This window comes from Pelagerythrobacter marensis (assembly GCF_036700095.1).
In the GTDB taxonomy this organism is placed as follows: Bacteria; Pseudomonadota; Alphaproteobacteria; order Sphingomonadales; family Sphingomonadaceae; genus Pelagerythrobacter; species Pelagerythrobacter marensis_A.
In genome coordinates, this window is sequence record NZ_CP144918.1 from 1,594,940 (window position 1) to 1,650,740 (window position 55,801).

The following is a 55,801-nucleotide window of genomic DNA, read 5'->3' on the forward strand; positions in this document are numbered from 1 at the left end:
AGCTCGCCGGCAAAGCGCAAGGTCAGGTGCAACTGCTCCTCCGACTGCCAGCGCGCGGCCTCGATCCCGTCCATGGTGTCGAGCAAAATATCGCGGATCGTTTCGGGCAGGGGCAGGGCAACGAACAGGCGGTGCATGGTGCGGCTTTAGCAGGTCGTGAGCGGGGCCGCATCCGTAGCGGTTGACCGTCCAGGCCAGCCCACCCCCGACCCCTCCCGCAAGCGGGAGGGGGGAGGTCTCTCACAGCGAAGGCGCGTCCCCTCCCGCAAGCGGGAGGGGAGCGAGACTTGGTGAGCGCAGCGAACCTAGTCGCAGCGGGGTGGGCCCCAGCGCTTGCGGGAGCGAGACTTGGTGAGCGCAGCGAACCTAGTCGCAGCGGGGTGGGCCCTCGCGCAACGCCAGCCGAATCGCCGTCACAACCCCCTCGACATTGTCGCGAACGTCTTCGTTCATGAAACGCAGCACCCGGTACCCCTGGCCGCGCAAATACCGATCGCGCACGACATCCCGCTCCGGCGCCACGTCGTGCGACCACCCGTCGAGTTCCACGACCAGCTTGTGCTCGCGGCACAGGAAGTCGGCAAAGTACGGCCCGACCGGCATCTGCCGGCTGAACTTCACACCAAGCTGCGACTTGGAGAGATACTGCCAAAGCGTCCGTTCCGCGAGAGTGGCCCGATTGCGCAGCTCCCGCGCGCGCTTCGTGTTCCGCGGTTTGAATGTCGTCACCGTAGCACTGTGCCCACCCCCGACCCCTCCCGCAAGCGGGAGGGGAGAGGCTCTCGCAGCGAGGTATATCCACGCGGCCACCCCTCCCGCTTGCGGGAGGGGCGCGAGACTTGGTGAGCGCAGCGAACCTAGTCGCAGCGGGGTGGGCCCCTGCGCTCGCGGGAGCGAGACTTGCTGAGCCGGAGGCGAAGCTAGTCGCAGCGGGGCGGGCCGGCGAAGATCGCCTCAGCCCTTCTTCTTCCCGCCGTCCTGCTCGATCTGTCTGGCGCCGCCGGACCCGAGCGGGATTTTCCGCCCGCGGCTCTTCTCGGCGGTCCGGGGCAGGGTGATCGTCAGCACCCCGTCGGAGAAGTCGGCGCTGCACGCCTCCTCGTCGATGCCCGACGGCAGGGCGATACGGCGTTCGAAGCTGCCGTAGCTCCGCTCGCGATAGCCGCCGTCGGCATCCTCGCGCGTGCTGCGCTTCTCGCCGCGCAAGGTCAGGACGCCGTCTTCCACGGTGAGGTCGATGTCCTCTTCCTTCACCCCCGGCAGTTCGGCGGCGATCTCCACTTTGTCGTCGTCCTGGTGGATGTCCATCGCGGGGGCCGCCATGCCGGACCGCCCGAAGAATCCGGTGTCGCCGTCCCGGTCGAACAAGTCGTCGAACAGGCGGTTCATCCGGTGATGCAGGTCGAACAGCGATCCGCCGCCGGGGCCGCCGCGCGCGAGGCCGGAACGGCGATCGAACGGTGTCAGATATCCAAGTGCCATATGTTTCCTCCTCTTTCTGCAAAACGGCGGAAGAGCAGGCGGCCGCGGGATCAAAAGGGGACGCGCCGGCCGCCTCTCGTTCCGCTGCGGAAAACGATTCGGGCGCCCTCCCGTTCCCCTGGCGAACGGCATCCGCGGCGCGAGGCCGGGCACCGGTGCGGGCCGACCGAATCGCCCGTCATTCCCGCGCAGTCTCCGCCCCGTGCTCGCGCCCATGCCGCCGCAGGCGGAACGCCAGCGCCAGCAGCGCGACGCCGGCGATCAACGCCCAGATGCCGATCATCCAGGCGACCGACAGCAGCGTCGGTTCCGGCGCGACGATCAGCAGCGCGATCAGGCCCGCGCCCAGCAGCACGGTCAGCGCGCCGCACGCGATCAGCAGCCATTCGCCGCGGATCGCGCGGCGCAGGCGCCAGGCGGCGACGATCTGGAGCACGCCGCTTGCCACCGCCCAGGCGGCGATCAGCGCGATGGCGGTGAGGGCATAGGCGAGCGTGCCGAGGGCGGGGAACAGCACGAAGATCACGCCCACGGCGATCCCGAGCATGCCCGCGAGGATCAGCGCCCACCACCGCTCCTCCTTCCGCCGCGCCCCGCGCACTCCGCTGGCGACCGCGAAAATCCCATCGACGAAGCAGAACGCGGCGAAGACCAGCGCGAAAGCGAACAGCGCCGGCCGCGGAAAAGCGAGCGCCAGCGCGCCCAGCACCAGCAACAACCCGCCGCGAAACGCAAACCAGCCCCAGTTCCGCGCGGGGAGATGGTCGACAAAGGCGCCGTCGGCGGCGCCGGTGGGTGGCGTTTCGGTCGTGGAATCCATGGGTCCTCTCCTTCGGAAAGCGCCGCTCCTGTCGCCAATGTGCGACTGTCGCGCGGGTTCCGGCCCGTTGCAAATCGACCTGCCGCGGCCATATGGCACGCTCACCGCTGACCTGCCCGCACGCCTCTTGACGGCAGCGAACAATTCGGGAACACGGCTTCGCATGGCACTTACCCACATTTCCGTCCGCGGCGCGCGCGAGCATAACCTCAAGGGCATCGATATCGATCTGCCGCGCGATTCGCTGATCGTGATCACCGGGCTTTCGGGCTCGGGCAAGTCGAGCCTCGCGTTCGACACGATCTATGCCGAAGGGCAGCGGCGCTATGTCGAGAGCCTTAGCGCCTATGCGCGTCAGTTCCTCGAAATGATGCAGAAGCCCGATGTCGAACATATCGACGGGCTTTCCCCCGCCATCAGCATCGAGCAGAAGACGACGAGCCGCAATCCGCGCTCGACCGTCGCGACGGTGACCGAGATCTACGACTACATGCGCCTGCTCTGGGCGCGCGTCGGCGTGCCCTATTCGCCCGCCACCGGCCTGCCGATCGAGGCGCAGACCGTCTCCAACATGGTCGACCGGGTCATGGCCCTGCCCGAAGGCACGCGGCTCTACCTGCTCGCGCCCGTGGTGCGCGGGCGCAAGGGCGAATATCGCAAGGAGCTGGCCGAATGGCAGAAGGCCGGCTTCACGCGCGTGCGCATCGACGGGGAGATGTACGCAATCGAGGAAGCGCCCGCGCTCGACAAGAAATACAAGCACGATATCGAGGTTGTGGTCGACCGGCTCGCCGTGCGCGAGGGGATCGAGACGCGGCTGGCCGACAGCTTCGAAACCGCGCTCAAGCTGGCCGACGGGCTGGCCTATGTCGATCTGGCGGATGGGACGGTGGCGGAGGTTTTGGCGCGGGCCCCCTCCACCACCGGGCTTGCGCCCGGCGGTCCCCCTCCCCCAGTGGGGGAGGATCGGGAAGGCGCAGCGCAAACTCCTCCCCCTCCGGGGGAGGGGGACCAGCCGAAGGCTGGTGGAGGGGGCGCCACGAGCACCGCGGGCACCACGGGCGGCAAGATGAAAGGCGCCGGCCTGCCGCCCAACCGGATCGTCTTTTCCGAACGCTTCGCCTGCCCGGTCAGCGGCTTCACGATCGAGGAGATCGAGCCGCGGCTGTTCAGCTTCAACGCCCCGCAGGGCGCCTGCGCCACGTGCGACGGGCTGGGCGAGAAGCAGCTGTTCGACCCGCAGCTCGTCGTCCCGAACGAGGCGCTGACGCTCAAGCAGGGCGCCGTCGTGCCCTGGGCCAAGTCCAACCCGCCATCGCCTTATTACATGCAGGTCCTCGCCAGCCTGGCGAAGGAGTTCGGGTTCGATCTCACCACCCCGTGGAACGAACTTTCCGACGAGCATCGCGACATCGTCCTCCACGGCACGAAGGGCCGCGCGGTGCCGCTCACGTTCAAGGACGGGCGCAAGGAATATACGGTCAACAAGGCGTTCGAGGGCGTGATCGGCAACCTCAACCGCCGGATGCGCCAGACCGAGAGCGCGTGGATGCGCGAGGAGCTGGCCAAGTTCCAGACCGCGCAGCCGTGCGAGACCTGCGGCGGCAAGCGGCTCAATGCGAAAGCGCTGGCGGTGAAGGTCCCGAGCAGGGAGGGCCCGACCGACATCGCCACCCCCACGCGGATGAGCGTCGCCGACGCCCGGGCCTGGTTCCTCGCGCTGGAAGATCACCTGAGCGAGACCCAGGCGCAGATCGCCCGCGCGATCCTGAAAGAGATCAACGAGCGGCTCGGTTTTCTCGACAATGTCGGCCTCGACTACCTCAACCTCGATCGAACGTCGGGCACTCTCTCGGGCGGGGAGAGCCAGCGCATCCGCCTCGCCAGCCAGATCGGCTCCGGCCTCTCGGGCGTGCTTTACGTGCTCGACGAGCCCAGCATCGGCCTCCACCAGCGCGACAACGACCGGCTGCTCGAAACCCTCAAGCGCCTGCGCGATCTCGGCAATACGGTGATCGTGGTCGAGCACGACGAGGATGCGATCCGCGCCGCCGACCACGTGGTCGACCTCGGCCCCGGCGCCGGCGTCCACGGGGGCGAGGTTGTCGCGCAGGGCACGCTCAAACAGGTGCTCAAGGCCAAGGGCTCGCTCACCGCCGACTACCTCACCGGCCGGCGCGAAATCGCGGTCCCGGCCCAGCGCCGCAAGGGCAACGGGCACAAGCTCACCGTCCACGGCGCCCGGGCGAACAACCTGCGCGACGTGACCGCCAGCATCCCGCTCGGCACCTTCACCTGCGTCACCGGCGTTTCCGGCTCGGGCAAGTCGAGCTTCACCATCGACACGCTCTACGCCGCCGCGGCCCGCGCGCTGAACGGCGCGCGCGTGATCGCCGGCCCGCACGACAAGGTCACCGGCCTCGAATTCTGCGACAAGGTGATCGAGATCGACCAGTCGCCGATCGGCCGCACCCCGCGCTCCAACCCGGCGACCTACACCGGCGCCTTCACCCAGATCCGCGACTGGTTCGCCGGCCTGCCCGAAGCCCAGGCGCGCGGGTACAAGCCGGGCCGCTTCAGCTTCAACGTCAAGGGCGGCCGGTGCGAGGCGTGCCAGGGCGATGGCCTCATCAAGATCGAGATGCACTTCCTGCCCGACGTCTATGTCACCTGCGAGGAATGCGGCGGCAAGCGCTACAACCGCGAAACGCTGGAGGTGAAGTTCAAGGGCCTCTCGATCGCCGACGTGCTCGACATGACGATCGAGGATGCGGAGGAGTTCTTCAAGGCCGTCCCCCCGATTCGCGACAAGATGCACATGCTGAACGAAGTGGGCCTCAGCTACGTCAAGGTCGGCCAGCAGGCGACCACGCTCTCGGGCGGGGAGGCGCAGCGGGTGAAGCTCGCCAAGGAACTCAGCCGCCGCAGCACCGGCCAGACCCTCTACATCCTCGACGAGCCGACCACCGGTCTCCATTTCGAGGATGTCCGCAAGCTCCTCGAAGTGCTCCACCGCCTGGTGGACCAGGGCAACAGCGTGGTGGTGATCGAACACAACCTCGACGTGATCAAGACCGCCGACCACATCCTCGACCTCGGCCCCGGCGGCGGCGTGCGGGGCGGGGAGATCGTGGCGGAGGGCACGCCGGAGGAAGTTGCCGCGGTGGAGGCGAGCTATACAGGGCGGTATTTGAAGCCGATGCTGGATCGGCAGAAAGCGGCGGCGGAGTGAAATCCTCCCCATCGTCTCGCGATGGGGAGGGGGACCATCTGCAGGATGGTGGAGGGGCACATTGGCCTTTGCCCGGCTCGCTGCTTGCCTCGCCTATGACACTGTCATATAATCGCGCCATGACCACCCGCTCCGCCAAACCCGTCACCGTCACTCTCGGCCCGCTCGCCGCGATGGCGCGGGGCCGCGTCGAATCGGGCCGCTACGGCTCGCTCAGCGAGGTGGTTCGCGCCGGCCTGCGCGCGCTCGAGCGCGAAGAACGGGCTCTCGACGCGATCCTGAAGGCGCGGGTAGAGGAAGCTCTGGCCGACCCTGCTCCCTCGATCCCCCAAAGCGAGGTATTCGCCGAACTGGCCGCTCGCCACGCCCGGCGCACCCAGGGGTGACAGGCCGCCCGGTCGTCTGGCGACCGCGGGCGCGGGCCGATCTCCTCGCGCTATACGACTGGATTGCCGAGCGCGCCGATCCCGATACTGCGTTTGCCTATACCTCGGGCATCGAGGCCTGTGCCGACCGGCTCGCGACGTTCCCCGAACGCGGCACCCCACGCGACGATCTCGTCGCGGGGATGCGAACGCGCCCCTATCGCGGGCGAACCGTGATTGCCTATCGTGTCGTCGATGGCGCTGTGGAAATTCTGCGACTGGTTCATGCCGGGCAGAACTGGGACGACGCAGGGGAAGAGGGCGAGGAAGGCGCGGAAGGTTGATGTGCTACCGGTGTCAGCGAGTATCGGAAATGTATTTAAAGTTGAAGTCGAAAAGAGAGTGGCGAGAATGGGGGAAAAGGTGTCAGATAGGTACTCAAATGACGTTAACCCGAAAATTACCTTTCAAACTGCCACTACGATAGCAGCGCGACCGAGGCTCTACGCGCTCGGTATGGCGGTGATTGCAACGCACTCCGAGGCGGAATCGTACCTTTCATTGCTGATGGTTTCACTTTTTGGTGCGAAACCTGCTGCTGGCGCAGCAATATTCAATTTACTCAAAGCGAATCATCTTCAAATGAAAGCGATCACTAGTGTTGCTGCCGTCGTCTTGGGTAAAGAGAGCACGGAGATGTTGAAACCTGTTCTGAAAGTGTTCGAAGAATCTGCGGAGAATCGAAACACTTTGGCTCATTGTATGTGGGGGCTAGATGAGAGTATTTTGGATGGGGTGGTTTTAGCTAGATCAAATGTAGCAGCACGTTTCTCTGTAGAAGTATTACATGCTGCAGGACAAAAAAATGCCAAAGATCGAATAAAAAAAGCTTCATCATCTATGAACGATGAACTCCAAATATGGAGAGAGTGTCATTTTCAAAATGCCTTAAGCAAAGCCAATAAGGCAAGTTCAATTATGCAAAACTCCTATTTTGAAGTATTGAAGGGCACATTGGCAAGAAGTAGGTGAGGCCTGCTAAAGACCCGGCTTGCTTCTCCGGGAGGCCGGTCTTTCGACTATTCCGACCGCTAGCCCCAACCCGTGATGGAAGGCGAGCGCAGGGGTTGGTGTCTATAGCATCACCCCTCTACCGCGACCTCGGTTTCGCCGCCCATGTGGGAATTGATTGAACCTCTACTCCCCAAAAAACCATTTTCCTACACCCCTCCATTCCGCATAAGGACACAGTTCTCTCTTTGTTCCAATAGGAGTAGAACCGATGTCCGATCGATCTTTCGACAAATTCACGCTCCCCGGCGACATTCCCGACGATCCCGGCTCCGCCCCCTCCCGCGTGCGGGAGGGGAGCGAGACTTGCCGCGACGCAGTCGCGGTTAGTCGCAGCGGGGTGGGTTCCGATGGGGCGCCCGAGGACGGGCCCACCCCCGGCCCCTCCCGCAGCTCCCCGCTTTCGCGGGGACAGGTGTCGGGGGAAAGTCGCGTCCCCACGCAGGACTGGCTCGCGCGCGGGCTCAGGCATCCGGCGGGGCGGGGGTGGGAGGTGGAGCCTGCCTCCGGTGCGAGCCCCCGCGAAGGCGGGGACCTCGTGCAATCTGGCGCTTCGCCTGACGGCCTGAGGCCCCCGCCTTCGCGGGGGCGCACCGAGGACGCGGGCGCTCCGCTCTCCCACAGCGCGCTCGACGCCCGGCTTGCCGAATACGGCGTCGCGCTGCGGCCGGAGCCGGGCAGCAAGCCGTGGCCGGGCGGGTGGCTGCCGGGCGATCCGCCGCTCCTGATCGACACCGGCCTCGGCGACACCGGGGATGCGGCCGATCCTTACGCGCACTCGCGCGTGTTCGACCGCGCGCGGCAGGTGCGGTTCCTCGATGCGCTGGCGACCTGCGGCGAAGTGCGCGCGGCGGCGGCGCGGGTCGGGGTGAGCCGCGAGACCGTCTATCGCACGCGGCGGCGCGATCCCGATTTCCGGCGGCTGTGGGAGGCGGCGCTGATCCACGCGCGCGCGCAGGCCGAATCGGAGCTGGCCACCCGCGCGCTCCACGGGGTCGAGGTGCCGGTCTTCGTGCGCGGCGAGCATGTCGCCACCTGGCGCCGGCACGACGCGCGGCTGCTCCTCGCGCACCTCGGCCGGCTCGACCGGCGGGTGGAGGAGGACCATGCCGCCGCCGCGCGCGCCGACCGGTTCGACGAGCTGCTCGCGGGGCTGGCCGGGCACGCGCCGCCCGCGGATCTGGCGGACGACCTGGCCGGGGCGGCGCGGGCGCGCGATCCCTATACCGTGGCCGCGCAGGAGAACCTGCCGCCGACGCGCGAGGAATGCCTCGCCCACACCCGCGACCGCACGCTCGCCCGCTTCGCCGAGCCGGACGACCGGTGGGAGCTGTGGGGCGATGCCGGCGCGGATGCGGACGACGAGGGCGAGGAGGGGGCCGAGGAAAGCGCGGCCGAGGCCGAGGCCCTGCGCGCCGAGGAGGAACGCCACGCCGCCCGCTGCGCCGCCGTCGCCAGCGCCGAGAGCGAAACCGCCGCGCTCTACGACACCTGGCAGGCGCAAGCCCACGCCCACCTCGACGCAATCCTCGCCGAAGCGGAAGGCGGCGAGGAGGCCGACAACGAGTCCCTGCGAAGGCAGGGACCTCGTGCCCCCGGCACTCCACCCGAGGACACGCCCGCGCCCGACGACCAGGCGGAGGGAGGCCCCAGCCTGCGCTGGGGCTCGGGGGAGGGGGAGGGGGCGCCCGCCTCCCGACCCGAGTCCCCACCCGAGTCCCTGCGAAGGCAGGGACCTCATGCCCCCGGCGCTCCGCCCGAGGACATGCCCGCACCGGCCGACCAGGCGGATGGAGGCCCCAGCCTGCGCTGGGGCTCGGAGGATGGGGAGGGGGCGCCCGCGTCCCGACCCGCGTCCCGCCCACCCGAGTCCCTGCGAAGGCAGGGACCTCAGGCCACTGGCGCTCCGCCCGAGGACACGCCCGCACCCGACGACCAGGCGGAGGAAGGCCCCAGCCTGCGCTGGGGCTCGGAGGAGGGGGAGGCGCCCGCGTCCCGATCCAAGACCCTCCCCGAGTCCCTGCGAAGGCAGGGACCTCGTGCCCCCGGCGCTCCACCCGAGGACATGCCGGCACCGGCCAACCAGGTGGAGGGAGGCCCCAGCCTGCGCTGGGGCTCGGAAGAGGGGGGAGGGGCGCCCGCGTCCCGCCCACCCGAGTCCCTGCGAAGGCAGGGACCTCATGCCCCCGGCGCTCCGTCTGAGGACACGCCCACACCGGCCGACCAGGCGGAGGGAGGCCCCAGCCTGCGCTGGGGCTCGGGGGAGGACGCGCCTGCTGCGAAAGCGCGGTCCGCTCCCGCCGCCCGGTGCGGCAAGCGGGCGCGGCGGCGCAGGGCGGCGAAGGTTCGCGCGGCGCGTCGGGCGCGTGCCGCCGCCGGCGTTGCGGGCGCGGCCGGGCCGCCGGTCGAATACAAGTCGCGCGAACGCGGGCTTGCGTCAGCCGGCCTGGGCGGGGCGCCTGAACCGTGTCGCGCGTGTCAACCCGGCGCGCCGTCGTCGCAGCGCAGCCACGGTTCGCCGATTGGCGCGGACCCTGCGCGGCGGGGCATCATTGGGGCGGATGAGGAGACGGCGCGCGGCCTTTGTTCTCCCTCTCCCTTTTCCCCTCCCGAGGTTTCGCGCGTCGTTTCCCGTCCCTTCGGGACAGGAGCGCGTCCGCAAAAACCACCGGGCGGACGTGCGGCAGGGGCTTCGCCTTGCGCGGGGTCCCTGCCATCCCCGCGCGCGGCGCGCAGGGCAGGGCGATGACGGCCGTTGACGGCGGCGGCGGTAGCGCGCGCTCAGTCGAGCAGGACCAGCTCGACCGATCCGTGGCCGCGCCGGATCAGCCCCAGTTCGTCCGCCGCGGCGCGCGAGAGGTCGATCGTGCGGCCCTTGTGGAACGGCCCGCGGTCGTTGATCCGCACCACGACCGACTTGCCGTTGCGCGGATTGGTCACTTTCACCCGGCTGCCGAAGGGCAGGGTGCGGTGCGCGGCGGTCAGCCGGCCGGGATCGAAGATCTCCCCGCTCGCGGTCGGGCGGCCGGCGAAGCGGCGGCCGTAGTAGGAGGCGACTCCGCGGCCGAGCGCCTGCCCGGCAGGCTCGACCTCCACCGGCGGTTCGATCGCGGCGATGTCCACCGCGCCGACGCTGGGGGCGGCGAGCGGGCGCGGGGCGGGGAGATGGGCGAAGCTGGCGTCGAACGCGCCCGCCTGCGCGCCGGTTTCGGCCAGCGCCGGCCCGCCCGCGGGGGCGGTCAGCATCAGCGTGGCGGCGAGCCCGGCAAGCTTGCGCAGCGGCGTGCGGCGGTATGGTCTGGTCCCGTCCATGACGGTGCCCGCTATACCCTCTGCGCGGCGCCGGCGGGACCACCTGCGGGTCCGCTTACCCCGTATCGCATTCGATTCGTCGCGATCGGGGGAACGGATCGGCCGGTTTCGCGGCGGCGAATCGGTTGGCGGCGGAGGGGCGCGGGGCGGATCGGGCGCGGGAACGGACAGAGAAAATGGGGCCGGCATCGCTGCCGACCCCACTCTCACCGATGCGTGGTCTTCCGTCCTGGCGAGGCCATTTGCGGAAGCGCTTGGCGCCCGGTGTTTTCGCAAGCCGTCCGGCGAACCGGACCGCCGCGTCTGTCACCGGCGCTCGCACCGGCATCCGGTTCCGCCGGGGGCGGCTCCGGCCCGAAAGCCTTCGCCATGCCGTCCGGCGGTTCCGAGACCGGTCGATCGCCGATGGCCGGCTGTCTCGAACAGCCCTGCTCCGGCTCGCGCCTTTGCAGGTCCTCGACTTCCGGCCGGATCGTCCGGCCCGTGACGGCAATGCTTTCGCGTCCTTCTCGAACGGTGCCCTTGCATCCGGCCGAAACCTTTTGCAGGTGTCCCTCGAAGACCGCGCGGACAGATGCCGCCACGTCGAACTGGTGCAAAAAGTTTCTGTGTTTTCAGGTCGTTGGACCGTCAAACGCGAAGCTTTCTGCGCCCTTTCGATGTCTCGAGACTGCGCCGCGAAAGCGAGTCGCGCAAGCTGGCAAGCCCCGGGTTATCCACTATGCCCGGATTTCTCTGTGGACAGGGGTGGATAAGTCCACCGTCCGTCGCAAGCCCTCAGCGGTCGCGCTTCGCCAGCAGCTTCAGCCGCAGCGCGTTGAGCTTGATGAAGCCCTGCGCGTCGGCCTGGTCGTAGGCGCCGGCATCGTCCTCGAACGTGACGTGTGCCTCGGAATAGAGCGAGTTGGCGGACTTGCGCCCGACGACGCTTGCCAGCCCCTTGTAGAGCTTGAGCCGGACGGTGCCGCTCACTTTCTCCTGGCTGAGGTCGATCGCGGCCTGGAGCATCTCGCGTTCCGGGCTGAACCAGAAGCCGTTGTAGATCAGCTCCGCATACTTGGGCATCAGCTCGTCCTTGAGATGCGCCGCGCCGCGGTCGAGCGTGATCTGTTCGATGCCGCGGTGGGCGCGGGCGTAGATCTCGCCGCCGGGGGTCTCGTACATCCCGCGGCTCTTCATCCCGACGAAGCGGTTCTCGACCAGGTCGAGCCGGCCGATGCCATGCCGGCGGCCGAGATCGTTGAGCGCGGCGAGCAGCGTCGCCGGGCTCATCGCCTCGCCGTTCAGCGCGATGCCGTCGCCGCGCTCGAAGTCGATCGTGATGTATTCGGGCCGGTCGGGCGCGTCTTCGGGGTGGTCGGTGCGCGAATAGACGTAGTGGGGCGTCTCCTCCCACGGATCCTCCAGCACTTTGCCTTCGGAGGACGTGTGCAGGAGATTGGCGTCGGTGGAGAACGGGCTTTCGCCGCGCTTGTCGGTCGGCACCTTGATCTGGTGCTTTTCCGCCCAGGCGATCAGCGCGCTGCGGCTGTTGAGGTCCCACTCGCGCCACGGGGCGATCACCGTGATGTCGGGAGCGAGCGCGTAGGCGGACAGCTCGAAGCGCACCTGATCGTTGCCCTTGCCGGTCGCACCGTGGGCGATCGCGTCGGCGCCGGTCTCGCGCGCGATCTCGACCAGCCGCTTGGAGATCAGCGGGCGGGCGATGCTGGTGCCGAGCAGGTAGTCGCCTTCGTAGCGGGCATTGGCGCGCATCATCGGGAAGACGAAATCGCGCACGAATTCCTCGCGCAGATCCTCGATGAAGATGTGCTTGTCGGGAATGCCCATCGCCCGCGCCTTCTCGCGCGCCGGCTCGATCTCCTCGCCCTGGCCGAGATCGGCGGTGAAGGTGACGACCTCCAGCCCGCGCTCCACCTCCAGCCACTTGGCGATCACGCTGGTATCGAGACCGCCCGAATAGGCGAGGACGACACGTTTCACTTCGGACATTTCGCTAGCACTCCGTCAATCGGCGGGGCCGGTATCAGGGGGCGGGCGCGGGGGCAACGGGGAAGCTGTTGTTCGCCTGCAACCGTGCCTTGGCAGGGCGGTGCCCTACCGCTCGGGCGGGAGCAGGCGCGCCTCGGCCTCGCGCATGTAGTCGCGGGCGAGGGGCAGCGCGTGGCGGTCGCGGATGAACTGGATCTGGTAATTGCACATCCCACCGCTTTCGAAAGCCGACGTGGCCCCGGCGAGATAGAACATCCACATGCGATAGAAGCGCGCATCGAACATCCGCTCGATCTCTTCGCGATGGGCGATGCAATTGGCATACCATGCGCGCAGCGTCCGCGCGTAGTGCAGCCGCAGCGTCTCGACATCGGAAGCGATCAGGCGGACTTTCTCGCTCGCCGCGACCGTCTCGCTCAGCGCCGGGATATAGCCGCCGGGAAAGATATACTTGCGGGTGAAGGCATCGGTGCTGCCCGGCCCGCCCATGCGCCCGATCGTGTGGAGCAGCATGACGCCGTCGTCGGCCAGCATCCGGGCGCAGGCGCGGAAGAAGGTTTCGAACTGCGGGCGGCCGACGTGTTCGAACATGCCGACGGAAACGATCCGGTCGAAGGACTCTCCCCGATCGGCCAGTTCGCGATAATCGACCAGCTCGAAATCGACCCGGTCGGAAACGCCCGCCGCGGCGGCGCGCGTGCGGGCGAGAGCGATCTGTTCCTCGCTCAGCGTGATGCCCTTGACCCGCACGTCGAAATGGCGCGCGAGATAGATCGCCATTCCGCCCCAGCCGCATCCGATATCGAGCACCGTCCGCGCGCCTTCGACCGCCAGCTTCGCGGCGATATGCGCGAGCTTGGCCTCCTGCGCCTGGGCCAGCGTCATGTCTTCGCGCGGCCAGTAGGCGCAGCTGTATTGCATGTGCTCGGCATCGAGCATCAGTTCGTAGAGCGCGTTCCCGATGTCGTAGTGATGCGCGACATTGCGACGGGAGGATCGCGCCTGGTTGACCGATTCGAGCGCGAACCCGACCGAATTGCCCAGGCGGCGCAGGGGGCTGGCCTTCCGCAGATCCGCGTTCGCCTCCCACCGGGCGTTCGATCTGACGAGCTGGACGAGGTCCATCACATCGCCCTGCTCGATCACCAGGCGCCCGTCCATGAAGGTTTCGCCCGCGCCGAGGCGCGGATCGAGCAGGATGTCGCGCGCGACCCGGGCATCGGCGAGGCGGATGGCGACCTCGGGGAAATCCGGTGCGGGTTCGCCGAACTCCACGCGGCGCCCGTCCGCATGAACCACAGTGAGCCGGCCGGACTTTATCGCCCGGCCGATTGCCTTGTCGAAGAGCGATGCGGCATTCATCGCGGAGAGAAATAGTGTCCTTCTCCGCGGTCGAAAAGGGGGGGCTACTCCGCCGCTTCGCGCAGCGCCGGATCGAAGCGCCAGGTGGGAATATCGCCGCGATCGCGCAGGCGGGCGCTTTCCTCGTACATGTAATCGCGGGTCATCGGGATCGCGCCGCGATCTTTCACGTACTGGACCTGCCAGTTGACCATATTGCCGTGCCGGAAACTCTGTTCCGCCCCGGCGAGGTAGAACAGCCACATGCGATAGAACGTCTCGTCGTACATCGCGACGATCTCGTCCTTGTGCATGACGGTGCGCGCGTACCATTCCTCCAGCGTATGCGCGTAGTGGAAGCGCATCGCCTCGACATCCGCGACTTCCCAGCCCGCCTTCTCGCTTTCGGTCACCAGCTCGCTCAGCGCCGGGATATAACCGCCGGGGAAGATGTACTTGCGCGTCCAGGCGTCGGTGTAGCCCGGCGGGCCCGCGCGGCCGCAGCAGTGGCTGAACATGACCCCGTCGGGCTTGAGCAGCTTGTGCGTGTGCCGGAAGAACTGGGGATAGTGGATCGTGCCGACATGTTCGAGCAGGCCGACGCTGGTGATCCGGTCGAACTGCCCCTCCACATCGCGATAGTCCATCAGGGCGAACTTGACCTTGTCGTCCACCCCTTCGGCCTTTGCGCGCTCCTGGCAGAAGGCGATCTGGTCGGGCGCCAGGGCGACGCCGAGCACTTCCACCCCGTACATCTTGTGCAGATAGAGCGCGAGACCGCCCCAGCCGCATCCGATATCGAGCACGCGCATCCCCTCGCACTTGCCCGCTTCCAGATGGAGCTTGGCCGCGATGTGCGCCTTCTTGTCCATCTGCGCCTGTTCCAGCGTGTTCGACGGATCGCGGTAATACGCCATCGTATATTGCCGGTCTTCGTCGAGGAACCGTTCGTAAAGCTGCCGGGTGAGGTTGTAGGTGTGTTCGGCGTTGGCGCGCGCTTTCCCGCGAAGATTGACGCCGTCCAGCTTCGCGATCGCTTTCTGCGCGGCCTTGCGCAGGAAGCCTTGCGACTGGATCGCCCGGTCGCCGACGGACTTGGTGTTCTCGGTCACGAACAGCACCAGGTCGCGGATGTCGTGCGGCGGCTCGACCACCAGCCAGCCCCACATATAGGCCTCGCCCGCGCCGAGTTGCGGATAGCGGGCGATATGGCCGGCCGCGCGCTTGTCGGTCAGAGTGATGCGGATCGGCCCGCGCGCGTCCATGTCCTCGGGCGAGGGGCCGTAGCTACGCTCCTTGCCGTCGTGGTCGGTAACGACCATGCGGCCGCGTTTGATCGCCTGGGTCAGGAACTTGTCGAGCAGCCACATCGCGGCGGTATCTCCCCTTGCTTCGCGACAGGCTTCGCCCGAGCCGCCGGGGCCTGTCAACGACCGACGGCGTTTTGCCGAACTGCGTCGGTGATAACGCGCGACGCTGCGGACGGCACCGTCATGCCCGGCTCAGACCCCGGCATACCATTGATAGCCGCGATCTTCCCAGTATCCCCCTTCGCCGCGGCCGATCCCCTCCAGACTGGCGACGGCCTCGATCGCGGTGAGATACTTGGCATGTTTGTAGCCGAGCTGGCGCTCTATCCGCACGCGCAGCGGCGCGCCGTTGCGTTCGGGCAGCGGCTCGCCGTTGAGGCGGTGCGCGATAATCGTCTGCGGGTGATAGGCATCGATAAGGTCGATGCTCTCGTAATAGGGGGCGTCGCGCAGCCGGTCGGCACAGCGGAAGACGATGTATTTCGCCTCCGGCAACAGCTCCGCGCCTTGCAGGATCGTGCCGAGCTGCGGCCCGGTCCATTCGCCGATGGCGCTCCACCCCTCGACGCAATCGTGCCGGGTGACCTGGGTCCGCTGCGGCAGGCGGCGGATGTTGTCCATGCTCAGCGAGAGCGGGTGGCGGACCAGCCCGCGCACTTCGAGGCGCCAGTCGGCGAACCCCTGCGCCAGCGCCGCGCGATAGGCATCGCTGTCCACCGTGAGCGAGCCGTTGCCGCGGAAACTGGGCGAGATCGCCGAACGGTCGTATTCGGGCGCCAGCGCGGTCCGGGCGGCGAAGAGCCGCTGGGCCTTGCGGTGCCAGTCCTCGGCGGCGGCGAGGGCCTTCGCCCCGGGGCCGCTGTCGGCGACTTTCGAGCAGCCGGCGGCAAAAGCGGCGCCCATGCCGATCAGGACGTTGCGACGCCTCATTCGCGGCCCCCGGTTATCATGTCGCGCAACTGCCGAACTGGGCCGGAGACCAGCACCAGCAGAACGTGGACCACGAAGAAGGCGAACAGCGCCCAGGCGGCGAGAAAGTGGATCGTGCGAACCGACTGCCGCCCGCCCATGGCCTCTATCAGCCAGGACAGGTGCGGTTCCCAGCCTGGGCTGATGCCCATGCCGGTCACGACCATCAGCGGCAGCAGAACGCCGAGCACGAGGCCGTAGGCGAGCTTCTGAAGGAAATTGTACTTGCCCCCGTCGTGGTGGAAATTGAGCCGAAGGTGGGCGGCGATATCCTCGCGGATCGCGCTCCAGCGCCATTCCCGCGGCGCGGTCGCGATATCGCGCCGGAAATGCCCGTTGGCGAGCATTGCCGCCCACATGAACAGCAGGCCCAGCGCGAAAGGCCAGGCCATCAGGATGTGCCAGTCGCGCGCGGCGGCGAGACTGTAATGGCCCGGTATCGTCATCCATCCGGGGAAGCGCGGCACGCTGAGCCAGGCGTCGCGCGGATCGAAGCCCCAATCGCCCCAGTAGAGGTGCGGATGCGCATTGGAGATGTTGAGGCCCGACATGAACAGCACGACCACGCAGGCGAGGTTGAGCCAGTGCCACAGCCGGGTCGAGAGGGCGTGCCGCTTCACCCGGCCGCGCCTTCGCGCGCGAGGTAGATGACGTCGCGCGGTTGCGAGAGCAGGTGCTGCCCGCTGTCGACGTAAAGCGTCTCCCCACTCGCCAGCCAGCCCTGCGCCAGCCACAGGCAGGCCCGGGCAATCTCGTCGGCCCCGGTCTTGCGCTGCAGCAGGTTGAGACGGTGCGACACTTCGGTTTCCGCCTCGCTCTGGTCGTGACTCGCCAGGATGGCGCCGGGGGCCAGCGCATAGACCCGGTCTTCCGCCCGGGCGGCGCCCATCGCCAGCATCGGCACGGTGGCCGCAGCGGCGTGCTTGCTCATGGTGTAGCTGAAGAAGTCGGGATTGGGATTGGCGAGTTTCTGATCGGTGATCTGGATGACCCGCCGTCCGCCCCGGGCGCGGGCGCCGGCGAGGAAGGCCTGCGCCATTCGCGCGGGGGCCAGGGCGTTGACCTGCATCGCGCGCGACCAGATGGACGGATCGAGCGCGCGCACGTCGTCCGGGCGGAATATCGAAGCGGAATTGATCAGCACCCGCCAATCGGGCAGCCGCGCGGCGAGATCGTCGATCATTCCCACCGCCGCTTCGCTGTCCGTAAGATCGCAGTGGACCGTTTCGGCGGAGGGGAGGGAGGCGGCAAGCGCATCGGCCGCGCGCGCGGACTGGTGGAAATGCACCACGACGTGCCAGCCCTTGGTGCCGAAATGGCGCGCGATCTCGGCCCCGATGCGCTTTGCGGCGCCGGTGACCAGGACAGCCGGCCGGTGTTGCTCGGGCTCGTTCATCGCCTCCACTCAAGCACAGCGAGGCCGGCGGGCAAAGCAAAAGACGCGCCGTTCGGGCGAACGGCGCGTCCTCACTGTAATCGCAGATGAGGCCGAAACCCCTCAGCCTAGCGGCATTTGAGCGTGCCGCGGTCGATCTCGCGACCGATCACCGCGCCGACGGCACCGCCCAGGATCGCACCCAGCGTTCGATCGCCGCGCCCTGCGATCTCGTGTCCGGCGAGCGCCCCGACACCCGCGCCGATGACCAGGCCGGTGGTGCCGTTGTCGCGGCGGCAGTAGTAGCGGCCGTCGTCGCCGCGCCACATGTACGAACTGCGCGTGATCCGGCGCGGCTCGTAATAGCGGCCGCGATCGTCGTAGCGCGAATCCTTGTAACGCTTGCCGTGCGCCGGTGCCCAAGGCGGCGGATCGGCCATCGCCGGGGTTGCGGTGACCGCCATGGAGGCGGCGGCGATTGCGAACAGTGTCTTTTTCATCTTTCGACTCCCTAACTGGGCCTGCGGTGCCATTACGACCCACCTTGTTCATCGATCCCCAACCTCAGATGAACGGGTTTGCGCCTGAGGGAGACCTCCGACAAACCGATGCGGGCGTGCGGCGAACCGTTGCGCAAGCGTCGGAAAGCGTCAGAGCTGCGCGATCCGCTCCCTGGCATCCGCAATGGCCTGATCGCGAACCTCCGGTCCGAAGCCGGTCTTTTCCGCGCGGACGAAGGTTACATCCGGCAGGCCGATGAACGCGAAGAAATCGCGCAGCAAGGTTTCCTGATGCTCGGCCGGGCCGCCCATTTCGTAGGCGCCGCCGCGCGCCGAGGCGACGATCACCCGCCGGCCGCCGGCGAGCCCTTGCGGAGCGCCGTCCTTGTAAGTGAACGTGACCCCGGGCACGCCGAGCCGGTCGATCCATGCCTTGAGCTGGCTGGGGATGGAGAAGTTGTACATCGGCGCGCCGACGATCACGACGTCCGACGCGAGGAACTCGTCCAGCACTGCGCGTTCCTCGGGGAAGACGTCGGCCATGGCCGCGTCGTGGGTTTCGGGCGGCTGGTGAATCGCGCCGGTGCGCGCCACGTCGATATGCGGCAGGGGGTCGGCGACGAGATCGCGCTCGATCACGTTCGCGCCGGGATTGGCGGCCCGGAAATGATCGACGATCGCCTGGGTCAGCACGCGGCTGACCGAACTGTCGCCGGTGCTTGCGCTATCGATACGGAGGATTTGCATGGCTCGTTGATTCCCTGGTTACGGATGATAACTAGGAGGCATATGGATACTGTCGCCACATCGCTGCAAGGAGGCACATCGTCGTCCGCAGGGCACATCGATGTGACCGGGGGCGACCATGTCGCGGTTCGCTGCCGGGCGGTGAACGACATTCTCGCCCGGGTGGGGGACAAGTGGTCGATGCAGGTCGTGATGACGCTTGCCGACGGGCCGGTGCGGTTCAACGAATTGCGCCGCGCGATCGACGGCATCTCGCAGCGCATGCTCACCCGCACCCTGCGCGCGCTGGAGCGCGACGGGCTGGTGTCGCGCGCGGTTACCCCCAGCGTGCCGCCGCGGGTGGATTATTCGCTGACCGATCTGGGGCGGTCGCTGCGCGAGCCGGTTCTGGCGCTTGGCAGCTGGGCCATGGCCAATCGCGAGACGATCGAGGCGGCGCGCGCGGAATTCGATCGGCGCCCGGTCTGACCGCGGTTCAACTTTCGTCCGCGGGCACGCGCCGTATCTTCACGATTTCGATGGGAGGGTCGAGCATCTGGCCCTTCATCCACCCTTCGCCTGCGTCGGGATCGGTCGGCGCGGCGTGGATCGCCTCGACCACGTCCATGCCCTCGACCACGCGCCCGAAGGCGGCATAGCCGGCGCGCAGTTCGGGATCGTCGGAAGCCGGGTCTGCATCCATCCCCGGCTGTTCCTGCAACACGATCGAAAAGTCGCCGGTCGCCGTTCCCGGCGCGTTGCGGGCCATCGACAGCGCGCCGCGCACGTGGGTAACGCCGGTCTCGCTGGTCGGTTCGTGCGCGATCGGCGGCAATACGCGTTCGGGATCATGCTGCGTTCCGGCTTGGATCAGCCCGTTCGGCTGTTCCCCCCATTCCAGCGGCATCGCGCGATAGAACACGGTCCCGTCGAACCGCCCTTCGTCGACGTAGCGGAGGAAGTTGGCCGCGGTCACCGGCGCGCGTTCGGTTTCGATCCGAGCGGTGATATCGCCCAGTTCGGTTTCGATCACGACCAGCGCGGTTTCGTGGGTGCCGGCGGGTGCAGGGGGCGGAGCGGGCGCAGGGTCGTCCTGCGCGCTGGCGGCGGCGGCGAGCGCGAATGGCGCGGCGAGAAGGGCGAATCGCGTGAACATCGCGCTTATCGTAGCGCCCGCGGCGGGATCGGCCCAGATGGCCGCACGGGTTCAGCCGCCATGGCGGCTGCGCAACATCGTGCGATCCAGCTGGTCGACCTGCGTCACGCCCATCAGGCGCATCCCGCGTTCGATCTCGTCGCGCAGCAGGGTCAGCGCGCGCTCGACCCCCGGCTGCCCCGCGGTGGCAAGGGCGTAGAGATGTAGAGATAGAGCCGCCCGCCCGATGCCGCGCTTGCGCCGGTCGCCAGCGCCTTCAGGACATGCGTGCCCCGGCGTATGCCGCCGTCGCAGATTATCTCGATTTCGCCGCCGACCGCGTCGACGATCTCCGCCAACTGGTCGAACGGCGCGCGGCTGCCGTCGAGCTGGCGGCCGCCGTGGTTCGAAACCATGATCGCGTCGGCCCCGATCTCGACCGCCCGCCGCGCATCGGCCGCGCTCATCACACCCTTGAGGCAGAAGGTCCCGCCCCAGTCCTGCCGGATACGCGCTGCGGTGTCCCAGTCCATTGCGGTGTCGAGCATGGTGTTGAAATATTCGGCAATGCTCACCGCCTTGCCCGTCCCTTCGCTGACATGCGTGTCGAGGTTGGGCAGGCGAAACTTTTCGCGCAGCACGTAATCGAGCGTCCAGCGCGGCCGCGTGGCATACGACCAGACGGCGGATGGGGTGAAGCGGGGCGGGGTGGTGAAGCCGCTGCGCTGGCAGCGTTCGCGCTTGCCCGAAACGATCGTGTCCACCGTCAGCGCCAGCGCGTCGAATTCGGCCGCCTTGCACCGCGCGATCATCGAAGCGTTGAGGCCGGCATCCTTGTGGACGTAGAGCTGGAACATCTTGGGTGCGGAAACGAGCGCTGCGATTTCCTCAATGCTCACCGTGGCGAGGCTGGAGATGCCGAACCACAGGCCGAAACGCTCGGCCGCGCGGGCCACCGCACGCTCGCCCTGCCAGTGGAAAACCCGCTGGAGCGCGGTCGGGCTGAGGATCAGCGGCAGGGCGCTGTGCCGTCCCATGATCGTGCAGCCGGTGTCGATCTGCGCCACGCCGGCGAGCACGTTGGGCACCAGGTCGACATCGTCGAACGCCGCCGTGTTGCGCGCCTTGGTCGCCTCGTCGTCGGCCGCCCCGTCGATATAGTCGAACACCGGCCAGGGCAGGCGGCGCCGCGCCAGCTGGCGCAGATCTTCGACATTGTGACAGTCCGACAGACGCATGATCCGGCTCTACCAGCGGCATGAGCCGCCGCCAATCGGTTCATCCACGCTTCATGTTTACAAACGTAATCGGTATGTCTACAAGTGTAGGCAAGGGAGGGTTCGATGGCTAGACCCGATGACGACAGGCCCGATCGCATCAGCGAGGCCGAACATGCGGTGATGGAAGTGCTGTGGGAGAAAAACCCGCTGACCGCCGCAGAGGTCTGCGCCGCAGTCTGCGAGGAGCGCGACTGGAGCCTGCCGACAGTCAAGACGCTGCTCTCGCGCCTGGTGACGAAGCAAGCGGTCGCGACCCGGCCCGATGGTCGTCGCTTCCTCTATTCGCCCTTGCTGGCGCGCGCCGATTATGTCGGGGGCGAATCGCGCCGGCTGGTCGATCGACTGTTCGGCGGCCGTGCAGCGCCGCTGTTCGCGCATCTCGCGCAGGAAGAGGCTCTGACCGAGGACGATCTTGCCGAGATCGAGGCTCTGCTGAAGGAGCTGCGGCAATGAGCTGGCTGATCGAAACGCTCGTATGGACCGCGGCACTCATCGCGCTGGTCCTGTTGTTGCGGCGGCCGGTGGCCCGCCATTTCGGCGCGAAAGCCGCCTATGGCCTGTGGCTGCTCCCCTTTGCGCGGCTCCTGCTGCCGCCGGTGGTCCTGCCGGCCTGGCTCGCGCCGCAGCCGGAGGTGGCCGACAGTGCCCCGCCGGTCGATGAATTCGCGTACTTCGCTTTCGACCCCTCACTCCTGCCGGACGGGAGCGGCCCGGTGCAGGCAGCGTCGCCGAACATCCCCTGGGTGGCGGCGCTGCTTGCACTGTGGCTGGCCGGGGTGGCGGGATTCCTGTGGCTGCGGTTTTCCGCCTATCATCGCGCCCGCCGCATCCTGCTCGCCGATGCCGTGCCGGTGGGGGAAGCAGGCCGGGTCCGCCTGGTCGAAACGGTCGAGACCGGGGCGCCCATCGCGTTCGGCGTGCTCGACAAGGTGGTCGCGCTCCCGCCCGGCTTCATGGCCTGGCGCGACCGTGCCGCGCGCGATCTGGCGCTGGCGCACGAACTGGCACATCACCGCGGCCACGATCTGCTCGCCAATTTCGCGGCTCAGTTCCTCTTCGCGCTGCATTGGTTCAACCCGCTCGCCTATCTCGGCTGGCAGGCCATGCGCCGGGATCAGGAGGCGGCGTGCGATGCGCGGGTGATCGAGACACGTGATCGGCAGGCGCGCGCCGAATATGGGCGGGTGATCGCCAGCTTCGCCGCCGGACCGCGTGTGGCGCTCGCCGCGCCGATGGCCTGCCCGGTGCTGGGGGACAAGTCGATAATTCACCGCCTGAGGAGCCTGACGATGAACGATATCACCCGGCGCCGCCGGATGGCCGGTCGCGCTATCCTGGCAGCCGGCCTGCTGGCCCTGCCGCTGACCGCGACCGTGTCCTATGCCGAGAGCATGGAAGTGCCAGCGCCGCCGCCCGCACCCCCGGAGGCTCCCCGGGCGCCGGAACCCCCTGTGCCCCCCGCCGTTCCGCTTGCGCCCGACGCACCGCCTGTGCCGCCTGCGCCGCCGGTGCCGCAGCCGAGCGAAGATGCGCGCCGGATCAAGGTCGAACGGATCGACATCGACGATGACGACCCTCGCTCGGCTCACGTCCGCCGGATCGAACGCGACACGGCGTGGACGACAGCGGAACAGGCGCGCCTGAAGGCGAAGCTGGGTCGCGACATGTCGGCCATGTCGGAAGCCGATCGGGCGGAGTTCGCGGCGGACATGGCGCGGCTCGAAGCCGACTTGCGTGAACTCGACGGTCTCGATCGGCGGATCGAGCGGGAAGTGCGGCTGGCGCTGGCGAACGCGCCGAAAGTGATCGAGGGATGCCGTGGCGACGAGATCGTCCACCAAAGTCGCGAGAGCGGCCGCGAGGTTATCCGCATCTGTACCGCACGGATCAATGCCGAGGCTCGCGCCGGGTTGCGTCAGGCGCGGGCCGAAGTCGCCCGCGACCAAGCGCTTTCGGCGGAAGTCCGCGCGCGCGCCCTGCAGTCGATCGACGAGGCCATTGCCCGAACGCCCCGGTAGCAGTGAGCCGTGGCACGATTGCCGCGGATGCCGGCGCGCACCTTAGCCGCCGATGTCCTGAACGACTTCCTCGGAGACGAAGATGATCTCGTCGGTCCCGCCGCCTTCGCGGTCTCTCGGCGCCGGCGGCGTGGCGAGGGAGGGAGGCCTGTCCCGGTCTTCCCATTCGACGCCCTTTTCCTCGTCGACGCGCACTTTGGCAAATGCGGGCCGCGCCGGATAGGAACAGCCCATCTGCTGGCCCAACCCCTTCAGGTAGCCGCGTCGGATGGCGCCGGCCACGATAGCGGCCTGGAACTGTCGCTGATGATCGGCGGCTCCGGTGATTTCCCGGACGATGCTGCGGAAAGGAATGAACGAGCCGATCGCGCTTTGGGCGATGCGGCCCACCGAAATCGCGCCGCCTTCCGCGTCGGCCACGTCGAGGTCGGGCCCCAGCACGGCATCGAGTTCCGCGATCGCGCCGCCGATCTCGCCGCAATCGTCGAGGCCGTCGCTTGCGTAAGGGGCTTTCGTCGCCGCCAGCAGCTGATCCGGTATCGGGTCCTTTGCCAGATTGAGATCGGTCAGCGGCGTCTTTGCGACGTCCTCGACATCCGGCTCCCCGCCCATGCCGCCTTGCGCTCGGGCTGACAGCGGAGCTGCCAGCAGCGCCGCGCTCGCGGCGATGGCGAGGAAGGTGCTTGCGCTGGCGCTAGCGCGTTTGGAAATAGGCATCGCAAACCGTGTCATCGCCACTCTCCATGCCCCGGCGCAGCGCATCCATGCGCTGCGTGCTCGATCCGTGTGTGAAACTTTCCGGATTGGCCTGTTGTCCCGCGCGCCGCTGCAGCGTGTCGTCGCCGATGGCGCTGGCTGCGCGAAGCCCTTCCTCCATGTCGCCGGGTTCGATCAGATTGCGGTTCTTGCCCGCCCACACACCGGCGTAGCAATCGGCCTGCAATTCCATCAGGACCTGCAACCGGTTCGCGCTGCCCGGATTCTGCGCCTGGGCGCTGCGGACCTGCGCGGCCAGGCCGGTGAGGTTCTGGATATGATGACCGTATTCGTGCGCCATGACGTAATAGCGCGCGAAGTCGCCTCCGGCTCCCAATTGCCCGGAGAGCGTGTCGTAGAAGCTCGTATCGATATAGATTCCCTGGTCCGCCGGGCAGTAGAACGGGCCGCTGGCGCTCGAGGCCGCGCCGCAGCCGGACGGCGTGCCGCCCTGGTAGAATTCCAGCACAGGGTCTTGAAACGCGATTCCGGCACGCGCGAATTCGGGTTGCCAGGTGCGATTGAGCGAATCGAGCGCGTTGCACGCTTCGAGCGCATAGGCGTTCTGTTGGCAGACTTCGGTTTCCGAAAGCCCGGCCTGCTGCTGGCCGTTCGGCGCGGTTTGCTGCACGCTGTCGAGCGTGCCCAGCATCTGCCCGGGGTCGACGCCGAACACGAGCGCCGCGATCACGACGACGACCAGCGATCCGCAACCCAGCTTGCCTCCGCCGCCACCCGGAAAACCCCCGCCGGTGCCGCCCTGCCGGACGCGGATATTGCCTGGATCGAACCGTTTGAGCCGCATCGTTTCCTCCCTGCCGGTGCCTGCGCGATGATATCCTCTGGACAGAGGCCTTTGCGGTCGCGAAAGCGGTTATGCAGTGCGACGCAATTGAAATCCACGGGAGTTTTGACATGTTCCTCACCGGCAAGCGGGCTCTGATTACCGGATCGACATCGGGCATCGGGCTCGCCATCGCGCGTGCGCTCTCGGGCGAAGGGGCGCAGGTCGTGCTCAACGGCTTTGGCGACGAGGACGAAATTGCGTCGTTGTGCGATGAGCTGGGGGCCGAACACGTCGGTGCCGACCTGACCACTGCCGAAGGATGCGAGGCGCTGATGGACGCAGCCGGTCCGGTGGACATACTGGTCAACAATGCCGGAATGCAGCACGTCGCCCCGGTGGAGGAATTTCCGGTCGAGCGGTGGGACGCGATCGTCGCGCTCAATCTCTCGGCCGCGTTCCACACCGTCCGCCGCGCGGTGCCTCATATGAAGGCGCAGGGGTGGGGACGGATCATCAACACCGCCAGCGCCCATTCCAAGACCGCTTCGCCTTTCAAGAGCGCCTACAACGCTACCAAGCACGGCCTGGACGGGTTCACCAAGACCGTCGCCCTCGAACTGGCGCAGAGCGGGGTCACGGCCAACTGCATCAGCCCCGGCTATGCCTGGACGCCGCTGGTCGAGAACCAGATTCCCGACACGATGAAGGCCCGGGGTCTGACGCGCGAGCAGGTGATCAACGACGTGTTGCTCGCCAAGCAGCCGACCAAGCGTTTCGTGCAGCCCGAGGAACTCGGGGCCCTGGCAGTGTTTCTTTGCCGTGAGGAGGCGAGCAACGTTACCGGCGCCAACTGGAGCGTCGATGGCGGCTGGACCGCCGAGTAGGAGGAGCGATGGCGACGGGGGCACATGCGGCACGCCGGGCGCTGGCAGTTGTTTGCGCGCTCGTCGCCGCGAGCTGCGCCCCTGCGCGTATTGCGCCGACACCCGCCGATGCGCTGAACGCGATCGAAAGCGAGCTTGCCGCCGACATCGCCGTGCTGGCCGGCGATGAGTTCGAAGGGCGCCGGCCGGGTACGCCGGGCGAGGCGAAGACGTTGCGCCATCTTTCGCAGACCTGGCAGGCCGCCGGCCTCGAATCGGGTACCAACGACCCCGCCAATCCCTGGTTCGCTCCGGTCGCGCTGCAGCTCAATACGCCCGACCGGTCGGTTGCGCATTTCTATCGCGGGGGGCGCGAAATCGCGGTGCCCGAAGGTGCGGTGCACCTCTACACCTCCGGCCGTCGTTCGCTTCTCGAACGCAGTCCCGTCGTGTTCGTGGGCCGGGCCGGGGAGGCGCTCGACCAGTCGGAGCTGGCCGGTCGCGTCGCGTTGATGCTGTGGGATCACCCGCGCAAGATCGAACAGCACGACGCGTTGCTGGAAAAAGGGGCGGCGGCGGTGCTGGCGGTCGTGCCCGACGATGCCGAGTTGCGCGAACTGACCGACCGCCGCAGCAAGGGTTCCTATCGCCTGCTGCATGACGAGGACGGTGCCAGGCTGGATGGGCTGATATCGGCGGCGGGTGCGCGCGCGCTGCTGGGGGCGGATCGTTTCGCGGCGCTTTCCGCCGCGGCCGCGCTTCCCGGCTTCCGCCCGCGGCCGCTCGATCTCGAAGCCCGGCTGGAGGCGACGTCGCTCCAGGCAGAGGTGCGCACGCACAACCTGATCGCCCGCCTGCCGGGCAGGCGCCCCGATGCGGGCGCGGTCCTGCTGCTCGCCCACTGGGACCATTTCGGGCACTGCGCCGAAGGCGATCAGCCGGTCGCGATCTGCAACGGTGCCGTGGACAATGCCAGCGGGCTCGCCCTTCTGAGCGCGGTCGCGCGGCGGCTTGCCGGGCAGCCGGCGCAGCTCGACCGCGATGTCTACTTCCTCGCCACCACGGCCGAAGAATGGGGCCTGCTGGGCGCGCGAGCGTTCGCGCGCGATCCGGCGCTGCCGCTCGATACCATCGTGGCCGCGTTCAATGTCGATACCGTGGCGATCGCTCCGCGCGGCGGGCCGGTCGCCATCGTCGGCCATGCGATGACGGCTCTCGACGACGATGTCGCGCGGATCATCGCCGCGACCGGGCGCAAGGCGGGCGATCACGCATACGCCAACCGCTATCTTCGGCGGCAGGACGGCTGGGCGCTGCTCCAGCACGATGTACCCGCCCTGGCCGTTTCCGCCGCCTTTGCCGATCGCGAGGCGCTGGAGACTTTCATGCGCGAGCGATATCACCGCGCGGGGGACGTGGCCGACGACCGCCTCGAACTGGGCGGCGCAGCGGAAGACGTTCTGCTGCACGTGGCATTGGTGCGCCATTTCGCCAGTATCGAGAGTTATCCCGCCCCTGCGCGTTGAGCCTGCGCGATTAATTGGCCTGCACCCCTAGCGGCTGGCGGGTCATGCGGTTACATGGGCCGCCACGATTCTCCCGGCGAAAGATTTTCACGTGGCTTCCATCGACATCCCCCTCGGCCTGACGTTCGACGACGTTCTGTTGCGGCCGGGCGAAAGCGACATTCTGCCTTCGATGGCGGATACGCGCACGCAGCTGACCCGCCAGATCGCGCTGAACATTCCGGTTCTTTCGGCCGCTATGGACACGGTGACCGAAGCCGACATGGCGATCGTCATGGCGCAACTGGGCGGGATCGGCGTGCTCCACCGCAATCTGACGATCGAGCAGCAGTGCACGGCGGTGCGTGCGGTCAAGCGGTTCGAAAGCGGCATGGTGGTCAATCCTATCACCATCTCGCCCGATGCGACGCTGGGCGATGCACAGGCGCTGATGCAGCAACATCGCATCAGCGGCATTCCCGTGACCGACCGCGGGGGCAAGCTGGTCGGCATTCTGACCAACCGCGACGTGCGCTTCGCCGAGAACCTGGCGCAGCCGGTGCGCGAACTGATGACGACCGACAATCTCGCCACCGTGCCGCTGGGCACCGGGCAGGACGAGGCGCGCCGCCTGCTGCACCAGCGGCGGATCGAGAAGCTGCTGGTGGTCGACGACGATTACCGCTGCATCGGGCTGATCACGGTCAAGGACATCGAGAAGGCGGTCAACTATCCGCACGCGACCAAGGATGCCGCCGGCAGGTTGCGCGTCGCGGCCGCCTCTACCGTGGGCGACAATGGACTGGAACGCACGAAGGCGCTGGTCGAGGCGGAAGTGGACGTCGTCATCATCGACACGGCGCACGGGCACAACAAGGATGTGGCGCGGGCGGTCGAACGGGCGAAGGCCCTGTCGAACTCGGTCCAGATCGTCGCCGGCAATGTCGCCACCGCGGAAGCGACGCGGGCGCTGATCGACGCAGGCGCCGATGCGATCAAGGTCGGGATCGGGCCGGGCTCTATCTGCACCACGCGCATCGTCGCCGGTGTCGGTGTGCCCCAGCTGACCGCGATCATGGACTGTGCGGAAGAAGCCGCGAAATCCGGCGTGCCGGTAATCGCCGACGGCGGCTTGCGGACCAGCGGCGACGCGGCCAAGGCGCTTGCCGCCGGTGCATCGACCGTAATGGTCGGCTCCATGCTCGCCGGAACGGCGGAAAGCCCGGGCGAGACGTTCCTTTACCAGGGGCGCAGCTACAAGGCCTACCGCGGCATGGGCAGCGTCGGTGCAATGTCGCGCGGCAGTGCGGACCGCTATTTCCAGCAGGACGTTTCGGCGATGAAGCTCGTGCCTGAAGGGATCGAGGGCCAGGTTCCGTTCAAGGGGCCGGCGGCCGACGTGATCCACCAGCTTGTCGGCGGGGTGAAAGCCGCAATGGGCTATACCGGCAGCGCGACGATCGACGACTTGCGCACGCGCGCGCGCTTCGTTCGCATCACCAATGCAGGGTTGAGCGAGAGCCACGTCCACGATGTGGCCATCACGCGCGAGGCGCCCAACTATCCCACGCGATGAGGGGGTCGTCCTCTCCCGGTAAGCGGGCCGTGCGGACGCCCGCGCCGGTTCGCAAGGCCGGTCTTGCCCGGGAAGCGGGAACGTGACCCCCGCCGCGCGTGTCCAGGCGGCCATCGAACTGCTCGACGCGATCGTCGCCGGCGCGCAGGGCCGCGGTGCGCCGGCCGACCGCCTTGTCGCGGACTATTTTCGCCAGCGGCGCTATGCGGGCAGCAAGGACCGGCGCGCGGTTCGCGACCTGGTCTATCGCGCGATCCGTGCTTGCGGCCCGGTTCCCGCGAGCGGGCGGGCCGCGATGGTACGGCTCGCGCGCGAAGATGCTTCGCTGTTGCCGCTGTTCGACGGTTCCCGGCACGGTCCCCGGCCGATTGCTGCAGAGGAGACCGTGGCCGAACCCGGCCTGGCCCCCGACTGGCTTGTCGATGCTCTCGCAGCCTCGGGCATCGCAGGGGCGGAGGCGGCGGCGCTGCTCGATCGCGCGCCTCTCGACCTGAGGGTCAATACCCTGAAGGCCGAGCGCGAAAACCTCGATTTGCCCGCGCCGGGCGAGCCGCTCGCCGCGCCTGACGCCTTGCGGTTCCCGGCCGGAACATCGGTCGACCAGTGGCCGGCCTATCGCGAGGGCCTGGTGGAAATCCAGGATCACGGCAGCCAGCTTGCCTGCCTTGCCGTCGGTGCCCGGCCGGGCGAGACGGTGATCGATCTGTGTGCCGGCGCAGGCGGCAAAACCCTCGCGCTTGCCGCGGCGATGGGCAATCGGGGCGTTCTGGTGGCCAGCGATACCGACCGCGGGCGGCTGTCCAAGCTCGACCCCCGCGCCGCGCGGGCGGGTGCCGGAATGATCGAGAGCGTCCTGCTCGATCCCGGGCGCGAGTTGGAAGCGCTCGAGCGATTTCGGGGCAAGGCCGATGCGGTGCTGGTCGATGCGCCCTGCTCGGGCACCGGCACATGGCGGCGCAACCCGGAAGCGCGCTGGCGCCTCGATCCGGTGCATCTGGCGCGGTTTGCGGAAACGCAGGATCGCCTGCTCGACCTTGCCGCGCAGCTCGTGCGTCCCGGTGGCCGGTTGATCTATGTGACCTGTTCGCTGCTCGATGCCGAAGGCGCCGACCGCATCGCTCGCTTTCTTGCCGATCGTCGCGACTGGCGCGGGGACGACGTATCCCTGCCGCTCGGCCGGGTTCGGGGGGACGGCACCCGCCTGACCCCCGCCCACGACGGCACCGACGGATTTTTCATCGCGCGCGCCACACTGGCGTGTTAACCTGAGAGTTATGGCAGACGATCTATCTGCAGTTTCCCTTTCCTTTCAGGAGTCGATCATGCGTTTTGCCCCTGCCGCCGCCGCTCTTATGCTGGTCGCCGCGATCACCGCGAGCGTCGGGCAAGGGGCCGAGCGCGAGGCCGATCCGCGTGCTGCGGCGCTGATGGCCGAAGGGCGAGCAGCGCTGGAGGTGCAGGAACCGCAGCGGGCGATCGACGCCTTCGAGGCGGCACTGGCGGTGGACCCCGGTTATACCGCCATTTACCTCGAACTGGCCCGCGCCGCTCGCGCCGAAGGGTTGCAGGGCAAGGCAATCCATTATTACCGGGAGGCGCTGGCGCGCGATCCGGGCAATCTTGCCGCGATCACCGGCGAGGGCGAAGCACTGGTCGAGAAGGGCGCGGTGGAAAAGGCGAAAGCCAATCTGGCCAAGCTCAAGAGCATGTGCGGCGAACGTTGTGCCGAGGCGCAAAAGCTCGCCTCCGCGATCGAACGCGGACCGAGTGCGCCGGTGCTGACCGCCGAAGCCGTCATGCCCGAAGCGCAGGTGACACAGACCAATTAGGTCGCTTGGCCCGGCCGGGGCCGGCCAGCCATCATACCAGCTCGCGGAAAGCCTCGAGCACGGTGCGATAGACGCGCTTCTTGAACGGCACGATCAGCTCGGGGAGCTGTTCGGGGTCGACCCATTTCCAGTCGCAGAATTCGGGCGGGTCGTGCGCGTCGAGGTCGATGTCGGCATCGGTGCCGGAAAAGCGCGCGAGGAACCAGACCTGTTCCTGCCCGCGATACCGGCCGCCCCACAGCTTGCCCATCAGCTCTTCGGGCAGGTCGTAACGAAGCGGCTCGTCCATCTGCTTGAGAATGGAAACATGTTCGGGCCGCACGCCGGTTTCCTCGGCCAGCTCGCGCATTGCGGCCTCGCGCAGGTCCTCCCCTTCGTCCACGCCGCCCTGGGGCATTTGCCACCAGTCGCCTTCCTTGTTGTCGATCCTCCGGCCGACGAAGGCGCGACCTTCGGCGTTGACCAGCATGACCCCCACGCAGGGGCGATAACCCAGTTCTTCCATGCGTCCGCCTTGCCTCAGGTCGTTCGCCGAGTCAGCATCAGTTTGATTGCGGCGATAAAAGATTCCAGATCTTTCTGCCCGCTCGGGATCGCCTTGCGCAATGTCGTGAAGCCGTGAATGTTCCCGGCGAACTCCAGATAAGTGACGTCGATCCCCAGCCCGATCAGGTGCGCGGCATAGTTGCGGCCCGAATCGCGCAGCGGGTCGAGCCCGGCGGTGCAAATCACAGTGGGCGGGGTGTTCGAACAGTCGCCGATCATCGGCATGTTGCGCTTGTCGTCGGGATCGGCGGCATATTGCGCGGTGAACCACGCCATCGCCGCCCCGGTCAGCAGGAAGCCGTCGGAAAAGTCGAAGAAGCTGCGATGCTGCGCAGGATCGTCCGCCACCGGGTAGATCGGCGCCTGCACGATCACCGGCACGTCGGCAGGTTCGGTGCCGAGCTGGTTGGTGGTGACGATGGTCAGGTTGCCGCCCGCACTGTCGCCGGTGATGACGAGGCCGGTGAATTCGCGTTCCAGCTCGGCCGGACTGGTCGCTATCCAGCGCGCCACCGCCTCGCAATCGTCGGGCGCGGCGGGGAAGGGGTGTTCGGGGGCCAGGCGATAGTCGACCGAAACGACCGGCAGGTCGAGCTGGTGGCAGATTTCCGTGCACAGCGCGTGGTACACTTCGATATCGCCGATCACGAACCCGCCGCCGTGGATGAACATGACGCAAGGGCCGGGTTCGCGCGATTCGCGCGTGTCGTAGAAGCGCAGCGGAATCTCGCCGCCGGGGCCGGGACAGGAGAGGTCGCGCACCACCGGCAGCTTGCGCGGTTCGGCTTCGGCCAGAAGGCCCATCGCGCGCATCCCCTCGCGCCCTTCCTCGACCGGCAATTCTTCGACGCCCGGGCGGCCCAGTTGTTCGAGCATGTCGAGAAATGCACGCACGTCGTCGCGTACGTAGTGATCGGCTTTGGCCATAATCCCCTCCGGCAAATCGGTTGCTTTTCGCAATCCTAGCGCGCGGGCAAGGCTTTTCCACTCGACATTTTGCTCCCCGGGGAGAAAAACTTCATTGCGGGAGAGGGGGAGGGTGCATACGTGCCGCCCCCCGAGAAGATTGCATCGCCAGGGCGCGGTGCGCGAAAGGAATTCCGATGGCTAGCCAGGCCGCCGTAAAGCCGCACGAAGCCGATTCCCCCGATGCCGTAGTGGTGCGTTTCGCCGGCGATTCCGGCGACGGCATGCAGTTGACGGGCGGGCAGTTCACTCTGTCGACCGCGCTTGCGGGCAACGATCTCGCCACGTTCCCCGACTTTCCGGCGGAAATCCGCGCCCCGCAGGGCACGCTGTTCGGGGTTTCCGCGTTCCAGATCAACTTCGGCAGCCGCCAGATCAACACCGCGGGCGATGCGCCCGACGTGCTGGTGGCGATGAACCCGGCGGCACTGAAAGTGAACCTGGCGGCGCTGAAGCCGGGCGGGTTGATCATCGCCGACACCGGAGAATTCACCAAGCGCAATCTCGACAAGGCGAAGTACGAGGCCAATCCGCTGGAAGACGGCAGCCTCGCGAAATACGATCTGCTGGCGTTCGACATCAGCGCGCTGACGATCGAAGCGGTCAAGCCGTTCGGGCTGGGCAACAAGGATGCGCTGCGCTGCAAGAACATGTGGACGCTGGGCCTGGCGCTGTGGATGTTCGATCGCCCGCGCGAGCCGCTGCATGACTGGCTGCGCCAGAAATTCCGCAGCAAACCCGATATCGCAAACGCCAATATCGCGGCGCTCGACGCCGGCCATGCCTATGGCGAAACCGCCGAGCTGTCGGGCCCCCTGAAGCAGGTCCACGTCGATCCGGTGCCGAGCGAGCCGGGCCTCTATCGCACGATAACGGGGGCAGAGGCGGTTTCGCTGGGCCTCGTTGCCGGTGCCCAGCTGGCCGAGCTGCCGATGTTCTTCGGCGGCTATCCGATCACCCCGGCAAGCGCGATCCTGCACCATCTCGCGCGGCTCAAGGAATTCGGCGTCACGACCTTCCAGGCCGAGGACGAGATTGCCGCGATCTGCGCCGCGATCGGTGCCAGCTATGCCGGCAGCCTGGGCGTAACCTCGTCCAGCGGCCCGGGCATCGCGCTGAAGGGCGAGGCGATGGGCCTCGCGATCATGACCGAGCTGCCGCTGGTGATCGTCAACTCGCAGCGTGGCGGCCCCTCGACCGGTCTGCCGACCAAGACCGAGCAGAGCGATCTCTACCAGGCGGTCTATGGCCGCAACGGCGATGCACCGATGCCGGTGATCGCCGCGCGCAGCCCGGGCGATGCGTTCGACTGCGCGATCGAGGCCTGCCGCATCGCGGTCGAATACATGACCCCGGTGATGCTGCTGACCGATGGCTATATCGCCAATGCGGCCGAGCCGTGGAAAGTGCCCGATCCGGCCCGCTACGCAAAGTTCCCGGTCAGCTTCCTGGCGGAAAAGAACGCGGGGGACGACCTGCTCCCCTACAAGCGCGACGAGAAGGGCGCGCGCCCCTGGATCAAGCCCGGCACGCCTGGCCTGATGCACCGCATCGGCGGGATCGAGAAGGCGGTGGACACCGGCCACATCGATTATTCGCCCGAAAACCACCAGACTATGACCGACGCGCGCAGGGACAAGGTCCTGGGCGTGGCGGTGCCCGATCAGGACGTCTGCCTCGGCAACGAGAGCGGACGTCTGGCGGTGGTCGGCTGGGGATCGACGTTCGGTCCGATCCACCAGGCGGTCGGCCGCGCGCGGCGCAAGGGGCAGGACGTCAGCCATATCCATGTGCGCCATATCTGGCCATTGCCGGGCAACCTGGGCGATCTGCTGCGCGGTTTCGACAAGGTGCTGGTGCCCGAAATGAACACCGGCCAGTTCAAGACCGTGCTGCGCGATCAGTTTCTGGTCGATGCCGAGCCGCTGACCAAGACCAGCGGGCAGCCGTTCCAGATCGCGGAGCTGGAAGAGGCGATCGGCAAGTACTTCGACGGTATTCCGGGCAACGAGGGCGGCGACGTGGAGCCCAACGACCAGCAGCTTCCCAATCCCGTGGGAGTCGAGAAATGAACGACATGACCCCCGTGCAGACCACGCTCAAGGACTGGGAAACCGACCAGGAGGTTCGCTGGTGCCCGGGTTGCGGCGATTATGCGATCCTCAAGGCGGTGCAGCGCACCCTGCCGCAACTTGGCGCCGATCCGGCGAACACCGTGTTCATCAGCGGCATCGGCTGCTCGAGCCGCTTCCCCTATTACATGGAAAGCTATGGCTTTCACACCATTCACGGCCGCGCGCCGGCGGTGGCGACCGGGGTGAAGCTGGCCAATCCCGATCTCGACATCTGGCTGGTCACCGGCGACGGCGACGGCCTGTCGATCGGCGGCAACCATCTGATGCACGTGCTGCGCCGCAACGTGAACATGCAGATCATGCTGTTCAACAACGAGATCTACGGGCTGACCAAGGGCCAGGCTTCGCCGACGAGCCGCGAGGGCACGAAGTCCCCCTCGACTCCGCTGGGCAGCTACGATCATCCGGCGCGGCCGGCCGCCTTCGCGCTGGGATCGGGTGCGCGGTTCGTCGCGCGCGGTTTCGACGTGTCGAAGAAGCTGCCCGACGTGCTCAAGGCGGCCCATGCTCACCAGGGTGCGGCCTTTATCGAGATTTTCCAGAATTGTATCGTCTATAACAAGGACGTGTTCGAGGATTTCGCCGCGCCCAAGGGGGCGGAGGACCGGCAGCTGTGGCTCGAGGACGGGGCGCCGATGCTGTTCGCCGGCGAGACAAAGGGGATCGCGCTCGACCGCGACCGGCTGGAACTCAAGGTGGTCGATGTCGTCGACGGCGATTGGCAGGTGGCCGACGTTCTGGTGCACGACGTTACCAATCGCTCGATCGCGCACATGCTGGTCGAAATGCCGTTCGGCCCGTTTCCGATGGCGCTGGGCGTTCTCTACGACGATCCGCGGCCCACTTTCGAAACCGCGGTGGTCGAGGAACGCGCGCGGGCAAGCGAGGGCAAGGAACCCGATCTCGCCCGGCTGCTGGGCAAGGGGCAGACCTGGACCGTCAGCGGAACCGCCGCCGACCCGGTTTGAGCAAATCGGCATCTTTTTCTGAACTTTCTGCCGCTTCGTTGGTTCGTATCGTGAAACCCGCCCCGGCGGGCAACACGAAGGAGAGCATGCGATGAAGAAGTACCACTTGTCCCTCGCCACCGCGACCGCGCTCGCATTTGCGCTGGCCGCGTGCGGAGAACCGGACGTTGCGGAAACCGACAGTTCCGCGGTGGAAGACTCCGCGGTGGAAGACGATGTATCCGAAGTCGCGGATTACGACCCGTCCGGCCGGGATTACACGTTGAACGAAGAAGCTCAGGCCCGCCGCGATGCGTTCGACGAGGGTGCGTTCCAGGACGAATACGGCAGCTATCGCGACGAGATCATGTCGGAACAGGTCCGCCTGATCGATGAAGGCGCCGGGGAGGACCAGGACCCGGCCGAAGCGCAGGCCGCTTCCGAACCGCGCGATCCGCAGACCAATATGCGCGCGCGGGAAAACATGACGTTCTCGTACCTCGATCGGAACGACGACGGGCAGTTGTCGGTCGCCGAATATGCCATCTGGGCCATTCCGCTCGATCCCACCGAGCCGAAACCCAACGATGAGAACGCGCCGTACGTGACGGCGGATCAGGCCAACAAGGCCGCGGATTCGTTCTTCTACTACGACCGCGATGGCGACACTTACCTGTCGCAGTCCGAATTCTCGGCCGCGCGAACGGGTGCCGACGTCGGCTGATCCGAAACAGGGGTAACCTTGCCAAGAAAAAGGGCGGCGGACATGCTCCGTCGCCCTTTTTGATTCCCGCGATCCACGGTACGTCCCGGCAGCCCGATGGGCGGGACGCACGAGTTTTACGGAGACCACGTGGACAACATCACCCACAGCCTTGTCGGCGCATTGATCGGGCAGGCGGGGCTCAAGCGGAAAACCGGGCTGGCGATGCCGGCGCTGATCGTCGGGGCGAACCTGCCCGACGTCGATGCGGCATGCTTCCTGTGGCTCGACGGGGTCGAGCATCTCGGTTTCCGGCGCGGGATCACGCACGGGCCGATCGCATGGGTTCTGTTGCCGCTGGTGCTGGCCGGCCTGCTCTACGCCTTCGACCGATGGCAGGCGAAACGCGGGACGCGGCCGGAAGGGCGCTTGCCGGTGCGGTTCGGCTGGCTCTACGCGCTCGCCTTCATCGGCTGCCTCACCCACCCGGCGCTCGACTGGCTCAACGTCTATGGCATTCGCCTGCTGGAGCCGTTTTCCAGCCAGTGGTTCTACGGCGATACGCTGTTCATCATCGACGTCTGGCTCTGGGCGCTGCTGGGCTTTGCGACCTGGTTCTCGCTCCGGCGGGAGAGGCGGGGCGGGGAGTGGCGGCGGCCGGCGCGGATCGCGATTGCGGTGGCCTTGGGGTATATCGGATTGAACGGGGCGATCTCGGCATCGCATGGCTGGCATTCCGCTAGCCCGCTATCCGACAGTGCCAAAACAATCAGTAGCCCGCTTCCAGTACTCTCGTTCGCACGAGACGAGTTGTCAGGAAAAGTGAACGACTGGCACTATCTCGATGGTTCCGCGGAAGCATGGGTGCCAATCGTTCCAGATGAAATGCGATGCGCTTGGCCCGACACCGTTCTTCTCCGTCGATCCAATAGGGATTTAGACGCTTTTCTATTTTGGTCCCGCGCGCCTTTCGCCGAGCGTGCGCCTGACGGCTCAGTGCTAATCCGCGACGCGCGCTTCTACCATCCGCGCGCGCGCGACAGGTTCAGCGTAGCGCTACCTGATGTTCGCTGCGAATCTCTTCCCGTTTCCGTTCGTGCTGAGGAGGCGGGAAGGTCCTGAGCTTGCGAAGGGCCGAGGCGCCGTCTCGAAGCACCGCGTGGGTCATTCGAGACGTGTGCTCAGCCTGCGGCTTCGTCTGCTCCTCATGAGAAACGGGGGTGGGGAAGCGGAGTACTGTCCGCGGCCGCCTTCGCAGGCTGATAGAGCAGCGCCGCCGCCAGAAACGCCCAACCGGTCCCGCCCAGCCAGCCCGCCACCACGTCGGTCGGAAAATGGACGCCCAGCAGCACGCGGCTCCATGCGACCATCGCGCTCAACCCCATCGCCGTGCCGATAATCGCAAGACGAACCCACTGGCGCCGGCTCATGGCGGCGAAGGCGAGCGCCATGGCGACGTAGACCGCCGCCGCGTTGAAGCTGTGACCCGACGGGAAGCTCTGCCCCACCGAGTCCATCAGATGCGGCACGATCTGCGGCCGCTCGCGCCCGACGAGATGCTTGAGCGCGCTATTGACCAGCCAGCCCGCGATCACCGTCATAGCGAGCAGCACCGCCTCGCGCCGCAACCTCAGGAACAGCAACGCGACGACCGCGCCGAGCGCGAACAGGTTGCGCAGGACGACTCCGCCGAGCGCCGTCACATCGCGCACGATCTCGCGAAGCGCCGCCGGCCCGGCGAGGCCGAGCTGCTCGCCGCTGCGCGCCATGAGGAGGCCCGCACGGTCGAAGCGGTCCGCGTGGCCGCTCGCGACCAGCCAGACGATGAGAGCAAAGCCGATCCAGCACAGCACGCCTGCCGCCAGCGCCTTGCGCCGGTCCAGGGCAAATCCGCGTTCGGGCAGGCGGACGGTTTCGGCGGGCAAGTGATGCCTGTCGTTCATCGAAAGGCGATCCTAGGCCGAAACGATGCGGCGGATCATCAGGCGCTTGGCGACGAGCACGGCCACTAGCGGGAGGACCGCTGCCGCCGCCAGCATCCAGTCGGGATGGGGGAACATCTGCGTGGTCCACAGCCCTGCCAGTGCGATTACCAGGCCGACGATCCACGCCATCAGGACGCGGCCCGACGCCGCGATGGCGGTGCAGGCGCCGGCAAGCGCCCCGAGGAACCAGGCAGCGGCCACCGAGATCTTGGCCCCCATCGGCATCAATTCCATCAACCGGGTCCGATCGTCCGCCACGGCGAGGTCGAAGCCTTCGGGCGGGGGAAAGATCGCATGGCCGATCCCTTCGACCACGAAGACCCCGGCGACTGCCACCACGATCCCGCCGATCGTTGCCACGATGTTGCGCAATGCCGGATTCGCCATCGCCATTCTCCTTCAGGTGTTGCCTGCATCATATCGCGATCGTTCGCAAATCGTCCCGCAACGATACTTGAACCGGTCCGGCGCCCGGTCCATAGCGCGTTGCCATGAAGGCGGAGGGGATAGGCAGGGGCGAAACCCTTCTCACCGGCGGCGCGCGGTTCGAGCGCAGCCCGGGGCTTTTCGCTCGCATGATCGCGCCGGGTTTCCACAAGATCCTCGACCGGGTCGATGCAGGCCTCGAAACCGGGTCCATCATCGGACATTTGCCCGACGGGTCGACGCGCGTGCTCGGCGGGCGGGCGCCCGGCTTCGAGGCGGAAGTCACGCTGCACGACTGGCGCGCGCTGATGCGGCTGGCCACCAATGGCTCGATCGGCTGGTATCAGGCATGGGAAGCGGGCGAGTGGGACAGCCCGGATCCGGTCCCGCTTTTCGCCCTGTTCATGGCCAATGGCGATGCGCTGGGCGACACCGGCCGGGCGCGCGGCCCCTTCCGCTGGGCGGCGCGGCTGGCGCACTGGATGAACCGCAACACGCACGAGGGCGCGGCGCGCAATATCCATGCCCATTACGACCTCGGCAACGATTTCTACCGCCAGTGGCTGGACCCCACGATGAGCTACTCGAGCGCGATCTGGGGCGAGGGCGACGACCTCGAAGCTGCGCAGCGGCGCAAGTGGGCACGGCTCGCCGAACGGGTCGGCACGCCTGCTTCGGTGCTCGAAATCGGTTGCGGCTGGGGGGCGCTGTCGCACTATTTCGTCCATTCGGGCGCGAAAGTGACCGGGATCAGCCTGTCCGACGAACAACTGGCCTGGGCGCGCGAACGGCACGATCCGGGCATCGACTTCCGTCATCAGGATTATCGCGATGTCGACGAACAATTCGATGCCATTGTCAGCGTCGAGATGGTCGAGGCGGTCGGGCGCGAATACTGGCCGAGCTATTTCGACTGTATCGCGCGCTGCCTGAAACCGGGCGGGCGCGCGGCGATCCAGTTCATTTCGATGAAGGAAAGCCTGTTCGAAGCCTATGCGCGAAGCGCCGACTTCATCCAGGCCTATGTCTTCCCCGGCGGGCTGCTGATCCGCACGAAGGAATTCGAACGCCTCGCGCGCGAGCGGGGGCTGCGGTGGGCCGATTGCGAGGCCTTCGGACAGGACTATGCCCGCACGCTGAAGGCGTGGCGCCAGCGGTTCGACGATGCGGTCGCCGGAGGACGCCTGCCCGCGGCGTTCGACGAACGGTTCCGGCGTTTGTGGCGCTATTACCTGATGTATTGCGAAGGCGGGTTCCGTGGCGGCGGGATCGACGTTCACCAGGTCACGCTGGTCAAGGAGGGGTGAGGGAATGGCGAAATGGAAACTGGCGCTGGCAACGGCGCTGCTGGCGGGTTGCGCGGGCACGCCCGTTGCTCGGGAGCCGCAGGTCTATCAGACGCGGCAGCCCGAATCGGTCACGCTGGAGGATCAGCAGGTCCTGTTCTGGGACGAGGCGACCCGGTCCGACCGGTTCCGCCGGATGGAGGACTACTTCGCCGGCACCGAAGTCGCCGCCGCCCCGGATCCGCGCGAATTTGCCGCAGGCGAGCCGTTCGACGGCGATACCCTGGCGAAAGTCGATGCCTATCTGGCCGAGATGAACGCGGCCGGGATCATGGTGATCCAGGACGGCAAGGTGCGGCTCGAGAAGTATCGCCTGGGCTTCGGGCGGGACCAGCGCTGGACCAGCTTCTCGGTCGCCAAGAGCTTCACCTCCACCCTGCTCGGCGCGGCGGTGAAGGACGGGCATATCGCCAGCCTGTCCGACCCCGTGACCGATTACCTGCCCGAGCTGGCAGGCACGGCCTATGACGGCGTGACCGTGGAGCAGGTCGCGACGATGACTTCGGGCGTGGCGTGGAACGAGGACTACGCCGATCCGAACAGCGATGTCGCGCGGATGCTGATGATCGCTCCGCAGGAAGGGGAGACGCAGTCGGTGACGTTCGCGAAGACGCTGACGCGCGAGGCGCCGGCGGGCGAGAAATGGCTTTACAAGACGCTGGAGACGAACCTGCTGGGCGATATCGTCGCTGCGGCCACCGGGCGCTCGCTGGCGGAATATGCCAAGGAGAAGATCGTCGATCCCGCCGGCTTTGCCGGCAACCTGTTCTGGATGACCGATCTTACCGGCGGCAATGTGGGCGGGTGCTGCCTGTCGATCCGCCTGTCCGATTATGCGCGCATGGGCCAATGGGTGCTCGAAGGGGGGCAGCCTTCGGTGCCGGACGGGTGGTTCGAACGGGCCGGCGGCGCCATGGTCGATCTGGGCGAGGGGCGCGGATACGGTTACCAGTGGTGGTCCTATCCCGGCGCCTTCTTCGGCGGGCAGGGCATCTTCGGGCAGTATATCACCGTGATCCCCGAACGGCGCATGGTCGTTGCGATCGTGTCGAACTATCGCGTCGCGACCGATGCCGATCTGGCGCAAACGCGGATGAAGCTGTGGCGGACGCTGATCGAAGCGAGCGGCGCTGCGCCCTCCTGAACGCGGCCAACAGACGGAACGGGCTTCGATGCCGGGCGACGATATTGTCGTGAGCAACCGGACGGAGCGGTTCGGCGAACGAGTATCCGACCCGCCATCGACCCGTGCAATTCGTTTTCGGCCATCGGCTGCTGGCGCATCAGCTCCTTTCCCGCGAAATCGCCTGAACTTTTCGCCCGGACGATGGAGGAGCGCGGCGCTGGATTTTCGTTTCTTGTCATAATGGCCGGATGGTAGCGTTCGGCATCATGAGAGGAACCACGATGGCACGCTTTACCACTATCCATCTGCACAATGTCCCGCGGGCGCAGGCGAGCGGCGTCCGCATGTCGTCGATGGCGCGCTGCAGGCAGCCACGGTGATGAGCGCGACGGGCAGCTTCGACCACCGCGCCATCGATGGCGCCGATGGCGCGCAGCTGATGGAAGCGTTCAAGAGCCTCGTCGAGAATCCGATGGGGCTGATGGTGTGAACGGGCCACCGGAAATGCATGAGCGCCGCCAGTTCTGAAACCGCCGGACAGCGGGCCCGCTGGCCGGCCTGCGCGTCATCGCGTTCGCCGCTATCGACCGGTGCCGCATCGTGCGATGCCGCTGGCGGACCACGGTGCCGAAGTTCTCCCGCGTGGAGCGCCGGGGGAGGCAACGGTCATTCGAACCCGATCGTCGATCGGGAACGCAGGCCCGAGGTGCTGGCCGGCACGACCGGCTTTCCATGGTTCGAACGAGCGAACGGTCGGCCGGCCGGCATTGCCGCTCATCGCAGTTCTCCGTGACTTCTCCCGGCCTGGGCCTGCGCCCAGTCTTCCATCGCCTGCAGGACCGGCCTGAGGCTGCGGCCGCGGTCGGTCAGCGAGTAGTCGACGCGGGGCGGAATCTCGCCGTAGTCCTTGCGCTGGACCAGTCCGTCCGCCTCCATCTCCTTCAGCGTCTTCGACAGGGTGCGATGGGTAATCGCGCCGAGCCGGCGCTGCAGTTCGTTGAAGCGCAGGGGGCCTTCCATGAGCCAGAAGATCACCATTGGGCGCCATTTGCCCGAAAGGAAGTCGAGCGTCCTTTCTGCCGGGCAATGCCAGCCGTCCGGCCGGGTTTCGGGCTGGTTCATTGCAGTATCCTTTTGGACCGTACTTGCCGACATGTCAGCACACACATATGTTCCGGTCGACACGAAAGCAATGCCCCGGGGGCGGGGCGAGAATACGTCCCCTTGAAAGGCGAAGCGATGAAGACACTCGACACTATCCTGCGCAACGACAGCCCCCACTGGGTCGGCGACGGCTTTCCCGTGCGCTCGCTGTTCAGCTATCACGGCGATGCTGCGGCTATCAGCCCGTTCCTGCTGTTCGACTATGCCGGACCGTGGAATTTCGAGCCCGTGAAGGGCCGTCCGCGCGGCGTGGGCGAACATCCGCACAAGGGCTTCGAGACGGTCACGATCGTCTATGACGGCGAGGTCAGCCACCGCGACTCCACAGGCGGTGGCGGCACTATCGGCGCGGGCGAAGTCCAGTGGATGACCGCCGGGTCCGGCGTGCTGCACGAGGAATTCCATTCGCCCGGCTATTCGAAGACCGGCGGCCCGTTCCGCATGGTGCAGCTATGGGTCAACCTGCCTGCGAAGGACAAGGCGACCCCGGCCAAGTACCAGGCGATCACGCGCGACACGATCTCCGAGGTCGCCTTCGACGGCGGCCGCGCGCGGATCATCGCGGGCGAGTTCGAAGGCACCAAGGGGCCTGCCAGCACCTTTACGCCGATCAATCTGTGGGACGTTCGGCTCGATGCCGATGCGGAGGTCACGCTGCCGCTGCCCAATGGCCACACCGCGATGGTCGCGGTGCTTTCCGGCCATGTCACCATCGACGGCAAGGGCGTGGGCGAGGCCGAAATCGCGTGGCTTTCCCGCGATGGCGAAGGCGCGGCGATCAGGGCCGACGGCGATGCCATGCTGCTGGTGATGACCGGCGAGCCGATCGACGAACCCGTGTTCGGCTACGGCCCCTTCGTGATGAACACCGAGGCCGAGATCCGCGAAGCGATCGCGGAGTTCAACTCGGGCAAGTTCGGCGCCCTGGCCCCGGCCTGATCCATTCGTGCCCGAAAGGAACATTTGCCCGGGCCGGGCGCTCTTGGGAATGCAGGCGGGTTGCCGAACGGCAGCAGCCTGGCGCATCGTGGCCTCTGGATTCGGATTTGCAGCTGAACGCGAACGACTACCCCGATATCGACCTCACTCCGTCAGGAGCGGACAAGCGCCCGCACGTGGTCATCGTGGGGGCCGGCTTCGGGGGACTGGCCTGCGCCCGGGCGATGGGGGGCCACGCCGTCCGGGTCACGATCGTCGACCGGCATAACTACCACCTGTTCGTGCCGCTGCTGTACCAGGTTGCCACGGCAGCGTTGTCGCCGGCAGACATCGCCGAACCGATCCGCAAGATACTGCGCCGGCACGAAAACATCGATGTCGTCATGGGCGAGGTCGGCGGAGTGGATGTCGCGCGCCGCCGCGTTCTCATCCAGGAGGCGGGCTATGTCCCTTACGACCGGCTCGTCCTCGCCACCGGATCGAAATACGATTATTTCGGGAACGAACACTGGGCGAAATATGCCCCCGGCCTGAAAACGGTGGCCGATGCCCGGCAGATTCGCGCCAGCGTGCTGCTCGGCTTCGAGCGTGCCGAAATGTGCCGGGATCGCGATCGGCAGAAGGCTTTGATGACGTCGGTTATCGTCGGCGGCGGCCCGACGGGCGTGGAAATGGCGGGGGCCATCGCCGAACTTGCTCGCTGGAGCCTGCGGCGCGATTTCCGCAATATCGATCCGCGTTCCGCGCGGATCATCCTGGTGGAGGCCGGCCCGAGGATTCTCGCGCCTTTCCCGGAGGAACTGGCCCGATACGCCCACGCCAGCCTCGAGCGCATGGGGGTAGAGATTCTCACCGACCAGGCTGTCCGCGACATCGGCCCGGAAGGCGCCTTGATCGGCGACGAATTCGTCAGGGCCAGCACCATGGTCTGGGGCGCCGGCGTCAAGGCTTCGCCGGCAGCGCAATGGCTTGGAATCGAGGCGGACCGGCAGGGCCGGATTCCCGTCGGGAAGGATCTGGCAGTCGAGGGAACGGAGGACATCTATTCCATCGGCGACACGGCCCTCACGCTCGACGATCGCGGAGAGCCGCTGCCCGGCCTCGCCCAGGTGGCAACGCAGCAAGGGGCGCACCTCGGCAAATCGCTGGTCGCCCAACTGGAAAGAGGCGCGGCGCCTGCTGCATTCCGGTTCCGCAACAGAGGCAACACCGCCATCGTAGGGCGGAACGCCGCCATTTTCGACTTCGGAAAGCGACGATTGAAGGGCCGGTTCGCCTGGATGCTGTGGGCGCTGGTCCACGTATACCTGCTTGTCGGATTCGAGCAGCGAATGCTTGTAAGCCTGCAATGGCTCTGGAGATGGATCACTTATCAGAGCGGCGCGCGCCTGATCGCCTACGATCCGTCGGAACGAGGGCGGGGTTCCCAGGGCAGCGAGCCGCCCGGCTAGAGTCGTTTTCATTCCCGGGAGCGGACGGTGCCGGCATTCGCAGGCCGGCTCGCCGCCGCGACCTCGCAAACCCCCGGACTGCGATCCGCTCCGGCGCCGCGCGGAGCCCATGGCGCGCGCGCGATGGGCGGCGGTCGGTACATCGGGCCGAGAGGAGGCTTGCATTGCCCGCACCGGGGGTTGCAATACGAGGGAATGCGGATCGCGATCATCGATGAAAGCACCACGAGGGCGTCGATCATCGAAGAGGGGCTGGCGCAGCTGCCCGATAGCGAGATTTCCATCCTGACCGAACGGCAGGGCCTGATCGCGCGGCTCGAGGCGATCGCGCCCGATGTCGTCCTGATCGACCTGGGCAATCCGTCGCGGGACGTGCTCGAGGAGTATTTCGCCATCAGCCGGGCGCTTGCCCGCCCCATCGCCATGTTCGTCGACGCGGCCGACGACGAGGCGATCGAGGCGTCGATCGACGCCGGCGTGTCCGCTTACGTGGTGGACGGGCTTTCGGCCCACCGGATCAGGCCCTTGCTCGATCTTGCGATCAAGCGCTTCAACGCCTTCGCCCGGCTTCAAACCGATCTGGCGGCGGCCGAGGGCAAGCTGGCCGAGCGCGAAACGATAGACCGGGCCAAGCGCATCCTGATGGACGGCAAGGGCCTCAGCGAGCCGGAGGCCTATGCCGAGCTGCGCCGCAAGGCGATGAGTTCGAGCCGGCGAATCGCCGAGATAGCGGAAGCGGTCGTGACGGCGCACGATCTGCTGGGAGATGGCGCATGACCGAACATCTGACGATCGGATTCCTCCCCTTGGCCGACGCCTGCCTGCCGATTCTGGCGCACGAGCACGGCTTCGCCGAGGAGGAGGGGCTTTCGCTCGGCTTCCAGCGCGACGTCAGCTGGGCGACGGTTCTCGACCGCCTGCTCTACGGCCACACCGATGCCGCGCATCTGATCGCGCCGCTGGCGATCGCCGCCACGCTGGGCCGCGGGCGCCCCGCGCAGCCGCTGGCCGTTCCCTTCGTGCTCGGCCTCAACGGCAACGCGATCACGATGTCGACCGCCCTGGCAAGCCGGATCGCGCGTTCGGAAAGGTTCGAGGACCCGCGCGAACTCGGCGCCGCGCTCGCCAGCGAGGCCGCGGCGCGCAAGCGGGCGGGAAACCGGCTGCGCTTCGGCGTCGTCCATCGCTATTCCAGCCATAACTACATGCTGCGCTACTGGCTCGCCCGATGCGGGATCCGGCCCGACGAGGATGTCGAGATCATGACCGTGTCGCCTCCCTTCGTCGCCGACGCCTATGCCAGCGGAGAGATCGACGGCGCCTGCGTCGGGGAGCCGTGGAACACCCTTTCGGTGGAGCGGGGCGTGGCGAGGATCGTGCTCGCCACCGCGCAGATCTGGCGCCGGGGCGTGGAGAAAGTCCTGGCGGTGCGCCGCCCCGTGCTCGAAGCCCGGCGCCCCGCTTTCGAAGCGCTGATCCGGGCGATGCGCAAGGCCGGCAGGCACTTCGTCGACCCCGAGAACTGGGACGGGAATGCGACAATTCTCGCCCGGCCCGAATATGTCGGCGGCGATCCCGCGCTGATTCGCCGAGCGATCTCCGACCGGCTGGTCCTGCGGCAAGGCGGCGAGCCGGTGCATTTCCCCGATTTCATGTTCCAGCACAGCGAGGCGGCGAATTTTCCCTGGGTCAGCCAGGCGCTGTGGCTCTATTCGCAGATGACCCGCTGGGACCGGACTCCGTTCTCGCCCGGGGAGGCGGCCGCCGCCGCCTCGGTGTTCCGCCCGGACGTATACCGCAGCGCAATGCACGACACCGGCGACCCGCTTCCCGGCGCCAGCTCGAAGGTCGAGGGGAGCGTCGCCCAGCTTACGACCGTGGGTACGCAGCAGGGGGTTATCACATTGTCCCCGAACACTTTCTTCGACGGCGACAGTTTCGACCCGGAGAAGATCGAAGAGTATCTTGTGCGGCTGCCCTAGGCGTTGCGAGTCCCGGCGAAGGCCGGGACCTCGGGCCACTGGCGCTTCGCCCGATAGCCCGGGGGCGACCAGGCGGCCTGAGACCCCAGCCTTCGCTGGGGATCGGGAGGATCATTTGGCGCCTTGGCGTCGCTAACGAACCAAACCGGTATTTTTTACTTGACATCGTGACGCTATTTGGTTATTTACATCGATGCTCCCGATAGTGCGATTCGCTGCCGCCTGCGCCGGCCGCCGATTTTGCTGCACCGCAAAAAACTGCTTGGCGAACGCGATATGACTCGATAACACTCGTCGCGGACCGGGAGTTGCCCCACCGTCGGGGCAGATAGCGCTTCCGTTTCTGTTCTGACATTGCGTGGCAACGTCGCCGCCCGATCTGGCTCCCAACCCGGGACCCGGTCGAGGCGGCTTTTTTGCGTTGCGCGCCGATCGCGAGGGGTTCGAGTGAGCGACTACGACGCAGGTTCTCAGCGAAAAACAGGGTCCTGGCGAAAGCTGCCGGCGGCGCTTGCGCCGGTCCTCGCCGCGGCCTGGCCGCAGATGGCCGCGGCTGCACCGGGCGACACGATCGAGATCGGCGGCGGCGCGTCGCTCGATCCGATCCTCGCCGCCCGGCTGCGTCATGAAGTCGTCGACCAGGCCGGTGCGCCGGACGAGGCCCGGGCGCTGACCCTGCGGGTCCGTGCCGGCGCCGCGTTCAAGGTCGACGATTTCACGATCCTGGCGGAGGGCGAGGGGACCGCGGTGCTGGTCGACGATTACAACGACACGCTCCCCGGCAACGGCGTCGAGCCGTTCCCGGTTGTCGCCGACCCGGAGAATGTCGAACTCAACCGGTTGCAGGTGTCGTGGATGCGGGACGGCACCGGCGTTACGGTCGGTAGGCAGCGGATCATTCTCGACGATGCGCGCTTTGTCGGTAACGTCGGCTGGCGGCAGAACGAGCAGACTTTCGATGCCGTGCGCGGACAGGCGAAAGTCGGCCCGGTCTCGCTCGACGCGACTTACGCGAACTCGCAGCGCACCATATTCGGCGCCGACAGCCCGAACGCGCATTTCGACGGCGATCTCGTGCTGCTCAACGGCGGGGTCGATCTTGCCGCGGTCGAGGCGAAGGCGTTTGCTTACCTGATCGATTACGACACGCGGCTGGCGTTCTCGAGCCAGACTTACGGCGTGCGGGTCGGCGGCGGGATCGCGATCCCCGCGGTCGGCAAGCTCGAAGCGCAGGCCAGCTACGCGCGCCAGAGCGACTACGGCAGCAATCCGGTCGCCTACGATGCCGATTACTGGAACGCGCAGCTTGGCCTGAGCGTGTTCGGTTTCGACCTCAAGGCCGGTTACGAGGAACTCGGCAGCGATGGCGGGACGGCCGCGATCCAGACCCCGCTCGCCACGCTCCACGCCTTCAACGGCTGGGCGGATGTGTTCCTGACGACCCCCGCCGCGGGCCTGCGCGACCACTACGTCACCGTCGGCCGCGCGATCGGCGTGCCGTTCCTGCCCGGCCTCAAGGCCGGTCTCACTTATCACGAATTCGACAGCGCCTTCGGCGGGCTCGACTACGGCCACGAATGGGACGCCTCGCTCGGCTTCACGCTCGGACCGGCGGCGCTGCTGGCGAAATACGCGAACTACCAGGCCGACGGGTTCGCCGTCGATACCGAGAAATTCTGGCTCCAGGCCGAAATCGGCTTCTAACCCCAGCTTCCAATCGAGGAGAATTTTCAATGTCCTACCTCGCACCTTCGGAATTCGTCACCAAGATGGTCGACGCCGGCGAATCCAAGATCTTCATGTCGACCAAGGACACGCTGATCCGCGCCTTCATGGCCGGCGCCACGCTGGCGCTGGCGGCAGCTTTCGCCATCACGATCACGGTCCAGACCGGCGATGCGCTGCTCGGCGCGGTGCTGTTCCCGGTCGGCTTCGTGATGCTCTACCTGCTCGGCTTCGATCTGCTGACCGGGGTGTTCGTGCTCTGCCCGCTGGCGGTGTGGGACAAGCGGCCCGGCTGCACCTGGGGCGGCGTGCTGCGCAACTGGGGCCTGGTGTTCACCGGCAATTTCGCCGGCGCGCTGACCACCGCCGTGATGATGGCGATCTATTTCACGTACGGCTTCCAGACGGAACCCAACGAGGTCGCCCAGCGGATCGCCTCGATCGGCGAAGGGCGCACGCTGGGTTACGCCGAGTTCGGCGTTGCCGGGTGGCTGACGATCTTCGTGCGCGGGATGCTGTGCAACTGGATGGTGTCGACCGGCGTGGTCGGGGCGATGATCTCGACCAACGTTTCGGGCAAAGTGATCGCCATGTGGATGCCGATCATGCTGTTCTTCTACATGGTGTTCGAGCATTCGATCGTGAACATGTTCCTCTTCCCCAGCGCGCTGATGATGGGCGGGGCCTTCTCGGTCTGGGACTATTTCTGGTGGAACGAGATCCCCACCGTTCTCGGCAACCTCGTCGGCGGGCTGACTTTCACCGGCCTGACGCTCTACGCCACCCATGTCCGCACCAGCCCGAGCCGCAAAACGGCCGAGCCGGTGCTGTCGCGCGCGGCGTGAACATGGCGAAGCGGCCGAACCTCCCCTCCCCGACGGGGAGGGGTCGGGGGCGGGGGAGCGCGCCGCAAGGCGCGCGTCCAGGCCGGCGGCGTGGCACACCCCCACCCAGCCTCCCCCTCAAGGGGGAGGAGAAGGGCATGGCCTGTTGAACGTGCAGGTCCTTCCCGTTGGCCCGCGTGGCCCAAACGCCGACCGGCTGGAGATCTCCATCGGCCAATATTCCACCGCCGGGGCCAAGCCCGAGAATCAGGATTTCCACGGCGCCCTCGAACCCGCGGGCGCCGACCGGCTGACCAAGGGCATAGCGGTCGCCATCGCCGACGGGATCAGCACCAGCCGGCTGGGCGCCGCGGCGGCGGAAACCGCGGTGAAGAGCTTCCTGACCGATTACTACTGCACGTCCGAAGCCTGGTCGGTGCGGACCGCCGCCGAGCGGGTGATCGCCGCCACCAACTCGTGGATGCACGCGCGGAACGCCCGCATCCGCCCGCGCGAGGAAGGCGAGAACCGCGAACGCGCCGCGCTGATCAGCACGTTCAGCGCGGTGGTGCTCAAGTCGCGCTCGGCCCACGTCTTCCACATCGGCGATGCGCGGATCGCGCGGATCGCCGGCGGCCGGATCGAGGCGCTGACCGAGCCGCACACCGTGCAACTGGGCGGCGGCGAGCGCTATCTCGGCCGCGCGCTCGGGGCCAATCGCGCGGTCGAGATCGATTATCGCGCCGTGCCCTTGCAACCCGGCGATCTGCTGATGCTGTCGACCGACGGGGTGCACGAATTCGTCGGCCCGGCGCGGACGATGGCGCTGATCGCCGCCGCCGACGATCTCGACTGGGCGGCGCGGGCGATTGTCGAGGAGGCTCTGGCAAACGGCAGCGGCGACAACCTGACCGTCCAGCTGGTGCGGATCGACGCCCTGCCGGGCGGCGAAGTGGACGAACTGCTCGGCCCGGAGCTGCACCTGCCGCCCGCGCCGCTGCTGACGGCGGGGCAGGTGTTCGAAGGATACCGCATCCTGCGCGAAATCCATTCGGGCAGCCGCAGCCATGTCTATCTGGCGCGCGACGAGGCGGAGGGCACGCGGGTGGCGCTGAAAGTCCCCTCCACCGAACATGCCGGCGACGAAAGCGCGCTGGTCGCGCTGCTGCTGGAGGAATGGGTCACGCGCCGCGTGTCGCATCAGAACCTGCTGCCGGCGGCGCCGCAGCACCGGCCGCGCGGCCATGTCTACGCGGTGGCGCCGTTCCTCGACGGGCAGACGCTCGAGCAATGGCTGGCCGACACTCCGCAGCCCGAGCTGGCGGCGGTGCGCGACGTGGTCGGCCAGATCGCCGCCGGCCTGCTGGCGCTGCACCGGCGCGAGATGCTCCACCGCGATCTCAGGCCGAAGAACGTGATGATCGATGGGGAGGGCACGGTGCGGATCATCGACTTCGGCTCGGTCGCGGTCGCCGGGCTGGACGAGATCGCGCCCGCCGTCGCCAAGCCGGCGGTGTTCGCGGGGACCGTGCAGTTCGCCGCGCCCGAGTTGCTGCTGGGCGAACCCGCCAGCGCGCAGAGCGACCTCTTCTCGCTGGGCGCGATCGCCTATCATATGCTCACCGGCGCGCTGCCCTATGGCGGCAAGCTGGCCGCCGCCCGAACGGCCGCGGCGCAGCGGCGGCTACGCTATCGCCCGGCGCGCGAGCACCGGCCCGACCTGCCCGAGTGGGTCGACGCGGCGCTCGCCCGCGCGGTGGCGGTCGACCCGCGCCAGCGCTACGCCGAATTGAGCGAGTTCCTCTACGACCTGGCGCATCCCAATCCCCGGCTCGCCGGCAACGGGCGGCCGCCGCTGCTCGCCCGCGGGACCGCCGACCAGTGGCGCACGATCGCGCTGGTGCTGGCGGCGGCGCTGGCGCTGGCGATCCTCACCCGGCCCGACCTGGGCCTCTTCACCTCACCCCCGCCACAGGAGACTGCACGATGATGAGCAAGGCCGACGTCACCGAAATGATTATGGAGAAGAAGCGCGCCGGCGGCACAACCTGGGCCGAGATCGCCGCGATGGCGGGCCTCGGCGAGGTGTTCGTCACTTCCGCCTGCCTCGGCATGAACAGCCTCCCGCGCGAGGCGGCGAGCAAGATCGCGACCGGGCTCGGCCTGCCGCAGGAGGCGGCGGTGGTGCTGGCCGAGTTTCCCAAGAAGACCTTCGAGCAGGCGGTGCCGACCGATCCGTGCATCTACCGGTTCTACGAAATCGTCGGCGTCTACGGCGAGACGCTGAAGGAACTGATCCAGGAGAAAGGCGGCGACGGGATCATGAGCGCGATCGATTTCGACATGAGCGTGGAGAAGGTCCCGAACGCAAACGGCGACCGCATCGAAGTGCGGATGAGCGGCAAGTTCCTTCCCTACAAGAGCTGGTAGGCGGTCCGCAGATCCTCCCCGCCGTCTTGCGATGGGGCGGGGGCGCCTACGCCCCCTTGCGATCGTCGACACCGGGAATTCCGGGTTCGATTTCCGCATATTCGGGCTCGTGAACCTCGATAATGCCGCGGCCGAGATGGCTCCTTCTGCGGCTGTAGCCGAAATAGACCGCCAGCCCGATCAGCGACCAGATCGGCAGGACCAGCATCGCTTCGGCGGGCAGGTTGAGGAACAGGAAACCGCACCCCAAGATCGTCGCCGGCGCGACGAGCCATAGCGCCGGCACCCGGAAATCGCGCTTGCGATCGGGGGCGCTGCGGCGCAGCAGCATGACCGCCACGGCCACCATCAGAAAGGCGTAGAGCGTGCCTGCATTGGCGATGTCGGCCAATTGGCCGACCGGGAAGAAGGCCGCGGCAAACGCCACGATCGTCCCGGTGATGGCGGTCACGACATAGGGCGTGTTCCATCGCGGATGGATCCTGGACAGTCCTTCGGGAAGGAGCCCGTCGCGGCTCATCACGAAGAAGATGCGGGTCTGCGCGAACAGCAGGACCAGAATGACCGACGGGAGCGCGAGGAAGGCTGCGATCCCCAGCATATTGCCGATTCCCGAAAAGCCGATCTGGCGCAGGACATGCGCCAGCGCCTCGTCCGAGCAGACCAGCGCCGCCGAATATTGCGGCATCGCGCATTGCAGCGCGAGCTGCTCGGAACCTGCCGGAAAGGGAATGCCGTCCGGGCCGACGATCGGCTGCCCGCCGATCGTGCCGATCGCGCCTGCGGCGACGAGGATATAGAAGACGGTGCAGAACAGCAGGGAACCGACCAGGCCGATCGGCACGTTGCGCTGCGGATTCCTGGTCTCTTCCGCCGCGGTCGAAACCGCGTCGAAACCGACATAGGCGAAGAAGATCGTCGCCGCCGCGCCGACTGCGCCGAGGCCCGAGCCGAAGCCGCCGAAGACGCCTGCGGGCAGGAATGGATTGAACCGGTCCGCGTCGAACTCCGGGCTGGTGAAAGTCAACGCCATGAAGGCGGTGAGCGCCGCGACCTTGATGACGACGAGCACGGCGTTGACGCGGGCACTTTCATTGGTGCCGATCATCAGCAGCCCGGTGATCAGCAACGCGATCGCCATCGCCGGCAGATTGACGAGGCCGCCCGGCTCTCCGCCCAGCGCGAGGGGGCCGGCGGCCAGCCATTGCGGCAGCTCGATCCCGAGGAATTGGTTGAGAATGGTCCCCGTGAAATAGCCCGACCAGCCCACCGAGACTGCCGAGGCGGCGATCGCATATTCGAGAATGAGCGCCCAGCCGACCGTCCAGGCGAGCAGCTCGCCCATTGTGGCATAGGAATATGTGTAAGCGGACCCGGCGACCGGAATCATCGCCGCGATTTCCGCATAGCAGAGCGCCGCGACGATGCAGACCAGTCCGGCGATCGCGAAGGCGAGCATCAGGCCGGGACCGGCCTTCTGCGCGCCGGCTGCCGTCAGCACGAAGATCCCGGTGCCGATAATGCAGCCGATGCCGAACAGCATAAGCTGTATCGGCCCCAGGGTGCGTTTGAGCGACGTCTTCTTCGCCGTCGCGAGAATCGCGTCGAGCGGCTTAATCCTGTCCAGAAGCATCGGGCGGAGACCCTCACCGGCCCGCAGCGGAACGGTTCCGCCCTGCCAGCCTGCAACGCCGTGATTTAATCGCTTTTCGAAGCCCGGCAACGGAAATCTATCGCGCCCGATGTTTTTTCGGGAAAGCCGCTTTCAAACCGGCGCCCGGTCTTCGCGAAGCCGGCCCCACGGCTTTCGCTGGGCGCCGAGCTGGCGCGCGCGATCATGCGACCGGCAAATATCTCCATCCGCAAGCCGGCGAACCGATCGAATATGCCGAGAGTGCTAACGACTACGCCGACACCGAGTTCTACGCCCGCGTGCGGGGCTTCGGCCCTGTCGGCCGTTCCCTGGCGCTGCCGAATACCCGACGCTGCAGGGACGAGGTTCTCCGCGTTGCGGGACGCGCGGTTCGCTATTCCGCCAGATACCGTTTCCATATCCGTTTTCCCAGGCGATCGTATCGGATCATCGCCGCGATCAGGCCCGCGAGGGCATCGCTGGGGCACAGTTCTTCGGGTAGCAGAGGATCGCGCATGATCGCGCGGATCGCCTGCCGTCCCAGCAGCAGGGTTTCGGCAGCCGCGGAGGGCAGGTCGCGCGTTTCGATCTTCGCGGCGCTCTCTTCCAGCAGCGACGCGAGCCGCTTGTACGATGCCTGCAGCGTATCGACGTCCCACAGGGTGCGAAAACGTGCGTTGCGCTCGTCGTCCAGCGCGCGCGCTTCCGCAACCAACAGCGATCTTGCCGCTTCGAGCCGGATCAGCCGGTGACGCATCCCGTCGGCCCCGTCCGCCAGATTGGCGGGGCGAACCCAGATATTGACCTCGGCTTCTGCAAATCCCTCGAGCTCGAGCGCGCGCAGCGTGCGGCGCCAGGCGGTGCGGTCGGCGCGATCCTGCGGGCCGGCGATGGCGAGCAGCCAATGTCCGGCCCAGGCCTGGCGCCGGTCGAGCCGGCTTCGCCAGCCGAGGATGCGCTGCTTCAGCGGCTCTGCATTCGCGCCGATGGTATAGCGTCCCCGTGCGACGGACTGCACCTGCCCTTCGGATTTGAGCCGGGTGAGGGCGGTGCGGATTCCGGGCGCCTCGATCCCGAAAGCGGCGCCCGCCCGCACCAGATCGCCGGCCGTGAAAGTCGGCGGATCGCCGGTATCGAGGAGATCCAGGATCAGCATCCGCGCGCTCATCGCATTGCCGTCGGCCATTATTGTATTGCGTTTTTCGTCCATATCCGACATTTTACGTAATAAATAGAACGGGAGTGGAAGATGCTGCCCCTCGAAGGCGTCACGGTAATCGATCTCACCAGCGTTGTCGCGGGCCCCCTTGCGACGCAGGTGATGGCGCAACAGGGCGCGCGAATATGGAAGGTCGAGCCGTTCGAAGGCGACCGGGCGCGTCTGTTGGGCGCGATCGCGGCGCCGGGCTTCAGCTCGGCTCACGTCGCGCTCAACGCCGGCAAGCAGTCGATTGCGCTCGATCTGACGCGCAATGAAGGGCGCGAGCTTTTTCGGCGTCTCATCCCGCAAGCCGATGTTCTGATTCACAATTTCCGGCCCGGTGTGATGGAGCGGCTGGAGCTTGGGCCCTCTGCCTTGCACGAATTGCGAGGCGATCTGGTGGTCGTGCGTATCAGCGGCTTCGGCCAGGACGGGCCGAAGGCCGATGCGCGCGCATACGACCCGATCGTCCAGGCCGAATCCGGCATGGTCGCCTGGGGCGAGGACGGGCCGACGCTGATGCCGCAGTGGATCTGCGACAAGAACGCAGGGCTCTATGCGGCGCAAGCCGCGACCGCCGCGCTGGTCGCGCGGGGCCGGACCGGCAGAGGCGCGCAAGTCGATGTGTCGATGCTCGAGGCCGCGGTCGCCTACGGCTGGATCGATCTTCACGGCGACCTGGCTTTCCCGGAGAGCGAGTCGCGTATGCCGGACATCGCCTCGGTCTATCGTCCATGGGCGACCGCCGACGGCTGGATCGTCGTGGTCATGCTGTCGCAGGCCGAGTTCGAAGGGTGGGCGCAAGCGATCGACGCCCCCGAACTGCTCGCCGATCCGCGCTATGCCGATATGACGACGCGCTTTCTCAACTGGAGCGATCTTCGCGCCTTTTCGGCACCGCGCATTGCCGCGCTTTCGACGGAAGAGGCGGTCGCGCGGCTGGCGAACGCAGGGGTGCCCTGCGGCGTCGTCAACCGTTCCGCCGCACTGCCCGACCATCCCCAGATCGTTCACGACGATTTCGTCGTCCTGACCGATCATCCGCAGGCAGGGCCGGTGCGCCGCACCCGCGCCGTTGCCCGCTTCGACGGGGCGCGGCCAGGGCTCGATGCCCACGCTCCGCGCGTCGGCGAACACAGCCAGGCAGTGCTCGCAGCCGCGGGATTCGATCCCGAAGAGATTGCGGCCGCTTTCGAGACCGGCGCCGTCCGCGCGCCGCAGGAGACCGACTGATGCCCTTCCAGACCTTGTCCTACACCGTCGAAAATCGGGTCGCGACAATCACGCTCGACCGCCCCGAGCATTTCAACGCGATCGCGCACGGCATGCCGCGCGAGATCCGCGCGGCGGTCGAACGGGCGGAGGCGGACCCCGACGTCCATGTCATCGTCGTATGCGGGGCGGGGCCGGGCTTCTGCGGCGGATACGACCTCAAGCACTATGCCGAGCGCAAGGGCGAGATCAGCGGATCGCAGGACATGCCGTGGGACCCGACGCTCGATTTCCAGATGATGTGGCGCAATACGCAGGATTTCATGGCGCTGTGGCGCGCGACCAAGCCGACGATCGCGCGCGTCCACGGTGCGGCGGTCGCGGGCGGGTCCGACATCGCGCTGTGCTGCGACTTCCTGATCATGGCCGAAGATGCGCGCATCGGCTATCCCCCGGCGCGCGTCTGGGGCGTGCCCACGCCGGCGATGTGGGTCTATCGGCTGGGGCCGCAGATGGCGAAGCGGATGATGATGACCGGCGACCTGATCGACGGGCGCGAGGCGGAACGCATCGGCCTCGCGCTCGAGGCTGTGCCCGAGGCCGAACTCGACGATGCGGTCGAGCGGCTCGTCGGCCGCCTTCGCGGCGTGCCGCGCAACCAGCTGATGATGACCAAGACCGTGGTCAACCAAGCCTATGATAACATGGGCCTCAACAACACGCAGATGTTCGCGACGCTGTTCGACGGGGTCTCGCGCCATTCGCCGGAGGGCATCTGGTTCCGCGAGCGCGCGCAGGAAGTCGGTTTCAAGCAGG

Annotated in this window: 55 protein-coding genes and 1 pseudogene (2 of these 56 cut by a window edge); 30 read left to right on the top strand and 26 right to left on the bottom strand. The window is 67.2% G+C overall.

What is annotated here, in order from left to right; all coding sequences use genetic code 11:
* From thpR to V5F89_RS07480, 4 genes are all read right to left on the bottom strand, one after another.
* Positions 1-137 carry the start of an RNA 2',3'-cyclic phosphodiesterase gene (gene thpR / locus V5F89_RS07465; RefSeq protein ID WP_338445033.1) on the bottom strand. 397 nt of this gene lie to the left of the window's left edge, so the window shows 137 of its 534 coding nt (coding positions 1-137); its start codon is at positions 135-137; its stop codon lies off the left edge, out of view.
* Positions 138-366: 229 nt separating this feature from the next.
* Complete coding sequence (locus V5F89_RS07470; RefSeq protein ID WP_338445034.1) at positions 367-729, bottom strand: endonuclease domain-containing protein; 363 nt, start codon at positions 727-729, stop codon at positions 367-369.
* Between the two features lie 225 nt (positions 730-954).
* Positions 955-1,482: an Hsp20/alpha crystallin family protein gene (locus tag V5F89_RS07475; protein WP_338445035.1), complete on the bottom strand. Its 528-nt coding sequence runs from the start codon at positions 1,480-1,482 to the stop codon at positions 955-957.
* Between the two features lie 178 nt (positions 1,483-1,660).
* On the bottom strand, positions 1,661-2,302 hold the full coding sequence (locus tag V5F89_RS07480) for an HdeD family acid-resistance protein (protein WP_338445036.1): 642 nt from the start codon (positions 2,300-2,302) through the stop codon (positions 1,661-1,663).
* A 163-nt stretch (positions 2,303-2,465) separates the two neighbouring features.
* On the opposite strand from V5F89_RS07480, the gene uvrA reads away from it, so the two are divergent.
* The 5 genes from uvrA to V5F89_RS07505 all read left to right on the top strand — a co-directional run bounded on the left by uvrA (position 2,466) and on the right by V5F89_RS07505 (position 9,719).
* On the top strand, positions 2,466-5,534 hold the full coding sequence (uvrA, locus tag V5F89_RS07485) for an excinuclease ABC subunit UvrA (RefSeq protein WP_338445037.1): 3,069 nt from the start codon (positions 2,466-2,468) through the stop codon (positions 5,532-5,534).
* 119 nt (positions 5,535-5,653) lie between these two features.
* Entirely contained in the window at positions 5,654-5,920 is a 267-nt protein-coding gene (locus V5F89_RS07490; protein ID WP_338445038.1) for a type II toxin-antitoxin system ParD family antitoxin, read from the top strand.
* Positions 5,917-6,243 carry a type II toxin-antitoxin system RelE/ParE family toxin gene (locus tag V5F89_RS07495; protein WP_338445039.1) on the top strand — a complete coding sequence of 109 codons (327 nt, stop codon included), beginning with the start codon at positions 5,917-5,919 and terminating at the stop codon, positions 6,241-6,243. Before V5F89_RS07490 ends, V5F89_RS07495 begins: the two co-directional genes overlap by 4 nt.
* A gap of 172 nt (positions 6,244-6,415) precedes the next feature.
* On the top strand, positions 6,416-6,931 hold the full coding sequence (locus tag V5F89_RS07500; protein WP_338445040.1) for a hypothetical protein: 516 nt from the start codon (positions 6,416-6,418) through the stop codon (positions 6,929-6,931).
* A 250-nt stretch (positions 6,932-7,181) separates the two neighbouring features.
* A complete protein-coding gene (locus V5F89_RS07505) occupies positions 7,182-9,719 on the top strand; it encodes a hypothetical protein (protein WP_338445041.1) in 2,538 nt (845 codons plus the stop codon).
* Positions 9,720-9,751: 32 nt separating this feature from the next.
* On the opposite strand, the gene V5F89_RS07510 is transcribed toward V5F89_RS07505, so the two are convergent.
* The 10 genes from V5F89_RS07510 to V5F89_RS07555 all read right to left on the bottom strand — a co-directional run bounded on the left by V5F89_RS07510 (position 9,752) and on the right by V5F89_RS07555 (position 18,516).
* Complete coding sequence (locus V5F89_RS07510; protein ID WP_338445042.1) at positions 9,752-10,282, bottom strand: septal ring lytic transglycosylase RlpA family protein; 531 nt, start codon at positions 10,280-10,282, stop codon at positions 9,752-9,754.
* Positions 10,283-10,488: 206 nt separating this feature from the next.
* Entirely contained in the window at positions 10,489-10,881 is a 393-nt protein-coding gene (locus V5F89_RS07515) for a hypothetical protein (protein WP_338445043.1), read from the bottom strand.
* 178 nt (positions 10,882-11,059) lie between these two features.
* Positions 11,060-12,274, bottom strand: a complete 1,215-nt coding sequence (locus tag V5F89_RS07520) for an argininosuccinate synthase (RefSeq protein WP_338445044.1) — start codon at positions 12,272-12,274, stop codon at positions 11,060-11,062.
* Between the two features lie 105 nt (positions 12,275-12,379).
* Positions 12,380-13,636, bottom strand: coding sequence for a cyclopropane-fatty-acyl-phospholipid synthase family protein (locus V5F89_RS07525; RefSeq protein WP_338445045.1), 1,257 nt, complete (start codon positions 13,634-13,636; stop codon positions 12,380-12,382).
* 44 nt (positions 13,637-13,680) lie between these two features.
* Positions 13,681-14,985 carry a class I SAM-dependent methyltransferase gene (locus tag V5F89_RS07530; RefSeq protein WP_425334381.1) on the bottom strand — a complete coding sequence of 435 codons (1,305 nt, stop codon included), beginning with the start codon at positions 14,983-14,985 and terminating at the stop codon, positions 13,681-13,683.
* 132 nt (positions 14,986-15,117) lie between these two features.
* Positions 15,118-15,855: a molybdopterin-dependent oxidoreductase gene (locus tag V5F89_RS07535; RefSeq protein WP_338445047.1), complete on the bottom strand. Its 738-nt coding sequence runs from the start codon at positions 15,853-15,855 to the stop codon at positions 15,118-15,120.
* Positions 15,852-16,514, bottom strand: coding sequence for a cytochrome b/b6 domain-containing protein (locus V5F89_RS07540; RefSeq protein WP_338445048.1), 663 nt, complete (start codon positions 16,512-16,514; stop codon positions 15,852-15,854). Before V5F89_RS07540 ends, V5F89_RS07535 begins: the two co-directional genes overlap by 4 nt.
* On the bottom strand, positions 16,511-17,290 hold the full coding sequence (locus V5F89_RS07545; RefSeq protein ID WP_338445049.1) for an SDR family oxidoreductase: 780 nt from the start codon (positions 17,288-17,290) through the stop codon (positions 16,511-16,513). The genes V5F89_RS07540 and V5F89_RS07545 overlap by 4 nt, the downstream gene beginning before the upstream one ends.
* Positions 17,291-17,397: 107 nt before the next feature.
* On the bottom strand, positions 17,398-17,769 hold the full coding sequence (locus V5F89_RS07550) for a glycine zipper 2TM domain-containing protein (RefSeq protein ID WP_338445050.1): 372 nt from the start codon (positions 17,767-17,769) through the stop codon (positions 17,398-17,400).
* 150 nt (positions 17,770-17,919) lie between these two features.
* The gene (locus V5F89_RS07555) at positions 17,920-18,516 is read right to left on the bottom strand and encodes an FMN-dependent NADH-azoreductase (RefSeq protein ID WP_338445051.1); all 597 of its coding nucleotides are present in this window, start codon (positions 18,514-18,516) and stop codon (positions 17,920-17,922) included.
* A 42-nt stretch (positions 18,517-18,558) separates the two neighbouring features.
* On the opposite strand from V5F89_RS07555, the gene V5F89_RS07560 reads away from it, so the two are divergent.
* Positions 18,559-18,984, top strand: coding sequence for a helix-turn-helix domain-containing protein (locus V5F89_RS07560; protein WP_338445052.1), 426 nt, complete (start codon positions 18,559-18,561; stop codon positions 18,982-18,984).
* 7 nt (positions 18,985-18,991) lie between these two features.
* On the opposite strand, the gene V5F89_RS07565 is transcribed toward V5F89_RS07560, so the two are convergent.
* The 3 genes from V5F89_RS07565 to V5F89_RS07575 are packed head-to-tail and all read right to left on the bottom strand — an operon-like array spanning position 18,992 to position 20,868.
* Positions 18,992-19,651 carry a peptidylprolyl isomerase gene (locus V5F89_RS07565; protein ID WP_338445053.1) on the bottom strand — a complete coding sequence of 220 codons (660 nt, stop codon included), beginning with the start codon at positions 19,649-19,651 and terminating at the stop codon, positions 18,992-18,994.
* Positions 19,652-19,702: 51 nt separating this feature from the next.
* Entirely contained in the window at positions 19,703-19,879 is a 177-nt protein-coding gene (locus V5F89_RS07570; protein WP_338447535.1) for an alpha-hydroxy-acid oxidizing protein, read from the bottom strand.
* On the bottom strand, positions 19,804-20,868 hold the full coding sequence (locus tag V5F89_RS07575) for an alpha-hydroxy acid oxidase (protein WP_338445054.1): 1,065 nt from the start codon (positions 20,866-20,868) through the stop codon (positions 19,804-19,806). The genes V5F89_RS07570 and V5F89_RS07575 overlap by 76 nt, the downstream gene beginning before the upstream one ends.
* Before the next feature lie 105 nt (positions 20,869-20,973).
* Between V5F89_RS07575 and V5F89_RS07580 the strand changes: the two genes are divergently transcribed.
* On the top strand, positions 20,974-21,363 hold the full coding sequence (locus V5F89_RS07580; protein WP_338445055.1) for a BlaI/MecI/CopY family transcriptional regulator: 390 nt from the start codon (positions 20,974-20,976) through the stop codon (positions 21,361-21,363).
* Positions 21,360-22,928 (top strand): M56 family metallopeptidase, encoded by a 1,569-nt coding sequence (locus tag V5F89_RS07585; protein WP_338445056.1) that lies wholly within the window; start codon positions 21,360-21,362, stop codon positions 22,926-22,928. The genes V5F89_RS07580 and V5F89_RS07585 overlap by 4 nt, the downstream gene beginning before the upstream one ends.
* Before the next feature lie 42 nt (positions 22,929-22,970).
* Here the strand turns inward: V5F89_RS07585 and V5F89_RS07590 are convergent, their stop codons facing one another.
* Positions 22,971-23,645: a hypothetical protein gene (locus V5F89_RS07590; protein WP_338445057.1), complete on the bottom strand. Its 675-nt coding sequence runs from the start codon at positions 23,643-23,645 to the stop codon at positions 22,971-22,973.
* A complete protein-coding gene (gene ypfJ, locus V5F89_RS07595) occupies positions 23,623-24,489 on the bottom strand; it encodes a KPN_02809 family neutral zinc metallopeptidase (RefSeq protein ID WP_338445058.1) in 867 nt (288 codons plus the stop codon). Before ypfJ ends, V5F89_RS07590 begins: the two co-directional genes overlap by 23 nt.
* 110 nt (positions 24,490-24,599) lie before the next feature.
* On the opposite strand from ypfJ, the gene V5F89_RS07600 reads away from it, so the two are divergent.
* From V5F89_RS07600 to V5F89_RS07620, 5 genes are all read left to right on the top strand, one after another.
* Positions 24,600-25,355 carry a 3-hydroxybutyrate dehydrogenase gene (locus V5F89_RS07600; RefSeq protein ID WP_338445059.1) on the top strand — a complete coding sequence of 252 codons (756 nt, stop codon included), beginning with the start codon at positions 24,600-24,602 and terminating at the stop codon, positions 25,353-25,355.
* 8 nt (positions 25,356-25,363) lie between these two features.
* Positions 25,364-26,860 (top strand): M28 family peptidase, encoded by a 1,497-nt coding sequence (locus V5F89_RS07605; RefSeq protein WP_338445060.1) that lies wholly within the window; start codon positions 25,364-25,366, stop codon positions 26,858-26,860.
* 100 nt (positions 26,861-26,960) lie between these two features.
* Entirely contained in the window at positions 26,961-28,415 is a 1,455-nt protein-coding gene (gene guaB, locus V5F89_RS07610; RefSeq protein WP_338447536.1) for an IMP dehydrogenase, read from the top strand.
* Between the two features lie 82 nt (positions 28,416-28,497).
* Positions 28,498-29,679, top strand: coding sequence for an RsmB/NOP family class I SAM-dependent RNA methyltransferase (locus tag V5F89_RS07615; RefSeq protein WP_338445061.1), 1,182 nt, complete (start codon positions 28,498-28,500; stop codon positions 29,677-29,679).
* A gap of 58 nt (positions 29,680-29,737) precedes the next feature.
* Entirely contained in the window at positions 29,738-30,244 is a 507-nt protein-coding gene (locus V5F89_RS07620) for a tetratricopeptide repeat protein (protein ID WP_338445062.1), read from the top strand.
* Between the two features lie 31 nt (positions 30,245-30,275).
* Here the strand turns inward: V5F89_RS07620 and V5F89_RS07625 are convergent, their stop codons facing one another.
* Together V5F89_RS07625 and V5F89_RS07630 are read right to left on the bottom strand one after the other, a co-directional pair.
* Positions 30,276-30,749: an RNA pyrophosphohydrolase gene (locus V5F89_RS07625; protein ID WP_338445063.1), complete on the bottom strand. Its 474-nt coding sequence runs from the start codon at positions 30,747-30,749 to the stop codon at positions 30,276-30,278.
* Between the two features lie 14 nt (positions 30,750-30,763).
* The gene (locus tag V5F89_RS07630; protein ID WP_338445064.1) at positions 30,764-31,717 is read right to left on the bottom strand and encodes an alpha/beta hydrolase; all 954 of its coding nucleotides are present in this window, start codon (positions 31,715-31,717) and stop codon (positions 30,764-30,766) included.
* Between the two features lie 176 nt (positions 31,718-31,893).
* On the opposite strand from V5F89_RS07630, the gene V5F89_RS07635 reads away from it, so the two are divergent.
* The 4 genes from V5F89_RS07635 (at position 31,894) to V5F89_RS07650 (ending at position 36,663) form a co-directional block, all read left to right on the top strand.
* Positions 31,894-33,828: a 2-oxoacid:acceptor oxidoreductase subunit alpha gene (locus V5F89_RS07635; RefSeq protein WP_338445065.1), complete on the top strand. Its 1,935-nt coding sequence runs from the start codon at positions 31,894-31,896 to the stop codon at positions 33,826-33,828.
* Positions 33,825-34,859: a 2-oxoacid:ferredoxin oxidoreductase subunit beta gene (locus tag V5F89_RS07640; protein WP_338445066.1), complete on the top strand. Its 1,035-nt coding sequence runs from the start codon at positions 33,825-33,827 to the stop codon at positions 34,857-34,859. Before V5F89_RS07635 ends, V5F89_RS07640 begins: the two co-directional genes overlap by 4 nt.
* Before the next feature lie 91 nt (positions 34,860-34,950).
* Positions 34,951-35,562, top strand: a complete 612-nt coding sequence (locus V5F89_RS07645) for a hypothetical protein (RefSeq protein ID WP_338445067.1) — start codon at positions 34,951-34,953, stop codon at positions 35,560-35,562.
* Between the two features lie 129 nt (positions 35,563-35,691).
* Complete coding sequence (locus tag V5F89_RS07650; RefSeq protein ID WP_338445068.1) at positions 35,692-36,663, top strand: metal-dependent hydrolase; 972 nt, start codon at positions 35,692-35,694, stop codon at positions 36,661-36,663.
* An 83-nt stretch (positions 36,664-36,746) separates the two neighbouring features.
* On the opposite strand, the gene V5F89_RS07655 is transcribed toward V5F89_RS07650, so the two are convergent.
* A complete protein-coding gene (locus V5F89_RS07655; protein WP_338445069.1) occupies positions 36,747-37,484 on the bottom strand; it encodes a phosphatase PAP2 family protein in 738 nt (245 codons plus the stop codon).
* 12 nt (positions 37,485-37,496) lie between these two features.
* Positions 37,497-37,913 (bottom strand): hypothetical protein, encoded by a 417-nt coding sequence (locus V5F89_RS07660; protein WP_338445070.1) that lies wholly within the window; start codon positions 37,911-37,913, stop codon positions 37,497-37,499.
* A 104-nt stretch (positions 37,914-38,017) separates the two neighbouring features.
* Here V5F89_RS07660 and V5F89_RS07665 point away from each other — a divergent pair, with 104 nt between their 5' ends.
* From V5F89_RS07665 to V5F89_RS07675, 3 genes and pseudogenes are all read left to right on the top strand, one after another.
* Positions 38,018-39,259 carry a cyclopropane-fatty-acyl-phospholipid synthase family protein gene (locus V5F89_RS07665; RefSeq protein ID WP_338445071.1) on the top strand — a complete coding sequence of 414 codons (1,242 nt, stop codon included), beginning with the start codon at positions 38,018-38,020 and terminating at the stop codon, positions 39,257-39,259.
* Positions 39,260-39,263: 4 nt separating this feature from the next.
* Positions 39,264-40,442 carry a serine hydrolase domain-containing protein gene (locus V5F89_RS07670; protein ID WP_338445072.1) on the top strand — a complete coding sequence of 393 codons (1,179 nt, stop codon included), beginning with the start codon at positions 39,264-39,266 and terminating at the stop codon, positions 40,440-40,442.
* 304 nt (positions 40,443-40,746) lie between these two features.
* A pseudogene (locus V5F89_RS07675) lies at positions 40,747-40,914 on the top strand (2-oxo acid dehydrogenase subunit E2); the annotation flags it as partial.
* A gap of 284 nt (positions 40,915-41,198) precedes the next feature.
* Here the strand turns inward: V5F89_RS07675 and V5F89_RS07680 are convergent.
* Positions 41,199-41,546, bottom strand: coding sequence for a helix-turn-helix domain-containing protein (locus V5F89_RS07680; protein WP_338445073.1), 348 nt, complete (start codon positions 41,544-41,546; stop codon positions 41,199-41,201).
* Between the two features lie 117 nt (positions 41,547-41,663).
* Between V5F89_RS07680 and V5F89_RS07685 the strand changes: the two genes are divergently transcribed.
* The 8 genes from V5F89_RS07685 (at position 41,664) to cynS (ending at position 50,939) form a co-directional block, all read left to right on the top strand.
* The gene (locus tag V5F89_RS07685) at positions 41,664-42,527 is read left to right on the top strand and encodes a pirin family protein (RefSeq protein WP_338445074.1); all 864 of its coding nucleotides are present in this window, start codon (positions 41,664-41,666) and stop codon (positions 42,525-42,527) included.
* 107 nt (positions 42,528-42,634) lie between these two features.
* Positions 42,635-43,978, top strand: coding sequence for an NAD(P)/FAD-dependent oxidoreductase (locus V5F89_RS07690; RefSeq protein ID WP_338445075.1), 1,344 nt, complete (start codon positions 42,635-42,637; stop codon positions 43,976-43,978).
* Positions 43,979-44,173: 195 nt separating this feature from the next.
* Positions 44,174-44,755: an ANTAR domain-containing response regulator gene (locus V5F89_RS07695; protein ID WP_338445076.1), complete on the top strand. Its 582-nt coding sequence runs from the start codon at positions 44,174-44,176 to the stop codon at positions 44,753-44,755.
* Positions 44,752-45,960 carry an ABC transporter substrate-binding protein gene (locus V5F89_RS07700; RefSeq protein WP_338445077.1) on the top strand — a complete coding sequence of 403 codons (1,209 nt, stop codon included), beginning with the start codon at positions 44,752-44,754 and terminating at the stop codon, positions 45,958-45,960. The genes V5F89_RS07695 and V5F89_RS07700 overlap by 4 nt, the downstream gene beginning before the upstream one ends.
* A gap of 447 nt (positions 45,961-46,407) precedes the next feature.
* A complete protein-coding gene (locus V5F89_RS07705) occupies positions 46,408-47,664 on the top strand; it encodes an alginate export family protein (protein ID WP_338445078.1) in 1,257 nt (418 codons plus the stop codon).
* A gap of 29 nt (positions 47,665-47,693) precedes the next feature.
* On the top strand, positions 47,694-48,530 hold the full coding sequence (locus tag V5F89_RS07710) for a formate/nitrite transporter family protein (RefSeq protein WP_338445079.1): 837 nt from the start codon (positions 47,694-47,696) through the stop codon (positions 48,528-48,530).
* 151 nt (positions 48,531-48,681) lie between these two features.
* Positions 48,682-50,499, top strand: a complete 1,818-nt coding sequence (locus tag V5F89_RS07715; RefSeq protein WP_338447537.1) for a protein kinase domain-containing protein — start codon at positions 48,682-48,684, stop codon at positions 50,497-50,499.
* Positions 50,496-50,939 carry a cyanase gene (gene cynS, locus V5F89_RS07720; RefSeq protein ID WP_338445080.1) on the top strand — a complete coding sequence of 148 codons (444 nt, stop codon included), beginning with the start codon at positions 50,496-50,498 and terminating at the stop codon, positions 50,937-50,939. The genes V5F89_RS07715 and cynS overlap by 4 nt, the downstream gene beginning before the upstream one ends.
* Before the next feature lie 46 nt (positions 50,940-50,985).
* Here cynS and V5F89_RS07725 read toward each other — a convergent pair whose 3' ends face one another.
* Together V5F89_RS07725 and V5F89_RS07730 are read right to left on the bottom strand one after the other, a co-directional pair.
* Positions 50,986-52,572: an amino acid permease gene (locus V5F89_RS07725; RefSeq protein WP_338445081.1), complete on the bottom strand. Its 1,587-nt coding sequence runs from the start codon at positions 52,570-52,572 to the stop codon at positions 50,986-50,988.
* 394 nt (positions 52,573-52,966) lie between these two features.
* Positions 52,967-53,758, bottom strand: coding sequence for a PaaX family transcriptional regulator C-terminal domain-containing protein (locus tag V5F89_RS07730; RefSeq protein WP_338445082.1), 792 nt, complete (start codon positions 53,756-53,758; stop codon positions 52,967-52,969).
* Between the two features lie 63 nt (positions 53,759-53,821).
* Between V5F89_RS07730 and V5F89_RS07735 the strand changes: the two genes are divergently transcribed.
* Together V5F89_RS07735 and V5F89_RS07740 are read left to right on the top strand one after the other, a co-directional pair.
* Positions 53,822-55,006, top strand: coding sequence for a CoA transferase (locus V5F89_RS07735; RefSeq protein WP_338445083.1), 1,185 nt, complete (start codon positions 53,822-53,824; stop codon positions 55,004-55,006).
* Positions 55,006-55,801 carry the 5' portion of a crotonase/enoyl-CoA hydratase family protein gene (locus tag V5F89_RS07740; RefSeq protein ID WP_338445084.1) on the top strand. 71 nt of this gene lie beyond the right edge of the window, so 796 of the gene's 867 nt are visible here — the first part of the coding sequence; its start codon is at positions 55,006-55,008; its stop codon lies off the right edge, out of view. Before V5F89_RS07735 ends, V5F89_RS07740 begins: the two co-directional genes overlap by 1 nt.

Bases quoted from the DNA above. Each gene is read 5' to 3' on its own strand.
- V5F89_RS07590 (WP_338445057.1), bottom strand. From the start codon at position 23,645: ATGCCTATTTCCAAACGCGCTAGCGCCAGCGCAAGCACCTTCCTCGCC.
- V5F89_RS07625 (WP_338445063.1), bottom strand. From the start codon at position 30,749: ATGGAAGAACTGGGTTATCGCCCCTGCGTGGGGGTCATGCTGGTCAAC.
- V5F89_RS07660 (WP_338445070.1), bottom strand. From the start codon at position 37,913: ATGGCGAATCCGGCATTGCGCAACATCGTGGCAACGATCGGCGGGATC.
- V5F89_RS07505 (WP_338445041.1), top strand. From the start codon at position 7,182: ATGTCCGATCGATCTTTCGACAAATTCACGCTCCCCGGCGACATTCCC.
- V5F89_RS07665 (WP_338445071.1), top strand. From the start codon at position 38,018: ATGAAGGCGGAGGGGATAGGCAGGGGCGAAACCCTTCTCACCGGCGGC.
- V5F89_RS07510 (WP_338445042.1), bottom strand. From the start codon at position 10,282: ATGGACGGGACCAGACCATACCGCCGCACGCCGCTGCGCAAGCTTGCC.
- V5F89_RS07520 (WP_338445044.1), bottom strand. From the start codon at position 12,274: ATGTCCGAAGTGAAACGTGTCGTCCTCGCCTATTCGGGCGGTCTCGAT.
- V5F89_RS07605 (WP_338445060.1), top strand. From the start codon at position 25,364: ATGGCGACGGGGGCACATGCGGCACGCCGGGCGCTGGCAGTTGTTTGC.
- V5F89_RS07630 (WP_338445064.1), bottom strand. From the start codon at position 31,717: ATGGCCAAAGCCGATCACTACGTACGCGACGACGTGCGTGCATTTCTC.
- V5F89_RS07725 (WP_338445081.1), bottom strand. From the start codon at position 52,572: ATGCTTCTGGACAGGATTAAGCCGCTCGACGCGATTCTCGCGACGGCG.
- V5F89_RS07695 (WP_338445076.1), top strand. From the start codon at position 44,174: ATGCGGATCGCGATCATCGATGAAAGCACCACGAGGGCGTCGATCATC.
- V5F89_RS07700 (WP_338445077.1), top strand. From the start codon at position 44,752: ATGACCGAACATCTGACGATCGGATTCCTCCCCTTGGCCGACGCCTGC.
- V5F89_RS07535 (WP_338445047.1), bottom strand. From the start codon at position 15,855: ATGAGGCGTCGCAACGTCCTGATCGGCATGGGCGCCGCTTTTGCCGCC.
- V5F89_RS07600 (WP_338445059.1), top strand. From the start codon at position 24,600: ATGTTCCTCACCGGCAAGCGGGCTCTGATTACCGGATCGACATCGGGC.
- V5F89_RS07640 (WP_338445066.1), top strand. From the start codon at position 33,825: ATGAACGACATGACCCCCGTGCAGACCACGCTCAAGGACTGGGAAACC.
- V5F89_RS07555 (WP_338445051.1), bottom strand. From the start codon at position 18,516: ATGCAAATCCTCCGTATCGATAGCGCAAGCACCGGCGACAGTTCGGTC.
- V5F89_RS07735 (WP_338445083.1), top strand. From the start codon at position 53,822: ATGCTGCCCCTCGAAGGCGTCACGGTAATCGATCTCACCAGCGTTGTC.
- uvrA (WP_338445037.1), top strand. From the start codon at position 2,466: ATGGCACTTACCCACATTTCCGTCCGCGGCGCGCGCGAGCATAACCTC.
- V5F89_RS07545 (WP_338445049.1), bottom strand. From the start codon at position 17,290: ATGAACGAGCCCGAGCAACACCGGCCGGCTGTCCTGGTCACCGGCGCC.
- V5F89_RS07530 (WP_425334381.1), bottom strand. From the start codon at position 14,985: ATGTGGCTGCTCGACAAGTTCCTGACCCAGGCGATCAAACGCGGCCGC.
- V5F89_RS07565 (WP_338445053.1), bottom strand. From the start codon at position 19,651: ATGTTCACGCGATTCGCCCTTCTCGCCGCGCCATTCGCGCTCGCCGCC.
- V5F89_RS07575 (WP_338445054.1), bottom strand. From the start codon at position 20,868: ATGCGTCTGTCGGACTGTCACAATGTCGAAGATCTGCGCCAGCTGGCG.
- V5F89_RS07655 (WP_338445069.1), bottom strand. From the start codon at position 37,484: ATGAACGACAGGCATCACTTGCCCGCCGAAACCGTCCGCCTGCCCGAA.
- V5F89_RS07475 (WP_338445035.1), bottom strand. From the start codon at position 1,482: ATGGCACTTGGATATCTGACACCGTTCGATCGCCGTTCCGGCCTCGCG.
- V5F89_RS07525 (WP_338445045.1), bottom strand. From the start codon at position 13,636: ATGAATGCCGCATCGCTCTTCGACAAGGCAATCGGCCGGGCGATAAAG.
- V5F89_RS07560 (WP_338445052.1), top strand. From the start codon at position 18,559: ATGGATACTGTCGCCACATCGCTGCAAGGAGGCACATCGTCGTCCGCA.
- V5F89_RS07710 (WP_338445079.1), top strand. From the start codon at position 47,694: ATGTCCTACCTCGCACCTTCGGAATTCGTCACCAAGATGGTCGACGCC.
- V5F89_RS07645 (WP_338445067.1), top strand. From the start codon at position 34,951: ATGAAGAAGTACCACTTGTCCCTCGCCACCGCGACCGCGCTCGCATTT.
- V5F89_RS07730 (WP_338445082.1), bottom strand. From the start codon at position 53,758: ATGGCCGACGGCAATGCGATGAGCGCGCGGATGCTGATCCTGGATCTC.
- V5F89_RS07500 (WP_338445040.1), top strand. From the start codon at position 6,416: ATGGCGGTGATTGCAACGCACTCCGAGGCGGAATCGTACCTTTCATTG.
- V5F89_RS07585 (WP_338445056.1), top strand. From the start codon at position 21,360: ATGAGCTGGCTGATCGAAACGCTCGTATGGACCGCGGCACTCATCGCG.
- V5F89_RS07620 (WP_338445062.1), top strand. From the start codon at position 29,738: ATGCGTTTTGCCCCTGCCGCCGCCGCTCTTATGCTGGTCGCCGCGATC.
- V5F89_RS07685 (WP_338445074.1), top strand. From the start codon at position 41,664: ATGAAGACACTCGACACTATCCTGCGCAACGACAGCCCCCACTGGGTC.
- V5F89_RS07680 (WP_338445073.1), bottom strand. From the start codon at position 41,546: ATGAACCAGCCCGAAACCCGGCCGGACGGCTGGCATTGCCCGGCAGAA.
- ypfJ (WP_338445058.1), bottom strand. From the start codon at position 24,489: ATGCGGCTCAAACGGTTCGATCCAGGCAATATCCGCGTCCGGCAGGGC.
- V5F89_RS07550 (WP_338445050.1), bottom strand. From the start codon at position 17,769: ATGAAAAAGACACTGTTCGCAATCGCCGCCGCCTCCATGGCGGTCACC.
- V5F89_RS07635 (WP_338445065.1), top strand. From the start codon at position 31,894: ATGGCTAGCCAGGCCGCCGTAAAGCCGCACGAAGCCGATTCCCCCGAT.
- V5F89_RS07580 (WP_338445055.1), top strand. From the start codon at position 20,974: ATGGCTAGACCCGATGACGACAGGCCCGATCGCATCAGCGAGGCCGAA.
- cynS (WP_338445080.1), top strand. From the start codon at position 50,496: ATGATGAGCAAGGCCGACGTCACCGAAATGATTATGGAGAAGAAGCGC.
- V5F89_RS07480 (WP_338445036.1), bottom strand. From the start codon at position 2,302: ATGGATTCCACGACCGAAACGCCACCCACCGGCGCCGCCGACGGCGCC.
- V5F89_RS07490 (WP_338445038.1), top strand. From the start codon at position 5,654: ATGACCACCCGCTCCGCCAAACCCGTCACCGTCACTCTCGGCCCGCTC.
- V5F89_RS07670 (WP_338445072.1), top strand. From the start codon at position 39,264: ATGGCGAAATGGAAACTGGCGCTGGCAACGGCGCTGCTGGCGGGTTGC.